The organism is Endozoicomonas sp. ALC013, from assembly GCF_049310205.1.
Taxonomy (GTDB): Bacteria; Pseudomonadota; Gammaproteobacteria; order Pseudomonadales; family Endozoicomonadaceae; genus Endozoicomonas.
On the sequence record NZ_JBLYNS010000022.1, the window covers coordinates 1 to 46,983 of the forward strand.

Here is a 46,983-nt window from a genome sequence, read left to right on the forward strand (position 1 = left end):
TGACAGGCTCCTAGCGTGTCATATCGTTTAACGGACAGTAATAGTGCCAATTGTTGCTTCGTCGGTAGGAGCCTGATCAACGTACCACCATACTCCAACGGCCTCTTCGGCCCCGTAGGCCTGAGCGTAGCGGAAGCGGATCTGGTAAGTGCCGGGTTCGTTGGGTGCAACGATGTGAAAGTCTACATCTTGCTCGGTGATATCATTGTAATGAGGGTCAAGATATCGACCATCAACGACAATGGCATTGGCAATTGTTGTTTGAGCACCTATGCCATCAATACCAACAATAATCTGGACAATGCTGGCTTCTTCCCGGGGCCAGAGCCATTTGTAATGGGCATGGATGCCGACAGTTTCACCGGGTTTAACGTCGGCTTCAGTGCCTTGACCGTGGATATCTACGTTGCTGAAAGCGATGCCTGAATATTCAACGTCTGAAAATGCAGAGCAGGATAGAATGCACAGTAAACTGGCCATTACCCACTGCTTGAATAGGTTGTTTTTCATAAATTTCCCTCTGTTTTGGTTGTTTTAGTTACATGGTTTACTCCTTGTTTTGATTTCTGAAATTGATAAAAGTTCCACCAGTGGCGGGTTGTGGCTCTTTTAATTTTCGTGGGTGCGAGTTCGGCAGAGATTTATTGTCCATCGCTATGACTGGAGAGCCTTCTGGTGGTTTTTCAAGGCAAAAAAAAACGGGGTGGAAACCACCCCGTTCAGTTCAGTATCAACCCTTATTACAGGTTGCTTTCTTCAGTGCGCACCTGCGGAGCTTCCTGAGTTTCGCTTTCTGGCTCAACAGGCAGTTCGATCTGCTGAGTCTGGCGCTTTGCCCGGGGGTCGTTGTGAGCACGGCTGCGACGACGACGCGGCCTTTCAACGGTTTCATCATCAGAAGATGCTTCAGCTTCGCTGGCTTTAACCTCTGCTGTCTGGTCACGCTCAGCTGCTTGTGGTGCTTCTGCTGCTTTGCTCTCAGTCGCTAAAGGTTGTGGTGCCGTGGCAGCCTCAGCGGGCTTCTCCTGTTGGCTTTCATGAACAACGGCCTTGTCTTCATCAGACTGATTTAATGCCTGCTTCAGCATCTCTTCAGCTTCATTGGCGGTCATGGTCGGCTTGGGCTCGACAGCCTCTGCTTCCGCTACGGCTGGTTTCTCGAAAGCGGGTGGCATGGTTGCAAACGCTGGCTTATCTAGATTATGGGAAGCGGCAACGGCTTTTGCCATTTCTGTCATCTGAGGGCGTGGGGTTACCTTCTCCCGCTCAACGGTTGTTGCTTCTGCGGCGGCAACGGGCAGGTCAGTCTGGCGTTCTTGAGTGCTGGTCTCAACGGAGGCTTGTTCTGCTTTTTCCGATTGCGCTTCAGAATCTCCAGCTGTTGCAAGCTCAACTGTTGGCTCTTTATCGACAGAAGGCTGTTGATTGGCTGGTGAGTCGCTCTCAGCAGGGATTTCAGGTTCGCTGACTTCCTCAGGCGCAGACTGCTGAGTTTCCCTGAGACGGCGAGGGTCATTCTTCACTCTTCTGGAGCGACGAGGTCTCACTTCGTCCGGTGCTTCAGGGGTGTTGGCAACGGCTTGCTCTTCGACAGGAGCCTTGCTGGTTTCCTCTACCTTGTCCATTGGCATGGCCGGGGCTGCAGGAGCTTCCGGGGCAGCTGCTGCAGCTTTTCTGCTTTCCAGCTCAGGCTTCTCAATGCTGGCAAATGACTCTTTTTTGTCAGCACGCTTTTCCTGTGGAATGCTTTCCTGTGCGGCAGTTTCATGAACAGCAGGCGCATTTACTGCCCCTTTAGCGCTTTCAGGCAGCAGTGGCTGTAATTGCGGTTCATTCTGTTGCTGACGCTGAGACTGTCGGTTGTTGCGACGACGGGGTGCAGAGTTCGGGCGGCGTCGACGATCACCGGAGCCTTGTTCTGGTTCCTGGTCTTGGCGGCGTTCCTGTCTGGGTTCCCGTTGTTCCGCTACTTCCGGTTTGTCACGCTGGCGTCTTTCCTGCCTTTCAAAACGGTTTTCCTGGCTGCTGGAACGGTTGTCTGAACGTTCCTGCTGACTCTTTTTGCGCTCTTTCTGAGGACGGTTGCTGTCCTGTCTGTCGCGGCGCTGGGAATCAGTTCGGGTCTTTTTCCTGTTCTGGCCAGCTTGACTGTCACGACGCGCCGGTTGACGTTGCTGGGTGAGTTTGTCCTGGCCAGCGGATTTGTCGTCATCATTTTCCGGGTTGAAGAGGCTGCCGATGGACTTCAGCAGGCTGTCAATAAATCCGGGTTTTGCTTCAGGCGCTTTAATGGCGGGTGCAGGCTGTGCCGGGGCAACATTGCGCACGGCGGCCTGTTGTCTGGGCTGAGGCCTGGTGGCTGTGGTCAGCTCTTCCGGGCTGGCGTCTTCACCCTCAAGGATGATTTCGTAGCTGCTCTCGCGATCCTGAAGATTGTCGTCACGGAGGCGCTGGACATCGTAATGGGGAGTTTCCAGATTGGCATTTGGAATAACGATGATGCGGGCATCATGGCGCTTCTCGATCTTGGCGATCATTTTGCGCTTTTCATTCAGCAGAAATGCCGCCACCGGCACAGGAACCTGTGCGCGAATTTCGGACGTCTTGTCCTTCATGGCCTCTTCTTCCATCAGGCGCAGAATAGACAGGGCCAGAGACTCAATATCCCGAATCGTGCCCTGGCCTGAGCAGCGAGGGCAGACCACGCCACTGGTTTCACCCAGTGATGGGCGCAGACGCTGACGGGACATTTCCAGCAGGCCAAAGCGGGAGATACGGCTGGTTTGAACGCGGGCACGATCAACCGACAGCGCCTGACGAATGCGGTTCTCAACTTCCCGCTGATTCCGGTTGCTGCCCATATCGATGAAGTCGATAACAATCAGTCCGCCAATATCGCGCAGGCGCAGTTGGCGGGCAATCTCATCCGCCGCTTCGAGGTTGGTGTTATAGGCGGTTTCTTCGATATCGCCACCACGGGTTGCACGGGCGGAGTTGATATCAATGGACACCAGGGCTTCTGTTGGATCAATAACAATGGAGCCGCCGGATGGCAGTTTGACTTCACGCTGGAAGGCGGTCTCGATCTGGCTTTCAATCTGGAAGCGGTTGAACAGGGGGACGCTGTCTTTGTACAGCTTGATCTTGTTCTGGTACTGGGGCATGACCTGTTTAACAAAATCCAGGGCTTCTTGATAAACCTGGGTTTTGTCGATCAGTACTTCACCAACATCCTGGCGCAGATAGTCGCGGATAGCACGGATAATGACATTGCTTTCCTGGTAGATCAAAAATGGTGCGGGATTTTTATCGGCAGCATCTTTGATGGAGTTCCAGAGTTGCAGGAGATAGTCCAGATCCCACTGAAGGTCTTCTGTTGAACGGCCAAGGCCGGCTGTGCGAACGATGACGCCCATTTCGGCGGGGATGTCCAGCTTGCTCATGGCCTCACGCAGTTCAGCGCGCTCATCGCCTTCAATACGGCGTGAGATGCCACCGGCCCGTGGGTTGTTGGGCATCAGTACAAGGTAGCGGCCTGCCAGGCTGACCAGTGTGGTCAGGGCGGCACCTTTGTTGCCACGCTCTTCCTTATCGACCTGAACGATAACCTCGGTGCCTTCCTTGATGACTTCCTTGATGTTGGGACGACCACCAGTATGGCCGACGAAGTATTCCCGGGAGATCTCTTTTAAAGGCAGGAAGCCGTGTCGCTCTGCGCCAAAGTCCACAAACGCGGCTTCCAGGCTGGGCTCAACACGGGTGATTTTTGCTTTGTAGATGTTGGCTTTCTTCTGTTCGCGGGCTCCGGATTCGATATCCAGATCGAACAGGCGCTGCCCATCGACGAGTGCAACCCTCAGCTCTTCTTGCTGGGTTGCATTGATCAACATTCTCTTCATAGAGTACCAAATTGCTAATGGCTACCCTAAGCAGATGTTGGTGGCGAAAAGTTGTTCGTGACATTCGGTAAATCCAGCGCATTCATTGGTTTGACGGGCAATCCATCGTCTTTCCGGAAGCGCCCGGCCTGCCACCTGACGTATTCATGGTGGCTGGCAGTGCAACTGGTTTCCTTCAGCTTCTGTACAAACTCTCCGGTGCTACCCGAGTGTACACAGGCCAACAACCGCAGGAGAACGGTGTGGTCGGTGGTAACCAACTATCAGACTTACAGCCGGGCTTATTCAAGGGTAAGGCTGTAACGATATAGCAATCTGCATCCGTATGTTGACCGGATGCATAGTGGGGAGATGCGTTGATCGGGCGCTTCTGGCTGGTTGTGGATACGTTTACAGGTATCACTGAGCCTGTCACTAGCATATGACCCGTCCGCTGTTCTTCATCCCTGGTATCGGGAGCGCAACCTCTGTTCTTGGGTGGCACTGTTTATCTATCACGGCTGTGGCCGTGGTCTTTAATCGTTCAGCACCATGGCAGGAACTCATGCCCTCAGGGAGGGATGCAACTGGTTCATCTGCCATGATGTCTGCCTGAGCGGCTATTCCCGGAGTTACCTGGCCCGGACTTGTTCATCGGGTAAACGTAGCTCCGGTTTATTTTCGGCCCGGTTAGCGGAATTTAAGTGATGCTATCCCTTTCGGGTCATGCTCAGACTTCGTAAATCGAACTGCCTCTTCGGATAGTTACAAGGCAGTGCCACAACTATATCAGTAATCTGTAAGTGCTTCAAATGACACAAAGCTGATAACATTACCTGAAAGAAAATCGCGGTAATCCCTGAAAGTCTTTTTATCTCAACCGGTTAAGGTAGAGCTTTCGGGGCTGCAACTTGGCATAAACAGATATGTGGTTAGACGATTGAAACAAGCAAACGTTAACTTTATTACCATTGATGAGGATGCGGCTGGTCAGCGTGTTGATAATTTTCTGTTGCGGGTTCTTAAAGGTGTGCCCAAGACCAGGGTGTATCGTATCGTTCGCAAGGGTGAGGTACGGGTCAACAAAAAGCGGGTAAGCGCAGATTATCGCCTTGAATTGAACGATGTTGTTCGTATTCCTCCGGTCAGGGTGGCCGAAAGGGAGGCTCCGGTAAGGCCCGCTGACAGCGTGATCGCTCAATTGGAAAAAGCGGTACTTTATGAAGATGATCTGCTGCTGATTATCAACAAACCGTCCGGGCTTGCTGTGCATGGCGGCAGTGGTCTGTCTTATGGTGTAATTGAAGCGCTTCGCCAGCTACGGCCGGATAACCGCACGCTGGAACTGGCGCATCGCCTGGACCGGGACACCTCGGGTTGTCTGGTGATTGCCAAGCGCCGCAGTATGCTGCGTCACCTGCATAACCAGTTGCAGCAGAAAGAAAAAGTTGAAAAGCTGTATCATGCGCTGGTGGTGGGTAAGTGGCCAGCGAGAAAGCAGCTGGTCAATGCGCCGCTGTTGAAGAACGTGCTGCAGTCAGGAGAGCGGATGGTCCGGGTGCATGTGGATGGCAAAAAATCCCGAACAGCGTTTCGAGTACTGAACCGTTTTCCAAATATGACCCTGGTTGAGGCTTACCCCATCACAGGGCGGACCCATCAGATTCGGGTTCACTGTCTGCACGCAGGGCATCCCATTGCCGGGGATGAAAAATACGGTAAGGATTCAGACAATCAGTCCCAGAAGCAGTTTGGTCTTAAAAGGCTGTTCCTGCATGCCGCCAGTATCGAATTTGACCTGCTGGATGGTAAGCGATTGAAGGTTGAAGCGCCTTTGCCGGACGACCTGGCTGAGGTGTTGTCAGCTTTACAAGGGCTGGATGCCGAACCGAAGAATTGATAAATATGATCGTTTTTGAGTGAACCTGTTTAAGGGGTGATTATGCAAGACAAGTGGCGGGAGTCCTCGTCTGAGGCGCAGGATAGCCTGGACAGTAATCGAGCCTGGGATCTGGTGGATGCCCTGGCCAAAGGCTCGCTGCTGGAGCAGCAGCGTTCCCGGCGATGGGGTATATTTTTTAAGCTGCTGACCTTTGGCTGGTTGTTTTTCTCCGTTGCTGTCATTTATAACGCGACCAATATCAATGATGTGGTGATCAGTGATGGCTCCAGTGAGCATACGGCGCTGGTGGAGATTGATGGCCAGATTGGTGGTGGCGATGTGAATGCAGATGTCGTGGTGTCGGGATTACGCTCAGCCTTTGAGGATCCGGGCACTAAAGCGGTGATTTTGAGAATTAACAGCCCGGGTGGTAGCCCTGTTCAATCTGGCTATATCTATGATGAGATTCTCAGGCTGCGCGAACTGCACAAGGATACTCCTCTTTACGCGGTCATTATGGATATTGGTGCGTCTGGCGGCTACTACATTGCCGCTGCCGCTGATGAAATTTACGCTGACAAGGCCAGCCTGGTAGGGTCTATCGGCGTTATTTCCTCTGGTTTCGGTTTTGTCGGGGCGATGGAGAAGCTGGGGGTTACCCGCAGAACCTATACCTCCGGTGAAAATAAGGCATTCCTTGATCCATTCCAGTCCGTGGACCGTGAAGCTGCTGTCGAATGGCAAGCGTCGCTGGATACTATTCACCAGCAGTTTATTGACGCGGTAAAAAACGGGCGGGGTGATCGACTGGCTGATCGGGCGGATATCTTTTCAGGCATGGTCTGGTCTGGTGAACAGGCCAAAACACTGGGTCTGATTGATGGTCTGGGCAGTGCCGGTTATGTGGCCCGTGAAGTGGTGGGTGAAGAGGATATTGTTGATTACACCTTTCGCCTTTCACCATTGGAAAAATTTGCCCGGGATTTTGGGGCTGGTGTCAGCGCCACTTTGGTGGAAGCCCTGGGTGACGGTTTTCAGTTAATGTGATTTGATTACCGGGTCTGCTGTGCAAGACCCGGTGTATTTACCCTATCTGCCCAAAGGATAAACCCCTTCATTCATCAGCATGGTGGTCAGGGTGATCAGTGGCAGTCCAATCAGGCTGTCAGGATCATCGCCAGCCATTTTCTCGAACAGGGTTATGCCCAGTCCTTCACATTTGAAGCTGCCAGCGCAGTCCAGCGGACTTTCTGCATCTATATAGGTGGCAATCTGCGTGCTGGACAGTGTTCGGAACCAGACGGTGTAATCCACACAGGTCAGCTGATGCTCTGCTGTAGCGGTGTTCAGCAGGCAAAGTCCGGTGTGGAAAACCACCTGTCTGCCGCTGCAGTTGGACAGCTGTTGAATGGCTTGTTCCCGGGTTCCGGGTTTGCCCAGAATTCTATTGTCCAGCGCGGCGGTTTGGTCGGAGGCAATAATCAGGGTGTCCGGATGCTGATCTGCCAGTATCAGGGCTTTTTCCCGGGAAAGCCTGATGGCCAGCTCCCTGGCGCTCTCTCCGGGTTCAGGGGGTTCGTCAATGTCTGGTGAGGCCTGGCTGAACGTCAGGTTAAGTCGTTCAAGCAGGCTTTTTCGATAGGGTGAGCCTGAGGCTAGCAATATATTCATCGTTTTATGTTGTGCTGGTGGTGCGGGCAAAGGGTGCGGATAGTCGAGCACAGTATGCACGGTTACGAATTTTTGTAAAACACGCCTGCGCCATCCGGCAGCAGGTTGTGAAAAATACTGTCTTCAGGCATGTTATTCATGAAATAGTTGAAATTCTGATAAACCTCACCCGAAAAGGATGTTTGACAGCAAAGGGGCATCGCCCTATGATTGCGCGCTTATGTTATCAGGCCAATTACCAAAAACCATTGATCCGCGGAAACTCGCGCGTCAGGGGTTACAGTTTGAAGGTTCGCTGGCGCTTAAACAGTTTGATCGACTGGTGGCCAGTCTCGCTGACGATCAGGGCGAGGTGAAGGTCTTTCTTCATTTCTACATGAGCGAAGATCACCGAGTGGTTCTTGAGGGGCATGTTGAAGCGAATCTTAAAATGATTTGTCAGCGCTGCCTTGATGTAGCAGAACTTCCCGTGCGTTCAGACCTCAACCTGATGGGTGTATTGACCGATGAGCAGGCCCGGTCCCTGCCAGAGGGTTATGAACCCCTGATGCTCCAGGAGGAGCCGATGGAGTTAGTGCCCCTGCTGGAGGAAGAGCTTCTGTTGAGCCTTCCTATCGTGGCTTATCATCCGCCTGAAGCCTGCCAGGTTCAGCAGAACTTTACTACTGAATCTGATGAAGAGGCTGAGGCTTCCGCTGCCCGGGCAGAGGAAGAGAAAAAGCGTCGTAACCCGTTCAGTGTTCTGGCTAGTCTGAAAGCTGATCAGGATTAAAGTACTACCGAACCCAAATAGAGTTCCAGGCAAAGAATTTAGGAGAGTTGACACATGGCTGTTCAGCAAAACCGTAAAACCCGTTCCAAGCGTGACATGCGCCGTTCCCACGACAGTCTGACTGCTTCTCAGCTGTCTGTTGATGCGACTTCCGGCGAAACTCATCGTCGTCATCACATGACCGCTGACGGCTTCTACCGTGGCCGCAAAGTGCTTGAAGGTAAAGTCGGCGAGTGAGTCGTTGTATGCCAGGATGGTCAGCAGCTCCAGGACGGAGAATAGCGCTTGATGTTATGAGCGGGGACGAAAGTCCCCGTTCTCGTATCCGGGCTGCCCTCCGAGCCCTGGATGCTTATCCGGATCTTCATCTTTCCCTGGTAGGTGATCAGCAACTGATTACCGGTCACCTCTCTTCTATTGCTTTCGATCAGTCCCGCCTTACGGTTATTCATGCTGGTAAGACCATTGGCATGGATGAAAAACCCTCTTTTGCCCTGAGATCCAAAGAGGATAGCTCCATGTGGGTTGCCCTTGAGCAGGTGGCTGATGGCCATGCGGCTGCCTGCGTCAGCTCGGGGAATACGGGGGCTCTGATGGCCATGGGGCGATTTGCCCTGAAGACCTTTGTGGGTATTGATCGTCCCGCCATTGCCGGAGCTATTCCCTGTGCGGGTGGCAGTGTTCTGCTGCTGGATATGGGGGCCAATGTTGACTGTCCAGCCAATAGTCTTTATCAGTTTGCTGTGATGGGGTCTTTGCTGGCCGCTACTGTCAGGGGTATCAATGCTCCGAGGGTGGGGTTGCTGAACGTCGGCACTGAGGATATCAAAGGGAATGAACAGGTAAAGCTGGCAAATCGGCTGTTGAAAGAAGATGGTCGTTTGAACTACATCGGCTATATCGAAGGGAATGATGTGTTTGCCGGTGGCGCGGATGTGGTGGTCTGCGACGGTTTTGTTGGCAATATTGCCCTGAAAACCGGAGAGGGGGTTGCCGGTTTAATCCGTGACAGCCTGGTTGCCGCTTTTCAGCAGACGCTTTGGCGTCGGTTTCTCTCTCTGCTGATTGCGCCGGTCATGCGCAAAATCTATAAAAGCATTGATCCGGTAGTATACAACGGTGCCAGTTTTCTCGGGCTGCAGGGGATTGTGGTCAAAAGTCACGGTCACTCCGATGAAGAAGGTTTTTTTCGGGCTATCGGCGAGGCCGTCAGGGAAGTGGATAGTGATGTTCCCGGGCGGTTGGCAGAAGAGATAGAATTAATGCTGGGAGAGGGGTAAAGGTTAATGATGATTGAAAGCCATCCCTGGAAGATATGATCCGAAATAGCAGGTGAGCGTACATTACCGGCCCCGGAATAACAACAGGGCTACTGCCTCAAAAACAGACTGTTGGTTTTCCGGGTCTGGTAGCTGGTCTCTTGCCTCGGTTAAACAGGTTGTATTTTTCGCTGATCGTTTCTGAGTGAATGTTCCGGAAAAATAAGTTGCCCTGCATAGATCATTGTGACTGCCTTACTGAACTTATTGCCAAGGCTTTACCGTTAATAATGATCAATTGCAACTCCAGGTCAGAGATTGCACGGGATTTGCAGGTAATGGTATCTATAATATTTTGTGTTAATTATTCTGTGCTTATAATCATTTTTGGTTCTTTTTTGTTATTGGAAACATAAATTTACTTACCTTGTTGTCTATTTTTCCTATAATTGCCCCGGTTTTTTATTGGGAAGCGTATCTGGTCTTTGGGCTGACTGCATTAATCGGTGCGGTTGTACCGAGAGGTTCGCTTCGTATTCAATTGAATTTCAGGCCTCTCGGTAACAGGAGAGCCAAGCGAAAGAGCGGGTTGCAATGACGGATAAGCTTGCTTTTGTCTTTCCAGGACAAGGGTCCCAACAAGTTGGCATGATCGCTGACTATCTTTCAGAGCCAGTGGTGCGGGCAACGTTTGCTGAAGCCACCGGGGGGCTTGGTTTTGATCTCCTGAACATGGTTTCTGAGGGGCCTGCTGAGGCGCTGAATCAGACGGAGAATACCCAGCCTGCATTGCTGGTATCCAGTGTGGCTCTCTGGCGTCTCTGGTGTGAGCGTCAGGGCGAAGCGCCGTCGATGATGGCCGGGCACAGCCTGGGTGAATATTCGGCCCTGGTGTGTGCCGGTGCGATGAATTTTGCCGATGCCGTCAGTCTGGTTCGTCTGCGTGGACTGTTTATGCAGGAGGCGGTTGCCTCCGGTGCAGGAGCCATGGCTGCTATTATTGGCCTTGATGATGCAGATGTGGTTGCTGCCTGTGAGAAAGCGGCAGGTGATGAAGTGGTCGAGGCGGTCAATTTCAATGCCCCCGGTCAGGTGGTGATTGCCGGACAGGTTGCCGCAGTTAAACGTGTCATTGAGTCTGCCAAAGCAGCGGGTGCCAAAAGGGCGATTGAGCTGCCAGTCAGTGTTCCTTCTCATTGTGCCTTGATGAAGCCTGCTGCAGAGCGCCTGCAAAAAGCGTTGGACGGTATTGAGTTGATCGAGCCGGTGATTCCGGTGGTGCAGAATGTCTCTGCCAGTGTCTGTTCTGATCCGGCTCAGCTTAAGGCGAATCTGGTGGCTCAGCTGTACAGTCCGGTTCGCTGGGTTGAGTCTGTGGAAACCATGATGGCCGCTGGTGTTGGCCGGTTTGCTGAATGCGGCCCCGGTAAAGTGCTGGCTGGACTGAATAAACGTATTGCACGACGTGCGCCCATTGCTACGCTGGAGTCTGCTGACGCTATGGCTCAGATGCTGGCAGAAGCTAACCAATAAGGAACAGGCGGGAAATGACTGCTGAAAGAGAGCTGGATCGGTCCATTGCAGGAGATGGTTTGAAGGGGAAGGTTGCCCTGGTTACCGGTGCCAGTCGTGGTATTGGCAAAGCCATAGCATTTGCCCTGGGGAAAGCCGGAGCCATCGTGATTGGCACGGCAACGTCTGAGTCCGGTGCGGCGGCCATTACTGACGCTTTGCAGGCGGAAGGTATTCAAGGTCAGGGCATGGCCCTGAACGTAACTTCAGCGGATGAATGTCAGGCAGTGCTCAAGGTGATCTGCGCAGAATATGGCGCACCGTTGATTCTGATCAACAATGCCGGCATTACCCGTGATAATATCCTGATGCGCATGAAGGAGGAGGAGTGGGATGACGTTATTGATACTAATCTCAGTTCCATCTTCCGGATGAGTAAGGCTGTCCTGCGTGGCATGACTAAAGCTCGCTGGGGGCGGATAGTGAATATCAGCTCTGTCGTTGGTTCCATGGGTAACCAGGGGCAGGCAAATTATGCGGCAGCCAAGGCCGGTATTGAAGGCTTCACCAGGGCGATGGCCCGTGAAGTCGGTTCAAGAAGCATTACCGTGAACACCGTTGCTCCGGGCTTTATCGAAACCGATATGACCAGGGCGCTGCCTGAAGAGCAGCAGTCCTTCCTGCTTGGCCAGATTCCCCTGGCCCGGTTGGGGCAGCCGGAAGAAATTGCCGCTGCTGTTGCATTTCTGGTCAGTGAGCCTGCCGGGTATATCACTGGTGAGACCTTGCATGTCAATGGCGGCATGTACATGAATTAATCCTCCTTGGCCGGAACCTGTAGTAATGAGCAGGGCGAGGCAAGCCCTGTTCTAATGGGTTGGGTTTTGGGGTTTTGTTAAATCTGTTGTCAATTTGCGTGGATGGTCACCGGTTTTCCATGAACTGGCTTGAAATTCCCATAATTGACCATATACACTAGTTCACCTGTAGCCTCAGGCTGCACCGAATATCGATAGGAGCACAACAAGGTATGAGCACCATTGAAGAGCGCGTTAAGAAGATTGTTTGCGAACAGCTTGGCGTGAAGGAAGACGAAGTCACTAACAGTGCGTCATTCGTAGAGGATCTTGGCGCGGACTCTCTGGATACTGTTGAGTTGGTGATGGCGTTGGAAGAGGAATTCGAAACCGAGATTCCTGATGAAGAGGCTGAGAAAATCACCACTGTTCAGGAAGCAATTGACTACGTTGTTGCACACTCCTGATTCTGCCTTGATTTGCACAACTGTATCTTTGTGACACGCTTTCCCGATACATATTCTCTAGCGAAAGTATCCCCAAAGTATGTCACTCGAAAGCCGCACGACGATGGTCTGCGGCTTTTGTTGTTTATGGCAGTCTGCTGGCTATCGCGGTAAAAGCTGGCTGCGTGATGACATTAAGTAGTTGGCCAAATGGAATCGTATATTTCTGGCTAAGTGGGCAGTTACTATGCAAGGCACAACGAAGGGAGCATAGCCTTAGCTATGTGACCGGAGTTGTAACGCCGCACGACTGCATGGATGCAGGAGCTAGAGCAACGCAGGAGCAGTTGCCGGGAGTGACTGACCACTTAGTCAGAAAATATGATTTCATTTGGTTAACTACTTATCATCGTGTTGTTGTCGTTTTTTCATAGTCAGGCTGCTGTGGCGATGCTTTGATGTGAATGACGGTTCATTAAATCTATACGACAGGTCAGCAGGAGAGTCAGTCTTGTCGGAAGAAAAAAATACAGAACGATTGTCGCAGCGAATGCGTAGAAGGGTTGTTGTAACAGGCATGGGGGCAATAACCCCGGTGGGCAATAATGTCCATGACAGCTGGTCTGCCCTGTTAGCTGGGCGCAGTGGTATTGAAGCGATCTCCCATCTTGATACGAAAGGTTTCAGTGTATCTATCTGTGGCGCGGTCAAAGGTTTTGATCCTGACGGTGTTATCGATAAGAAAGATGCCCGTAAAATGGATGTCTTTATTCAATACGGTGTGGCTGCTGCTGCCGAGGCCATGGCTGACGCCGGTCTGGTGATTGATGATCACTGTGCGCACCGATATGGTGTGGCGATCGGCTCGGGTATTGGTGGTTTGACGTCTATTGAACAGAACCACTCCACACTGCTGAACAGCGGCCCGCGTCGAATATCCCCATTTTTTATTCCTGCTGCCATCGTCAATATGGCGGCGGGCTGGGTTTCCATGAAATACAATCTTCAGGGACCCAACTTTGCCACCTCTACAGCCTGTGCTACCGGCAGCCATGCCATTGCCCTTGCCGCGAGAACCATCGCTTATGGTGATGCCGATCTGATGGTGGCCGGCGGTGCCGAAAAAGGTTCGTCTGCGCTGGGCATGACCGGTTTTGCCGCAGCCCGTGCGCTCTCTACCCGTAACCATGAGCCTGAAAAAGCCAGCCGCCCGTGGGATGCGGATCGTGATGGTTTTGTCCTGGGGGATGGTGCCGGTATTCTGGTGCTGGAAGAGTACGAACATGCGGTTAAACGTGGTGCCAGGATTTACGCTGAGCTCAGTGGTGTTGGCATGAGTGGTGATGCCTGGCACATGACGTCGCCGCCAGAAGATGGTCGTGGTGCTGCGCGTGCCATGATGTCAGCCCTTGAAGATGCCGGTCTGGCACCTGAAAATGTGTCGTATATTAATGCCCACGGCACGTCCACACCGGCAGGGGATGTGGCTGAAACACTGGCGATTCATAAGGTGTTTGGTACCCACGCCGCGCGCTTGGCGGTCAGTTCCACCAAATCCATGACCGGCCATTTGCTGGGGGCTGCCGGGGCGGTGGAAGCGGTATTCAGTATCAAATCCCTGGTTGAAGGTGTGATTCCCCCGACCATCAATCTGGATCAGCCCGGCGAAGGCTGTGATCTTGATTATGTGCCGCACCATGCCAGGAAAATGCCGATGGATCATGTGCTCTCCAACTCTTTTGGCTTTGGCGGTACCAATGTAACCCTGGCATTTTCCAGATTAGACAGCTAAGAGGGGGTTCCGGGTGAGTGAGTATCCAGTCTGGGTGAATGGAGTACCTGAAAGTGTCCTGCCGGTTTCAGACCGTGGGCTGGCTTACGGGGATGGCTTATTTGAAACGGTTCGGGTTGCCGGTGGTAAGCCAACGCTGGCTGACTACCATTGGCGTCGTCTGCAACGCTCTTGCCAGCAGCTGGGTATTGCCGTGGATATTGAGCGATTGCTTGAGGAGGTGGATGCCTTTCTGTTGGATAACCGGGCCGATGACGGTGTGCTGAAGGTTATGATCACCCGGGGCAGCGGTGGACGCGGCTATAATCCTGAGGGTTGTCTCTCTTCGCGTCGGATTCTGTCACTCCACCCGCTGCCGTCAAGGTCCCGTGATCCCGCAGTGCATGGGGCACGGGTAAAGCTTTGTCAGATGCGTCTTGGGCGAAGTGACCTGGCAGGTCTGAAGCATCTGAATCGTCTGGAGCAGGTCCTGGCCAGAAGTGAATGGCAGGGCGATGCTTACGACGAAGGTCTGCTGTGTGACTTTGCGGGCAACCTGGTTGAAGGCACCATGAGTAATCTGTTTGTTGTGACCCATGAAGGTGACCTGGTGACTCCGGATCTGTCATTCCAAGGTGTGGCGGGGGTTTGTCGCGATTTTATCATTGAGTTTGCCCGTCATCGTGGGATGACGGTTAAAGAGCAGTCCGTACCCCGGGGGCTGGATGTTGCGGAAGTCTTTCTCTGCAACAGTGTCAACGGTGTCTGGCCTGTGATTGAATGCGAGGGAAGGGAGTGGGAGATTGGCCCACTGACTGTCCAAATTCGAGATTGTGTACTGGAAGAATTCAATGCTTAGGAAGTTGCTGCTGACACTGTTCGGTGGTTTGCTGTTGGCTCTGTTTCTGGTCCTGGCAGGTCTTGCAGCTGGCTGGTATGGTCTGCGCTGGTATGGTGATCAGCAGGTGCCGGTAACCAGTGAAGCCGGGTTTGTCATTGTTACGGGCGACTCGCTGGGACGTGTGGTGCAGCGACTGGCGGCAGACCGGCTGATTCAATATCCTGATATGTTTAAGGTCTTTGCCCGGGTCAAGGGGGTTGCTGCGGACCTTCATGCCGGGGAATACCTGATTGCTACCGGTACCACCTATCGGCAGCTGTTGCACAAGTTTGTTACTGGTGATGTTCGTTACTTCAGCGCGACCCTGGTGGAAGGCTGGACACTAAAAGAGTTGCTCGCAGACTTGAATAGCCACCCGAAACTGGCCGCTCCGGTAGAGCTGAACAAACTGCCAGCGGTGATGGGGGCGTTGCCCGGGGATGTACCGCAGACCGATAACCTGGAAGGGTTGTTCTATGCGGACACCTACAGCTTTGAAGCGGGGACGCCGGTGGCGTCAATTCTGCAAAGAGCCTATCAAAGGCTGCAATCCGTCCTTGCGGATGAGTGGGATCAAAAGGCCAAAAACCTGCCGTATAGATCCCCCTACGAAGCCTTGATTATGGCGTCGATTATTGAGAAAGAGACCGGTGTGCCATCCGAGCGGCCTGATATTGCCGGTGTCTTTATCCGACGTCTGGAAAAAAGGATGCGACTGCAGACCGATCCGACCGTTATCTACGGTATGGGTGATCGTTACCAGGGTGAATTGAATCGTCGTATGCTGCGGGAACGAACCGCCTATAACACCTATGTGATTCATGGTCTGCCGCCAACCCCGATTGCGACGGTTGGCCGTGAGGCCATTCAGGCGGCACTGAATCCGTCCAATGGGGAAACGCTTTATTTTGTTGCCCGTGGCGATGGTACTCACCACTTTTCCAAAACACTGGCTGAGCACAATCGCGCCGTCAGGAAGTATCAGATTACGGAACGGCGGAAAGATTATCGTTCTACGGTGCAATAGCAATACTAATGAAATTGAGAGATTGATGGGTTTTTTTCTGACGATTGAAGGCTGTGAAGGTGCCGGTAAAACCACCGCCAAAGAGGTTGTTCTGCAATGGTTAAAGGCTAATGGCCATGATGTTGTTGAAACCCGGGAGCCAGGTGGCACGCCATTGGCTGAACAGCTGAGAAGCCTGGTGCTGGCCGAACACGAAGAGACGGTGACGGATACTACCGAACTGTTGATGGTCTTTGCCGCGCGCAGCCAGAACCTCAGTCAGCGTGTCGAACCTGCACTGGCTGAGGGCAAGGTGGTGGTTTGTGACCGGTTTACCGATGCAACTTATGCCTATCAGGGTGGTGGTCGTGGTATCGATGAGCAGCGTATCGCGGTACTGGAGCAGCTGGTGCAGGGAGATCGCAGGCCGGATATGACGTTGCTTCTGGATATTGAGCCGGAACTTGGCCTGGCAAGGGCGAAAGGTCGGGCTATGGAGCAGGGTGGGGCGCTGGATCGGATTGAGCAGGAAGCGATCGAGTTCTTTCACCGCGTTCGCACTGTCTATCTGGAAAGGGCTGAGCGTTTACCCGATCAGTACGTTGTTATTGATGGCAGTCAGTCGATTCCAGAGGTTGAAGCACACATCATCAAGGTTTTGCAGCGTCGGCTTGGGAGTCAATAGCTCCACGGCCAAGGATAAAGGTTGGATTAATATTGAGTTCTGAATCAACTGATATGGTGAGTAACTTCTTGTCAAAGCCGTTACCCTGGCACGGGGTTCAGTGGCAACCACTGGTTCAGCGAATGCAGGCAGGCCTGCTTTCCCATGCCCTGCTGTTGAAGGGGGGCCCCGGGGTGGGCAAGGGTTATTTTGCCAGGGCTATGGCCACTCGTGTGCTTTGTCATCAAAACAGTGGTGATTACGCCTGTGGTCATTGCAAGAGCTGTGAGCTGGTAAAGGCGGGAACTCATCCTGACCTGCTGGCGGTTCAGCCTGAGGCGACAGGCAAGCCAATCAAGATTGACCAGATTCGTCAGGTCAATGAGTTTGCCCGTAAAACCGCCCAGCAGGGGGGGCGCAGGGTCATCGTTATTAACCCGGCGGAAGCGATGAATGTTAATGCCGCCAATGCATTGCTGAAAAGTCTGGAAGAGCCCGGCGGTGATACTCTCTTTATTCTGGTCAGTGCCCGCTCCGGAGATATGTTGCCGACCATCCGCAGCCGTTGTCAGATGGTGTCTTTTACTGTGCCGGATACTGTGCAGGCAAAAGCCTGGTTGTCGGATCATATTGCCGATCCTCTGGTGGTGGATCAGTTGTTGAGCCTTTCATCAGGTTCGCCCATGACCGCCAGGGCAATGTTTGATCATGATACGCTGGCAGTTCGAGGTCGTTTGTTCAATGCTATGCCCGAACTGTTTCGTGGGAATCTGACCCCTGTAGAAATGGCGAAAGAGTGGCATACGGGTAACCTGGTTGAACTGCTGGACTGGATGGGCAGCTGGCTGGATGATGCTGTAAAACTGAAACTGGCGGCCGATGAAAGCTGTGTTCGGAATCGTGATTTGATGAGAATGCTGGACTATATGGCTAAAAAAGTGGAAGCGGGTGATCTGCTGGTATTGCGCGATAAGATCATGCAACAGCGACAGCAATTGCTTGAGGGCGCTAACCTGAACAGTCAGATGTTGATGGAAGGTGTGTTCAGCGATTATCTTGAGCTGGTGATATAAATCGGGTTCTGAACCCGTTCAGAATTTGAATTCAGGAAAAAAGGAGAGGGCTGTCATGGGGAAAGGGATGCAGGGACTGATGTCTCTGACCATACGGGACACGGCATCACTCTATGAAGCGTATATGCCGTTTATCAGTGGCGGCGGGCTGTTTGTGCCAACTCACAAACATTACAACCTCGGGGATGACGTGTTTATTCGTCTGACGCTGATGGATGAGCCGGAGAAGATTCCTGTGCCGGGGAAGGTGGTTTGGGTGACGCCGATGGGGGCCCAGGGTGGCCGACAGGCAGGGATCGGTATTCAATTTAATGATCCGACTGACAGTGTCCGCAGTAAAATTGAGAAGCATATCGCCGGTGCCTTGTCGTCGAACCGCCATACCAACACAATGTGAGCGGTCTTTTGACAGTGTGCCCGAACCAGTCAGTGAAAAGGTCACGCTGCTCCAATGGCGACCCGGTCATCCTTAACTGACCGTGTGGGTTGCCTACACTTCCAGTTTCCGGAAATATCCGGTCTCTTTATTTCAGACATCCGGGCCAGCAGGCCTGGTAGCAGACTCATCAAAAAACCTCCTGACCCTGTGGCTGAAATTGGTTTTATGAAACCTGCGGTGCAAATTTGTCAGGGTTGAACTTTCAGGAGAGAAGAATGTTTATTGACTCCCATTGTCATCTCGACCGTCTGGATTTGAGTGCTTATGAGGGGAATCTTGACCTTGCAGTAGAGGCAGCCAGGGCGGCGGGTGTGGATCGTATGCTCTGTATTGGCATCGATCTGGCCAATGGTCCGGAAGTAGTATCACTGGCGGAGCGGTATGAGGATGTCTATGCCTCGGTTGGCGTTCATCCACTGGACTGCAAGGAGGTTGTGCCTGATATCGACGTTGTGCGCTCACTGGCCAACCATAAAAAAGTGGTTGCTATCGGTGAAACAGGGCTTGATTACTACTACGCCACCACCGAGGGGGCTCAGGCGGTTCAGCGGCAGTCCTTTATTAACCATCTTGAACTGGCCGCAGAACTGGTGTTGCCGGTGGTGGTGCATACCCGCGATGCCCGGGAAGATACTCTGGACTTTCTCCGTGAATACGGTTCCAGGGAGTCTGCCGGGGTGCTGCACTGCTTTACCGAGTCTCTGGAGATGGCAAAAGCGGCATTGGACCTGAATTACTACATTTCCATATCGGGTATTGTGACCTTTCGGAATGCGTCTGCGTTGCGGGCGGTGGTTGACTATTTACCCATGGATCGTTTGCTGATTGAAACAGACTCTCCCTATCTGGCACCGGTCCCCCATCGGGGCAAGTCGAATGAGCCAAGGTTCGTTGCCGATGTGGCACGATTTATTGCTGAGCTGAAAGGAGTGACACCCGAGGAGCTTGGAGAAAAAACGTCTGACAATTTCTATCGGCTGTTCCGCCGGGCAGTCTGATTGGTAAGCAATGGTCGTGTAACCTAGTACATGGTTTCAATGAGTTTGACGGGATGTCATGCCTCCGCACTTCGTTCGTCCTGAGCCTGTCGAAGGGCGGAAACTCCGGACTCTGATAGATCGTGCCAAGCACCCTTCGACTCCGCTCAGGGTGAACGGAGATTATACACCTCAAACTCATTGAAACCATGTACTAGTGCTATAAAGGAAAAATTATGTATCAGGTTTTGCATGATTGAAGGGTAAGTTGGCCGAGAATTCTCGCTGTTTTCTCTGCCAGGGAAGAGCGAGAAAAACTCTGGCGATTAGGGTATTTGTTGGTTATTTCTTATAGGTATTGGTAAAAATATCCTCCCTGTCAGTATGGCATATCACCTCCAGTCTATTTATAATTGCGCCACCATTTTCATCGGTGATGTTGCGGATTTAGGCTCAGATACGGAATTTCCGATCATGCTTCAGCTAATTATAAAGAACACAAGTTCTACAATTACGATGCTTGTCTATCTGGATGCCCATCAGAATTCGGCTGATTTTCAGCGGAGTTTTTTCTGTGTCTGATCGGATTGCCAGATTGCTTTCCGGGAATAAAACTGCGCAGCAGTAACCTTGAAAAAGGGGGTTTGCTATCAGCTTCTGCTGCCTGACCCTGAAGCTTTAGGCCTCAGGGTTTTGCCTTGCCCGGCGTGTTTGCTCCCCCCTTTCTCAAGTTGCTTATTGACCATAATGTGCAGTGCCCCGGCCAGTGTTCTGGTTAGCGGGAGTTTTGTTTTTGTGTTTTTCGTCAGGGAAGACTCAATGACCATGGCTTCCATAATTCGTTACGACAGTTCCGGATCACCGGAGAGACGGGTTACTCCTGACCTCAACTTGATTGATTAGGCGAAAGGTATGATCAAAATCAAACAGGGGCTGGATCTCCCGATCTCAGGATCGCCTGAACAAAGTATCTCGGAAGGCAGGGCGGCGCGCTCTGTTGCCGTGATTGGCTTTGATTATGTAGGTATGAAACCTACGATGGCGGTTGCTGTGGGAGATCGAGTTAAGAAAGGGCAACTGCTCTTTACCGATAAAAAGACACCGGGTATCCGGTACACTGCATTGGCTGGCGGTACAGTTTCAGCAATTAACCGTGGTGAAAAACGGGTGTTGCAATCCGTGGTGATCGATGTCGATGGCCAGGAAGAAGAAGAGACCTTTACAGCCTTCAAACCTGAAGAGCTGGCGGGTCTGACCGCTGAACAGGTGGAAGCGTTGCTGAATGAATCCGGTCTATGGACTGCCCTGCGCACCCGTCCGTTCAGCAAGGTACCCGTATTGGGAACCCGCCCGGCGTCGATCTTTATCACGGCGATTGATACTCACCCGCTGGCTGCCAATCCGGAAGTGGTGATCAGGGAACAGGCCGAGGCGTTTGAACAGGGTATCAATATCCTGGGTAAACTCAGTGGCGGCAAGATCTTCCTGTGCAAGGCACCGGGTGCCAACATTCCTGCGGGCATTGCCAACAGTGAAGAGTTTGCAGGTCCCCATCCCGCAGGTCTGCCAGGTACACACATCCACTTTCTGGACCCGGTTTCTGCCACCAAAACGGTTTGGCAGGTGGGTTATCAGGATGTTATTGCCGTCGGTAAACTGTTTACCACCGGTAAGCTGTTCACGGATCGTGTTGTCTCTCTGGCAGGGCCTCAGGTTGACAAGCCACGCCTGGTTCGTACCCGCCTGGGTGCCTCTACCGATGAAATCACTGCCGGTGAACTGAAGCCTGCCACCAACCGTATTATTTCTGGATCGGTATTTGGCGGTCGCACTGCCAAAGGTCCATTTGCTTACCTGGGACGTTACCATAATCAGGTTTCCGTTCTGGAAGATAGTGACGAGCGTCTGTTCCTGGGCTGGGTCAACCCAACGGTGGATCGCTTCTCCATTCTGCGGGTTATGACCTCCGGCCTGAGCAAGAGCCGCCTGTTCAACTTCACCACAACGACAAACGGTGGTGAGCGTGCGATGGTACCCGTAGGCAACTACGAAAAGATGATGCCTCTGGATATCCTGGCGACTCAGCTGCTTCGTGCCATTATTGTCGGTGACACCGAGACTGCTCAGAAACTGGGTGCCCTTGAGCTGGAAGAGGAAGACCTGGCTCTCTGCACATTCGTTTGTGCGGGTAAGTATGAGTACGGCCCCCTGCTGCGTGACAACCTGACCCGTATTGAGCTGGAGGGGTAATCAGTGAAGCCATTAAGAAATCTCCTTGACTCGATGGAACCCCATTTCGTCAAGGGCGGTAAATACGAAAAATTCTATGCGCTGTATGAAGCCGCTGACACGCTGTTCTATACACCGCTGGACAAAACCCATAACACCAGCCACGTGCGTGATGCGGTTGATCTGAAGCGCATGATGGGGCTGGTCTGGTTATGTACCTTCCCGGCCATGTTCTTCGGTATGTGGAACGTGGGTTATCAGGCAAACACGGCCATTGCCAATGGTCTGGGCACTGTCCCGGCTGACTGGCACGGTATGCTGATTGCCATGCTGGCCGGTAATGATCCTGCCAGTATCCTGGATAACCTGATCTATGGTGCTGTTCACTTTCTGCCCATCTACGCCGTGACTTTCTTTGTCGGTGGTTTCTGGGAAGTGCTGTTTGCCATTATCCGTAAGCATGAAGTGAATGAAGGTTTCTTCGTTACCTCCGTGCTGTTTGCCCTGATTGTGCCACCCTCCATCCCGCTCTGGCAGGTAGCCCTGGGTATCTCCTTCGGTGTCGTTATCGGTAAGGAAGTATTCGGCGGTACGGGCAAGAACTTCCTGAACCCGGCGCTGACTGGCCGTGCGTTCCTGTTCTTCGCATATCCGGCGCAGATTTCCGGTGACCTGGTATGGACTGCGGCTGACGGCTTCTCCGGTGCCACCATGTTGAGCGTTACCCAGCAGGGCGGTATGGAAGCACTGCAACAGTCCATCAGTTGGATCCAGGCGTTTGTTGGCGTGATGCAGGGTTCTGTAGGCGAGACATCGACACTGGCCATCTTTATCGGTGGTGCGGTTCTGCTGTTCTCTGGTATTGCTTCCTGGAGAATTGTCGCGGGTACCATGATCGGTATGATTGCCCTGTCTACCCTGTTCAACATGATCGGTTCTGATACCAATTACATGTTCCATATGCCCTGGTACTGGCACATGGTCCTGGGTGGATTTGCCTTCGGTCTGATCTTCATGACCACGGATCCGGTATCGGCGTCCATGACTAACCAGGGCCGCTGGTTCTACGGTGCACTGATTGGTGTCATGGTTGTCCTGATTCGAGTGGTGAACCCTGCGTATCCGGAAGGGATGATGCTGGCCATTCTGTTTGCCAACCTGTTTGCGCCGCTGATTGACCACTTTGTGGTAGAGGCCAATATCAAGCGTCGGGAGGCTCGGGCCTGATGGGAAACGATACGATTAAAAAGACGCTGCTGGTCACGGTGGTACTGTCACTGATCTGTTCGGTGCTGGTATCCATGGCGGCAGTATTTCTGAAGCCGGTTCAGGACCGGAACATCAAGCTGGACGTTCAGCGTAACATTCTGGATATCGCCGGTCTGAGCAGTGATGCCAGAGCGCTGAGTCCCGCTGAAATTGCTGAGCTTTACCAGCAGATCCAACCACGACTGGTGGATCTGAAAACCGGTAAGTTTGTTGATGATGCCAATGGCCTGACCGTTGATCAGTACGACCAGCGTACTGCCGCCAAAGATGCCAAGGCTTCCAGAGCCCTGGGCAGTGCTGACATCGCCGGTATTTCCCGCCAGGCTGACGTTGCCAAGGTCTACCTGGTGGAGCAGGATGGCCAGATGCAGACCCTGATCCTGCCGGTTCACGGCCGTGGCCTGTGGTCTACCATGTACGGATTCCTGGCGCTGGAAAACAACCTGAACACCGTGAAAGGTTTCGGATTCTTTGAGCAGGCGGAAACCCCCGGACTGGGCGGTGAAGTCAGCAACCCGGTCTGGAAATCCCGCTGGGTTGGCAAGGAAATCTACGGTGTTGATGGCAAGGTGGCATTGCACGTGGTCAAAGGTGGCGTTGATACAGCCAGCCCGGGAGCCGTAAACCAGATTGATGGCCTGGCTGGAGCCACGTTGACTTCCAATGGCGTCAGCAATCTGATCAAGTTCTGGTTGTCCGATGCCGGCTTTAAACTGTTCCTGAATAATCTGAAAGCGGGGAATGCATAATGTCTGTGAAGACCAAAGATATCCTGCTGGAACCGGTTGTTAAGAATAACCCTATTACCCTGCAGATTCTGGGTATCTGTTCGGCGCTGGCGGTCACCACCAGCATGCAGGTCAGCCTGGTTATGGCACTGGCGGTTATCGGGGTAACCACCTGTTCCAACCTGGCGGTTTCCCTGATCCGTAACCACATTCCCAACAGCATCCGTATTATCTGTCAGATGACGGTTATCGCCTCGCTGGTCATTGTGGTTGACCAGATCCTGAAAGCTTACGCTTACGACATCTCCAAGCAGTTGTCGGTATTCGTTGGCCTGATCATTACCAACTGTATCGTCATGGGTCGGGCGGAAGCCTTCGCCATGAAGAACGGTCCAATGCTGTCAGCCCTGGACGGTTTCGGTAACGGTCTGGGCTATGGCTGTGTGCTGATGATTGTTGCTTTCTTCCGTGAGCTGTTTGGTGCTGGGAACCTGTTTGGTATGGAGATCTTCGCAACCGTAAACAACGGTGGCTGGTATGTTCCCAATGGCCTGATGCTGCTGGCACCCAGTGCCTTCTTCCTGATCGGTCTGCTGATCTGGGCGATTCGCAGCTGGAAGACAGACCAGGTTGAAGAGGTGGAATTCAAGATTGCACCTAATACCAAATTCAGTGAGGCGCACTAAGTCATGGAACATTTTATTTCGCTATTTGTGAAAGCAGTGTTCGTGGAAAACATGGCGCTGGCTTTCTTTCTGGGGATGTGTACCTTCCTGGCCGTATCCAAGCAGGTGAAAACTGCCCTGGGCCTGGGGGTTGCGGTGGTTGCCGTACTGACCATCACCGTGCCCATTAACAATGTCATTTACCAGAACATCCTGAAAGACGGGGCGCTGGTTGCCGGTGTTGACCTGAGCTTCCTGGGCCTGATCACCTACATCGGTGTTATCGCTGCCCTGGTACAGATCCTGGAAATGTTTCTGGATAAATTTGTACCCGCTCTTTACAACGCGCTGGGCGTATTTCTGCCACTGATTACCGTAAACTGCGCTATCATGGGTGCGTCACTGTTCATGGTTCAGCGTGACTATAACCTCGGTGAATCTGCGGTTTATGGTTTCGGTGCTGGTGTGGGCTGGGCTCTGGCCATTGTTGCCCTGGCGGGCATCCGTGAAAAGCTCAAGTACAGTGATGTACCTGCAGGACTGAGAGGTCTGGGCATTACCTTCATTACCGTAGGTTTGATGTCCCTGGGCTTCCTTTCTTTCTCTGGCGTACAGCTGTAAGGGGGATTGGGACGATATGGATTTAAATATTATCTATGGCGTTGCCATGTTTACCATTATCGTACTGGCGCTGGTGTTGGTTATCCTCGCCGCCCGTTCGAAACTGGTGAGTATGGGTGACGTGACCATCGGGATTAATGAAGATCCCGGCAAAGCCGTAACCACGGCTGCCGGTGGCAAGCTGCTCAACACCCTGTCCGGTGCCGGGGTATTCCTGCCCTCCGCCTGTGGTGGCGGTGGTACCTGCGCGCAGTGTAAGTGTAAGGTGCTGTCCGGTGGTGGTGAAATGCTGCCAACCGAGCGCTCCCACTTCACCAAGCGTGAAGAGAAGGAAGGCTGGCGTCTTTCCTGCCAGGTGGCGGTTAAGCAGGACATGGAAATTGAAGTTGAAGAAGAACTCTTCGGCGTCAAGAAGTGGGAATGTGAAGTTGTTTCCAATGACAACGTAGCGACCTTCATCAAGGAACTGGTACTGAAACTGCCAGAAGGGGAAGACGTTAAATTCCGTGCCGGTGGTTACGTCCAGCTGGAATGTCCTCCCCATACCGTCGAGTACAAAAACTTCGATATCGGCGAAGAGTACCGTGGTGACTGGGATAAGTTTAACCAGTGGCAGTACGTTTCCAAGGTGGATGAAGAGACTATCCGTGCCTACTCCATGGCCAACTATCCGGAAGAGAAAGGCCTGCTGAAGTTCAATATCCGTATTGCTTCACCACCTCCGGGTACTGATTTTGCGCCTGGCAAGATGTCTTCGTTCGTCTTCAACCTGAAGCCCGGCGACAAGATGACCGTGTACGGACCTTTTGGTGAGTTCTTCGCCAAAGAGACCGACAACGAAATGGTCTTTGTTGGTGGTGGTGCGGGTATGGCACCCATGCGTTCGCACATCTTTGACCAGCTGAAGCGTCTGTCTTCCACCCGTAAGATCTCTTTCTGGTACGGTGCCCGCTCCCTGCGTGAAGCCTTCTACGTGGATGAGTTCGACAAACTGGCTGAAGAGAATGAGAACTTCAGCTGGCACCTGGCACTGTCCGATCCGCTGCCAGAAGATAACTGGACCGGCTACACCGGCTTTATCCATCAGGTTCTGTTTGATAACTACCTGAAGGATCATCCGGCTCCGGAAGACTGCGAGTTCTACATGTGTGGACCACCCATGATGAACGCAGCCGTTATCAAGATGCTGGAAGATCAGGGTGTAGAGCCTGAGAACATCCTTCTGGATGATTTTGGTGGCTAAACTCTGGCTTTAATGAAGTAAAGGCCGGTGCTCTTTGAGTCCGGCTTTTTTTATAGGCAATATTTATAGCAATACCCCTCACACATGCTTCTGCGGTAGAACCCATGTTGATGGTGTCTCTGTAAAGGCACTCGTCATGATGGAATTTTCTCTTTTGTTTGTTGTCCAAGAGGACCCCATACCAAACCGCGAATCGCGAACAGAGGTGTGAAAATGGAGAGTGTCAGGGCTAACATCAACAACCCTTCGTTTGATATCCGTCAGAACGAAGATGTTTCCACCGCAGGGCAGTTTGCCTCCTGGTCGCGGGTCGAAATGTCTGGTCAGGATGGATGGCAGCTTCATCTTGACCATACCGCGGATCAGGAGCCCTCCACACTGAATCAACGGGGCTGTGTCGAATCTCATCAGCAACCCCGGTCGTCGCTTGCCCATCAATCCGGGCCATCGTCTGGTATCCCGGCACTGGAAAGCGCCCTTCGCACCGGAGATATGCAAGCCCTCGAACAGAGTCTGACAATAAACAGTGATCGTGTTGTCAACATACATGAATATGGCCACTTGCTTTTTATCGCTTTGGAGGCAGAAAATTATGCAGGCTTTAAACGATTGTGCGAGGCGGGTGTCAATGTCAACGCTACTAATAACAATGGCCAGACGCCCCTGCATATAACCGCCTTATGGGGCAAAGCTGATTACCTGCAACTACTGATCGACTTCGGTGCCAATGTCAATGCCGCTAATAAGCGCGGCTACACCCCCCTGCACCTGGCCTGTATGAGGGACCATGTTGGCTGCACGCAACGACTGATCAACTGCCAGGCGGATGTCGATGCCGCCGGTGATGACCGTCGTACGCCCATGCACATGGCTGCATTGAGCAACAGCAGCAACTGCCTGCAACTACTCATCGACTTCGGGGCAACGGTAAATGCCACTGATAGACTCGGCCAAACCCCCCTGCACTGCGCCGCCAGAAATGGAATCGCCAAAAGCCTGATGGTGCTGCTCAATACCGATCAGGTGAATGTCAATGCCACCGCTGAGTTACACTATACGCCTTTGCACTGTGCAGCCGAGGAGAACAAAACCGATATCGTAAAAGCACTGCTCACTCACACGAAAGTGAATGTCAATGCCACCAACCTTTACGGCGAGACGCCTTTGCACCTCGCAGCCGAAGGGGGTAAAACCGATAGTGTGCAAGAGTTACTCAAAAACAGTAAAGTGCTTGTCAATGCCAAAAATGATTTTGAGGACACCCCCCTGAGCTCTGCAGTCGCAATGGGCAAGGCTGGTAGCGTGGAAGTACTGCTCACTAGCCCGGAAGTGAATTTCAATGTCACAGATCTGATGGGTCTTACACCCTTGGACCGTGCCATTAGTGAAGGCCACAACCGATGTGCAGAACTCCTGCTTGCCAAAGGGGCAAAAAAGTCGGAGGATCTGTGGCGATGCCGTATTTTGTGAGGGCTTGAGATTTAAAAAGCAGGAGGGGGCTCAAAGTGATTTTTTATGACCCCAATGATACAGGAAGGCATAGCACTTTTTCATTTTATGTGATGCTTTGATAACTGATAAACTGCAACTGAAGAAATGAAATGGAGTTATGCAGAATGAGTTTGCCCACCGTTTTGATCACAGGAGCAACCTCCGGTTTTGGTCTGGCAAGTGCCCGGTTATTTGCTCAACATGGCCACTCCCTGATAATCACTGGTCGCCGTTCAGAACGCCTGCTGGCACTGGCGGAAGAGTTGACGCCTGAAGTACCGGTTCACAGTGTCACTTTGGACGTTCGCGATGCCCGGGCAGTATCAGAAATGGTGGATTCACTGCCTGATGAATTTCGCAATATTGAGGTTCTGGTCAATAATGCCGGTCTTGCGCTGGGTGCCGGTCCTGCGTGGGAAGCCAGCCTGGAAGACTGGCATACCATGATTGATACCAACGTGACCGGTTTGGTGAATGTCACCCATAAGTTGTTGCCCATTCTCCGTGAACAACCCAAGGCTGCCATTATTAACCTGGCTTCTGTGGCTGCAAACTGGGCGTATCCCGGCAGCCATGTCTATGGAGGCAGTAAGGCATTTGTTGCCCAGTTCTCCCGTAATCTTCGCTGTGACCTGGCTGGCAGCGGTGTACGTGTGACCAGTCTTGAGCCAGGCATGTGTGAAACCGAGTTTTCACTGGTTCGTTTTAAAGGGGATCAGGCGAAAAGTGACAGTATTTACCAAGGAGTTAACCCACTTCGTCCGGAAGACATTGCAGATATCATTTTCTGGATTGCTCAACAGCCAGCGCATATCAATATCAACACTCTGGAAGTGATGCCAACTTCTCAAGCGTGGGATAACTTCAAGGTGGTCCGAAAAGTGGACTGATGGGAAGTTATCCCGGGGATTGGCTGGTTGTGTTACCCTTGATGTTCTGGGCAAACAGGGTTCCTGCCATACTCTCTATTATTTTTTTGCGTTTCATACGGTACTTCTTGTTGATGATCTTTTGGCGTTCACGGTAAGCGGGATCTTTGAGAAGCTCCCGTGCACGATCTCTTTGACGCTTCTTTACGCGCTCTGCGTATTCGGGATCATTATGGTAGCGCTCCTTCTGGCGCTTCCTTTGGCGCTCTGCATACTCGGGATCAGTCTGGTAGCGATACGTTGAGTACGGACACTTGCGCTTTGCATAAGTGGGCTCTTGGCGGGGTACCCTTTGGTCCTCAATGATTGAAGAGCTACCATCCGTCATTTCTTCTGTCTGAGTTGACTGGTTATTACTTGTTGCCTGGTTCAGGTTTAGCGAGTGAACTACAGCAACGGGTCCTGAATCTTGTGGATTAAAGAATACGACAGGAGGACGAGTTAACCAGTAACCTGGATTGTAGTGGTGCGCTGGTGTTGGTTCCCTGATCCCAGGCTCACTTTTTACCGGGAATAACGGCTGAGTAAAGTGGATGTTTGGTATTGGTGGCAGGGCACCATTAACGGGTTGATTACGATAATCCCGGGGTGCATATTTCTCAAGAGCTGGTGGTGGTATCTCAGACATATCAATTCTGGAATAGCCTGCTGGATTGGCTGATACCACAGGTGCAATCTCATATTCCTTTAATAACCCGGAAAAGCCAGCGCCATAATGATGTATGGCTGATTGATTGAGGTAAACAGGAAAAGGGTCATCCATCCTCTGAACAGACATACCATGGTACGCCGGTTGTTGTCTGCCACCGTAAAATTGAAAATTCTGCTCTAAATCTGATGATCCGGGATAAAGATCAAAAAAAGCAGGGTTGAATAAAGATGAAGTATATTGGAAATTCATTGAATTATTGAATTATTGAATTGCTGAATTACTTCTTAAGACCTCTCTCTCTTATAAAAGTTCTTATCAAACACAGTTTATTTAGTATTTGTGTTAATCAGGAATGAAAATTGGCTATAACTATAAGCAGTTGTGATATAAAAACCTGAAAATTCAGCCTCTCACGAATGTGGAGGCGGGTGGTAGTGGCAGAGAGGTCATTGATGGTGATGTGACCTCTTTCAGAGCATGGAGACGAGGCCTGTTTAGTCGTTGACAACCGGCAAGTATATTGTGAATCCGGCAAAGATTTTATCCGGATCTTTTATCAAACGCGTGTTGTTCTTCCAGATGGCTTTCCAGTGACGGCTTGAACCATAAGTATTTCGGGCAATGGATGCTAACGTATCTCCACGCTTTATCAGGTATGAATCCCCTTTTTTGCTTTGAACAAATTTATCCGCTGGTTCTGGAAAAGTTAATGTTGCTCCTTTTTTTATTACATTTTCAGAATCAATTTTTTCGGAATTGGCATTCTTAATGACTATCCATTGTTCATAATCACCGTATATCTCAAATGCAATTTTCATCAGAGTGTCATTTTGGTTGACGGTGTAATAGCCAAGGCTATAAGAAAGGTCGTTTATATCTGAACCTGATGTGGCAAAATTCGATAATTTATAGGATATGGGTTTTGCTTTATTTTCTGTATAGGTGCTTGAAAATGAATGGTTATCTTCTGTCTTTGTGGTCTTTTCCCGGCTGGGGTTTTCAGAAAGTGGTGATGATTCTTTGTCTCTGTTAATCGTGCCTTCTCTTTGCTTTGAATCAGAGCAGGCAGCCAGACCAAATGCCAGACCGATGATCAATAAACTTTTCATATATACACCTGGATAAAATGTTTTTGAATGAAGTGATTTTATTGTTGGTGAGGAAAATGAATAAATAAAGGTTGTTTGGTTTATTTGACTGGTCAGGTATTAACTATGACTTAACAATTACGTCAGGTATGCTTTATTGACAGTTATCTCTGTTATTGGTCTGGAGTTACTAAATCCGGTTGCCTCATTTTCAATTCATTGAGCAAGGGTAGAGCCGGGTCATCCGGTACCCTCAGCTACTCTTTCCTGATGACCATCAAACCCCCGGATCACTTTGGGAAACCTTATCAGTACATTTCACATCTATTTGTGCGGCCTCCACGTAGAGGTGGGTTGCAACTTTGCAAATTTTTCCGCAATCTGCTTGCCAGAAAGAAATGGTATTCATGGCATTCACTTTTCGTTGAGAGGGCCGGATGATAAGTAACGAGGCATACCCATGAAAGTTGCACTGATTGGAGCCGGACTTTCCGGGATAAAGGCCGCAAGTCTGTTGGCGGAATTGGGGCATGAAGTGACTGTTTTTGAGAAAAGTCGCGGATTGGGTGGGCGCTTAGCCAATCGACGGGAAGCATGGGGCAAGCTGGATATTGGTGCCCAGTACTTTACCGCCAGGGATCCGGGGTTTCAGAAACAGGTAGAGCTCTGGCTGCAAGCATCTGCTGTAAAGGTCTGGGATTTTTCACCCTACTGTGTTGCACAGGGAACATTAACACCGTCACCGGATGAAACGGTGCGCTACATTGGTTCCCCGTTAATGAACCAGCTGGTTTATTGTTTGAGCAGCAACATTGCCGTTAACTTCCAGTGTCACATCTCGAAGGTGGAAAAGAGCCGGGAAGGGTGGCAGCTGTTGTCTGCCGATGGTGCGCTTTTTTCCGGCTTCGACTGGTTGATTGTCAGTAGTCCTGCCGAGCAAAGCCGTACCCTGCTTGATGGCTGTTCTGATGTGATGGCTCATGTACCTGAGGCCGTCCATCAACCCTGCTGGGCAGCAGGCCTTGCTACCCGGGGGAAAATTCCAGCAGATGTGCAGGGGATCTTTGGGGATGAAACGGTCCGCTGGGCTTCGCGGTTATCCAGCCGACCCGGTTTCAGGAAAGCGCCGGATGTTGACGATGTCTGGATGTTGCATTTCTCGCCAGAGTGGTCTGAACAACAGGGTAAAGAAACGGCAGTGGACATTGGTCAGACAGGTTTGAACTGGCTGCAGACAATAATGGCTACCGGGCTTGAGAAAACCGCGGAATATCGACATTACTGGCGCTATGCCAATATTAAGCCAGTAACCTTTGATCAACCTTATCTTCTGGATGAACGTCAGCGGCTTGCGGTCATTGGTGCCTGGTGTGCGGGTGGCAGGGTTGAGGGGGCCTGGTTATCAGCGCAGAAGTGTATACAGGCCCTGTCGGGTTAATGATGAACCGATCTCACCAGGATCGTTGGTCGCCCCCGGTAATGCCGGGGCTTGTAACCATTCAGGAAAACATTGCCCTGATCCGGTGAAAGGGGGATAACATTAACTGTTATCCAACCGACAGCTTTCTTACACAGCCTGCAAAGCAGCAGTTGATTCATCAACCGGTATGGACACCTTAACTCCCAGTCCGGGCATACAGTCACTCAGGGCAATTGAGCCATGATGCAGACCAGCTACGGCTTTAGCCAGTGAAAGTCCCAGCCCCAAGCCGCCATCGGTGCGGCTTTTATCAACACGATACAAGCGTTCAAATACCCGTTCTTTCTCTTCATCAACAATGCCCGGGCCATTATCTGCGACTTTCAGCCATGCAATGCCATCTTCTTTATCAAGACCACAGCCCAGAGTAATCCTGCTGCCTGCCGGGCAATATCGCAGGGCGTTTTCAATCAGGCTGGCAAATTGCTGAATTAATAGTTCTCGGTCTCCCTGGATGATAACCGGGGCATCTTTTTTAACAACATACATTGTCATTCGTGCATCTTCTGCGACGTCCTGATAAATCTCTGTCACGGTATCTACGATCTGAGCCAGATCTATCCGGGTAAAACGGCTTCTGCGTGCGCCAGACTCGATCTGAGTGATTCGCAGCAATGCATCAAAAATGGAGGTCAGTCGTTGTGAGTCCTCAAGGGCATGATCAAGTTGCCTGAAAAAATCTTTATCCCTGCTGGTGTGCAACTGGCCTGCTTCATCCCTCAGTGTCAGCAGGTTATGACATAACCGGGTAATAGGGGTTTTCAGTTCATGGGCGATATTTGCTGAAATATCCCGCATGGCAGTAACGGAACCTTCCAGTCGGGACAGCATTTCATCAATATCATTGAAGTCCCGGTGTTGCTCTCTCACCAGTTCTCTGGACTCCTGGACAATTTCACGGTTTTGCTTGCCCAGTTCGTAATCCACATACAGAAAAGTAACAGAAGCCATCAGTACCAGACTGATGATTGAGACCACTCCAAACATTAAACCCTGTTGAATAGCCGAACTTTTGAGCCATGCTGGCAGATGGTCAGGCAGGCGTTTCCCAATTGACGATAAACGCAGACAGACTCCCTGGATATCAGGCAACCGGATGTTCATGGATTCACACCTGTCGTCGTTTTGTGTTCCAGCGCTTTGTGTTCCAGTTTGTAGCCTGCACCCCGAACGGTTTGAATCAGCCTGTCACCAAAGGGTTTTTCCAGCTTGTTTCGCAAACGGCTGATGTGAGTTTCTACAACTTGCTCTGTCATGCAGAGTGTCAGGGCGTGCTTGCCATTATCCACCAGCTCAACCTGATGGCCGGCCTCACGAAGCCCTTTTTCAATAAAACTGCTGAGGCTTACATCATCCTCTACCAGTAATACCCGCATGATCGTGCTCTCATTAATATCGCTGGGGCTCAGGCCGCAGCGATTGGGTTGTTGTTGTGCTCTTCATTGGCTGGGCCGGAGACATCATTGTCCCGGTTTTTATGGTCTTGTATCAAGATTTGCTGACAGGCCTGATGGCATCAATTCTGGTTTCAATGTTCTGACCGCGAGAGTTCAACAATTCAATTTCATAAGACACTTTATTGTGGTCGTCTTCCATCTCAACGTGCCATGCCTTGCCCCCAAATTCAGACTCTGACTGTTTGACTGCCTCTTTCAGGGAAAGGTATCTGCCATTGCTGATGCCTGATGCACACAGGGCATTTTCCACCTGGTCATTATCGTGGCCGGTACGCTGTTTGCTCAGAATAACTTCACCGGTTTGCGCATGAATAATGGTTTCAATCTCTTCACCATTTTTGTTTGCCAGTTTAATCTCATACACTGCCTGCCCCATCTCTACTTCACGCTCTGCTTCAAGTGGCTCTGCGCCAGTGTGTTTTCTGGCAATCTCTACAGCCTTAAGCAGAGACAGCGCATCGTCGCTGAGGGATGTTGGTGCATCACCTGCTTTAGCTGACCCTGTAGCCAGCATGGTGCTCATACCGATGATGGCAGACAGTGCAGCAGATGTAACAAGATTTGACTTTTTCACAGTGGATTCCTCATAACAGGGGTTAACGAGACAGGGAAATATATCTGTCGATGTGGTCACTTTACCCGGGAAGATTTTCAGAAAGGTTTCCGGAACTATACATTTTTGTAAGGTTCAGGATTTGACGAAGGCCTGACGTGGTGCGGACGGATATTCAAAACGCAGTGGTGAACGATATAATACCAATCAATAGTTTCTTTTATAAGCAGGCTTCAACATGGCGTACACTGCAGCTGGATTGCACATTCTGGTCAAGCATAAAGAACTTGCCGAAGATATTATCAAACAGCTTAAAAAAGGTGCCAAATTCGATGTTCTGGCCAAGAGGCATTCCACCTGCCCATCGGGTAAAAAAGGCGGGCACCTGGGAGAGTTCAGGAAAGGGCAGATGGTGCCAGCCTTTGATAAGGTGTGTTTTACCGGGGAGTTACTGACACCCCATCTGGTGAAAACCAAATTCGGCTGGCATGTGGTCAAGGTACTTTACCGAACCTGAGTAAAGTTCAAACGCCAAAGACAGCTTTAGGTATGGTAATTCGTTTTGTTTTCTGTCATTCCTTTAGCGCCGGAAGCAATTTGCCGACAGGATGGTTCCACAAAAAATGATTGTGAAAAAGCAGCAATAAGACGTTTTCTGGCGCAGAAAAAACATGACCATCCACGCCTCCTGGTGCAGCTAAGCGTTGATATCCATACCGTTCGTGTTGAGCTTGTCGAAGTACGGTGGCACCATCCTTCGACAAGCCTCAGGATGAACGGGGTGTAAGGGTATTAACGCTTTTCTGCACCAGGAGGCTGACCGAGAATAGCGCCCGTAGCGAAGATGGCAGAAAATTGAGGATAAAAATTTCGTTTTGTGAGGTGAATAGTGGTGCTATTTGCCGAACAAAACGGAATTTTTAGACCAATTTGCTGCCACCGCAGTAGGGCAGTCTATTCTCGGTCAGCCTCCTGGGGGCCAGTACAATATTGGTGATAAAACCCTGAAAAATGCTCGTTTAACTGCTCCAGGTTTTTAAATGGATAATCTTTTCGTCCGGACAATGAAGATAAACGATCTGATTTTATAGACTGGATAAACTCTATAATCCGGATTGCAGCATCAACATGGCTGGTTAAACCCTCTGACCACTCAGCTCTCATTATACGGAAGAAATAGGCCAGACAAGACAAGGTCAATATGTGCAGGCAGTCTTTCTCTTCCTGAGGCTTTCCTTCAAGTTGAGCTTTATGGCATTTGTAAGCCGGATAGAGTATGGCCCGCTTGAAATTATATATTTCATTACTTCGCAATATAGCTGAACTGGTAAAATCAACGCCGGATGTTTCCACAGGTTCCGCGAGTTTAATACCGTCGAGCAAGATTGGTTGTAATTTGCCAGAAGCGATGCTTGTTTCCAGAGTCATAATTTCTTTTACTCGTTCTGCCCTGGCCGGGTTATTAATATCTCCATCCTCCTGACGCATAAAACGGGTGAAAAATCGGCTGATTCCACAATCCTTTCCTTCTTTTATGGAGGAAGCGTTCATCGAATGAAAAATCAGATATTTGATATTCTCCAGTTCTGAAAATCTAACTGCTAATAATTCAGTATCAAGACCCAAAGTATGAAGAAGGATATTCCATGATATGTTTAAACGAGCAATCTGCCTGTGCTTATCGGGTATACATGACTTTTTAATTCTTTGACTTATAAAGTTGTCAATAGTATTGAATTCAGGGTTCTTTACTAATATTCCATTGAAGATTATTGCTTCTTTGACTGCCAGCTGATAAAGGAAACGCTGTTTATTTGTTTCACTGGTCTTTATGCAGGTCAAAGCCAGTTCGTTGATTGCCGTAGTAATATCATCTGCCAATTTGCCTGTACTGGCTTTAGCCTGAGTATCTTCACTTGAACCGGGAATAAGAGACTTCCTGCTTTCGATTATTGTGATAAGCTCCTCAAATCTAATGAGTATGGACGTATTATCATCCAGCTCTGTTTCTAATTCCTGGTCTGACATTTTAATTTCCTGTTGCGGCGCGTTGCCGGTAGTTGATATTGGACAGGTCGAATCATGGCCAGTAACCGCAAGTTGCCAGTAAATAGCTGGCTTCATTGCGTTGAGCTCTGCTTGTATTTTATGGCCAATATCCCCACGATGGTCACCGGTTGTCAGATAAAGGACGTTGGTGGCTGCTAACTTGATTTCATGGTAGTCCTTCAACTTTTTTATCAGATTGGTACTGGCTTTTTGATAGCCACTATACCGATTACTTCCTACTCGATAAGGGAACCAGTCTATTGCATTGATAAACTGGCTCATCCTGTTGAACACCGATGCTTGCCTTCCCCTGCTGATACGGGAGGGATCTCCCGGGAAAACTGGTTGCTGAGTCGTGTTGGCAGTATTCGATTTCATGCAGTTGTCCATGCTAATAACCTCTGACTAATAGCGAGAACCAAAATGGTTACCGGCCTGGGGCATAAAATAAGTTCTGATAGCTCTCAGCCAGACCAAAAAAGGAAGGCTGTAAGGTGATGCAAGAAAAAAGTATGGAAACCAGTTGATAAAAGGATTTTTATCTGAAAAATTAACTCATCTTACCTGCACCATTTGTACCGATACGATAATTCTGCCTTTTTGCCCTGGCTGCTAATTCCCCTTTTTCCCTCGCCAATTTTTCACTCAGGCCTTTTCTTAAAGCTGCTCGGTAGGCTGCTGATTTTGCATTTATTATGGCCTTCGCCACCTTGCCTTTATCCGATCTCAGGTATTTGGCTCTGGTTGCCTTTCCTTTATCTGATTTAGTGTATCTGGTTCTGGCCGCTTTGCCTTTATCAGATGCAGAGTATTTTGCCTGGCTCCTGGCACGACGTGCCTTGTCCAGTTCGGAGGCGGTCATCTTTTTAAGCACAAGAGGCAATGGATTACCGTAACCGGAAGGCTCAGTTTTTTTAAACTGAAAAGTTTTAGTTGGAACTTGTTGTTGGGTTCCCTTCGTCAACGAGCTGACGTATGATTCTTTTTCAGTGGCTGGTACGTGAGAAACTGAAAAGCTACACAGTTGACGTAAATAGCCGTGTGTATCCTGATGGTTGACTTGCCGATTCAGATATCCAGAATGGGACGGGTAAGTAGATATCTGTACAGAATGTACAAGTCCACTCAGTTGCAAACATGAAACTTCAGCGAGTAAAAGTAAAGGGTTTTCTTGCAACTCCTGTATATAGGAATATCCGGAAACAAATTTTGTACCTGAGTTTACTCTGTCCATTGAGCTATTGGATCACAAATCATGGCTATCCTGTTTTGTGCCTTGTCTCTATTGTTGGGAATGATGCCCTTGGCTCTTGGTTGCTTGCCTTTCTCGGATGCTTCGTATTTGGCCCTGGTTTGCTTGCCTTTCTTGGACGCTTCGTATCTGGCCCTGGTTTGCTTGCCTTTCTCTGATGTTTCGTATTTGGCCCTGGCTTTCTTACCTTTACCGGATGCTTCGTATTTGGCCTTGGCTTTCTTGCCTTTACCGGATGCTTCGTAATTGGCCCTGGCCCTTGCTCTGGCTGCTTTGCCCTTATCGGATGCTTCGTATTTGGCCCTGGCTCCTGCCCTGGCTTTTTTACTCTTATCGGATAAATAGTATTTGGCCCGGGTCTTCATGCCTTTATCAGATTTTTCGTATTTTGCTCTGCTGTAGGGTAGATCATATTTGGCTTTGGCCTGTTTATTTGGCAACAGAAAAATATCTACAGTGGTAGCCTGATTTGAATGTGTAGTTGGTTGAGGTTTAATTATCTCAGCCTTTTCAACCGACCTGAAAATAGTACCGGTACGAACCTGTGTATTGGAAACATGAGTGGAAATTTCTTCAGGTTGATGAAGACTGCTATTAACAATTGGTATGCTTTGATTGGTTGATTGCCTTAAACCTAAAAGAGACTGGATTGAAAAACGTTCATTACCAGGAATGTATGCAGGGGGGGGAACCGTATTTTGAAGTTTACTTCCGGGTATTAAGTCAACTGATTGATTTTTATCACGACAGCTGGCAACGATTACTGCTGGTTTTTTTTCAAACCAGGGATTATAAAAAGGCACAGCTGGATGCTTAAGATAGTCTTCAGCAGTTTCACCACCACGCATAAAAGATAGAATATTCGACACTTTTGTAACGTCACGGCAGAAGGGCCTGCCTATTGCTACTGATTCAGAAAAAGTAGAATCATGAAAGTAAGGTAAATGGCCATAGGCTGCATTTAATCGAGCTGAAGCAAAAGAAGAAGGACTGTACATCGAAATATCGAATTATTGAACACCACCCTGAGACCAATCTTTCTCATAAAAGTTCAAGTTAAAAAATGGTAATTTTGACTGTCCCGGGTATATAGTGCGAGGGGACAGGGTGAAGAGGTGTTATGCCAGTCGCGTTTTCTTTGGCACTTTCTCTGGCGCTCTGCGAAATCGGGCTCATTGTAGTAGTGCTTCTTTTGGCACTCCCTTTCATGCTCTTGCGTAAGCGGTATTTTCTCTGAAGCTCCCTTTTGCGCTCTCTTTCGCGCTGTGCGTAAGCAGGATCATTATGGTAGCGAGCTCTTTTGCGATCCCTGTCACGCTCTCTCATGCGCTCTGCGTAGGCAGGATCATTCTGTAAGCGAGTCTTTCTGCGCAGCATGTTGCGCTCGTTTTTGCGCTTGGCAAAGACAGGATCATTCTTATAGCGCGCCCTTTCGCGTGCATTCTTGCGCACTCTTGTGCTCTCTGCGTAAGCAGGATCATTCTGTAAGCGATCCCTTCTGAACACCCTGTTGTACTCTTTTTTGCGCTCGGCATAGGCAGGATCATTATGATAGCGCGCATTTTTGCGCACTCTTTTGCTCTCTGCGTAAGCGGTATCACTTTGAAATGGCACACTATCTGTAATCATTGTAACTGGCGTTGCTGGCTTAAAATGATTATTAACAAACGCCTGATCAGTATTATAGGCTGGTTGATGAAGGTTATTATTAACACACAATAAGCATTGTGAGGCTGTTTGAGGTAAACCCACGTCATAAATATATGTGGGATCACTACTCTGAAGTTTCCGTCTAACCGTAAAGTCAAGAACCTGATCTTGCCTGGTAAGGTTATCAATGATGACTATCGATCTTTTCTCAAACCGGGGATCATCAAATGGGTTATGAAAAGGGACTGCAGGCTGCTGAAGGTGGTTTTCAGTGGTTTCATCTTTAGTAATATCAGTGCTGAAAAAGTCTGAAGGACTGACATGTGGTAGAGGTGCAATGTTATATCCATCCCAAAAGTTAGCGGAGCCAGTGTTATTGTCTTGTTTACCTGGTTGATTATGATATAGAGGCAACGGTGCAATAGATGCTTTAACAGACATACCTTGGTACGTCGACTGTTGTTCATATGTGCCTGTCTGAAGCGGTTGATCTGATGGTCTTGCAAAAAGTCCATCAGGATAAATATCGACATCGGGTAATTGATGATAGTAATACATTGAATTATATAATAATTGAATTATGTATTAAGACATCCTCTTTTTAGAAAGGTTCCTATGATAAATAATCTGTCAATAATTCAGTTGTTTACAAAAAAACAGATACTAGTAAGTTGACGGTTGGGTCGCATAAACCAGTGCATTCCATTGTTCATCAATCTTTGACTCAAAAAATTGATTTAGTGCCACTGAATCAACAAGATCCTTGGTTTCCCTGAGCCTGTTTAATGAAGTAACATAGGCATATTCATTGGAACTGGAACTCCCTGCATGGTTTTGATCATAATGATCCACTAACCCATCAAAGTTGCTATTTTCCTTTGCTAACCATTGTGATAATTCTTCATCATGGGATTTGATAAACGCAAAAAATATTTCATCCTTACATAAGCTTATCAAGTAATTTTTTAACAGGCTTTTATTGTTTATTGCCTGAATAAAATCATATTGTAATCTTCCATATTGCCCCCTGATAGCATTGACAACACTACGGCCCTGTTCTGGGAAATATTGTTGAATATGATTTTCAGAAAATTCACAAATTTCTCTCGCAAACCGGTTTTTTACATACGCTCTGATTTCAGTGGATTCATTACCTCCAAGGAGGTTGTGCCTGCCCAGGACGCTGATCAGTTGTTCCTCATGAATAAGTAGTTTGGCTTTACCAAGCAATGAAAACCAGTTAATGCTGTTATCTTGATCACATATACCCTCCGTCAGTGTTGCTGCCTTGAATCTTACTTTTATCAGGTCACAAACTTCCGCGGTATGGTCCTCGCAATCTCTGGATGACATACTTTCAATTATTCCGATAATCTCGCCAATGAGCTCTGGTTTTTTCAGCAGATTATTGAGTATTTCTTTGTATACATCACCCAGGTGTAAACGCTCTGAATCGTTTGCACTTTTGACCTTATCTTCAAGGATGTGAAGTTTCTGTATTTGAACTGGGCTGAAAATATTTACCAGCCTTGCTTTGGCTTCGTTAAGCGACAGATTTATATCTGCAGGTTGATTATATGTTCTGTAATGTGCAGGATGCTCTTGATCAAGCCAGGATACTGGTGATGAAGTACCAGAACTAGAGTCAGACCTGTATCCCGATATAGAGCTGGAACTTGAGCTTGAGCTGGCATCGAGTCTGTGCCTGGACCTGGATCTTTCTGCTCTAGATGTTTCTGCCCAAGATCGGGCCCAAGATCGGGCCCTGGACCGGGCTCTGGATCGGGCTGTTCTGGAGGATGAAGAGGCAGGAAAACGTGTTAAGTCATCGCTGGAGCCCGCCACTTGGCGATTACTCTGCCCACCGATAGGTTGACTGTATAAATGTCGAGATCCGGGAATAGTCCTGGCTACGGCATTTTTTTGTTCAGTGGTAAGGGCCTCTTGAATGGTATTAACCAATTCAGCACCTAACTTCTTTCGGATAAACTGGCACTTTGGAAACTTCTGGGCATGTAAATCATCTGGTGTTTCATCTACTTTCCAGTTTTGCAGACAACCACCACATGAAAAACATCGCACCAGCTCCCCATCTTTGAGTGAATAAAAACCGCTGGCAGAAATATCCTGATTAGAGACAGCAGAGGAAAAAACAGACGAACGTCTTACATTTCTCCAGTTACTATTATTGAATGTCTGCGCCCTGTTTGTGCGATTACTCATCGCTTCGTTAAATGGTCTCTCAGGGGCATTGTCCGTATCAGATCCACTGCTATCTTCCACATCAAAACCACTAGTAGATATATCCCTGTCGGCAATAAGTGAAGCTTCCCGGGCAACAGGAATTTCCTCAATATTGTTAACTGATAATAGTAACCACTTCAGATAATCATTTGAGCGAATATCTTTAGCGATTTGCTCTACGGGCTGACCATGGTTGGCATAAATTTCACCACCAGAGTCCCTTAGCTTTAAAAGAAGTTGATCGTAACTTAACAGCTCTGAAAAATCTTTTGCTATGTGGGTGTCGCCAGTTACTACATCTGTAAATTTAAAAATCGTCTCAGCTTCGGGTGAAGGTGCATGAGACAAATGGGTCTGAGGGGGATTATTATAACCAACACTATGGTGTCCCAGCATTGCTCTTGCGGATTCATCAACTGCTCCGGTATCCCGCTGGTTTGTTGCAGAACCGGGGTTGCAGGTAAAATTGCCGTTGCCAATATTATTCATAACTCGACTGGACCCTTACTCATCAATCATTTTCTGAGATGAACATCGGTAATTACTGAAATTAATTATTAGATGATATTGAGTGATTTGAAAAAATTAAATAAAAACTGATGAGTTAATCAGGATTGATTGTGTGGTTAATGGCTTTCAATCTGATTAATTGTTTCAGGTTGATAAGTTCTTTCAATATTCATTATTGCCAGTAGTGTTTTGATAAAGTTCTTCCTCTTGAACTCATAATCATTAGCATGATGTGTTGTCGCCAGCCAGTCGTTAATTCTATGTTCAAAATCCTTACGGCAAGCATGGCTGGTCAATTTTATTTGCAGCGTTTCAGTCAGCACAGGCAGGCGATGTTCTTGAAGGTGATTGGTCTGGCCGTCAGGTTGTTTGGATTGGGCTTCTTGCAGAGCGATAAACTGCCGTGCTTTATTCAGGCTAAGCAGGCAGCGCATAAACAAACCATAAATACGCTCATCAGGGTTTTGAGGAAGATTAAACAGAATGGTTCGTGGCAGGTATTCCGCTCCTTCTTGCAATTGTTCTGTCAGCAAGTCAAGGTTATTAGCGAGGTATTCCAGCGTATCGTTCAGTAATCGGGTTTCTTCAGCAAACGACAGGCACCATACCGGTTTTTTAACGCCAGGAACGTGGACGGGTAATTGTACGGCCTGTTTATGGGCTGCTCTGGCGTCAATGCTGACCTGAAGTACCATGGCTTTCATCCCCAAATCACCGTCATTAAATTGAATATTGTAGGCGTGTGGCAGTTTAATCGCCTGACACCCCCGGATTGGCCAGATAATGATGTTTTTGGGGATTTCAGAATCACTGTCGGTGTTCAGTGCCAGCAGCCTGTCAAAGAGTGTTCTGGCGGATGCTTCCTGCGTGCAGATAATATCAATATCATTAAATGATGAGCAGAGGTTCTGTAAAAAGCGCGCGTAAGAACCGGTAATCAGCATGGGTGGATGGGTATAAGAGTCATTGATTTCCTGAATAATCTCCAGTGTTTTCAGGGTAAGCGCAGTAAACCGCGAAACCTGCTTTTGCAAAAAGCCAGTGTCACCTGTTGTTAACCGCTGTTTCACGGTTTGACCCACAATGGCACGGTTAGCTGAGTGCTTGTGGCCATCGAACAGTAACTCATTCATTGTACTGGCGTCACAGCAGTATTGTGCGAACCAGCGGCCTAAAGCGTGGCGCAGCCTGCTTGCGGCTGGAAAGCTCTGAAGACACTCCAGGGCCTGATGCTTAGTGATCTTCCGTCCATCAATAGACTGTCCCGTGATATAACAGTATGTCAGGAAGAAGAAATGCAGTCGTGAATTCTGAAATGAGCGCCGCAGCATGGTGATGGATTGCAATACCTGTTCTGCTGATACACTCTGATGATCAATGGGCAGTCCATGCTGCATAGCCATGAACTTCACTATACATTGGAGTCGATGTTGCTCATCGTCTTTGACCATTACCTTGTTTAAGATGTGCCATGCCTCTTGAAGTGTACTCCGGGTTTCGCTGGTTTCATCGAACTGCTGAGTTGTCGTCAGCCTTTGAATCAGATACCTGGCTTGCTTTGCAGAATAATCTCCGGGAGCGTCATTAAACGCTGCCAATACTTCCCGGTTATCCAGATAGTGACCATTCAATTCCCTGGCGCTCAATGTCAGCTGAGTATAAAAAATAGCTCTTTCGAGCAACCAGCCACCACGCTCATAATCCTTAACCACGCCCTCCGGTCTGACCGGCTGGCCATTCAGCAACATACCCCTGAGACAACATTGTTCTTTAAAGCGCGCCAGCTCCAGTGTGGCTTTGGCTGCCTGATAATCGCTAACCACCGCCTCCGGTGTGACCTGCTGGCCATTCAACGGCAGGCCCCTCAGGCAGCATTCCGCTTTGAATCGCCCCAGCGCCAGTGTTGCCCTGGCGGCCTGATAATCGATAACCACGGCCTCCGGTGTGACCTGCTGACCATTTAACGGCAAACCTCTCAGACAACATTCCGCTTTGAAGCGGGCTATCCCCATTTTGCGATCCGGACTATCGAGGAAATGCTTAACCACCGCATCCGGTGTTACGTTCTGACCATCTAATGCCAGGCCCCTCAGGCAACATTGTTCCTTGAAACGCGCTATCCCCAGTTTGCCTTCCGGACTCCCCGGGAAACACTTGACCACCATATCCGCTGTGACCTGTCGGCCATTCAACATCAGACCCCTCAGGCAACATTCCGCTTTGAAACGCGCGGCCCCCAGTTTGCCTTCCAGACTGCCCGGGAAACACCTGACCACCCTATCCGCTGTTACCTGTCGGCCATTCAACATCAGACCCCTCAGGCAACATTCCGCTTTGAAACGTGCGACCCCCAGTTTGTCCTCCTGACTCTCCTGAAAGTCCTTAATCACCGCCTCCAGTGAGATCTGCTGGCCATTCAACACCAGGCCTTTCAGGCAACATTCCGCTTTGAAGCGCGTTATTCCCAGTTTGCCTTCTGGACTGTCCGGGAAATCCTTTACCACCGAATCCGGTATGACCTTCTGGCCTTTTAACAGCAGTCCCCTCAGGCAACATTGTTGTTTAAAGCGAGCCAGCTCCAGTCTTGCCCTGGTGGCCTGAAAATCCTTAACGACTGAATCCGGTGAGACCTGTTGACCATGCAAAATCAGGCCCCTGAGGCAACATTCCGCTTTGAAGCGTGCCAGCTCCAGTGTCGCTTTGGCTGTCTGATAATCTTTCACCACTTCATCCGGTGTGACCTGCTGGTCATTCAACACCAACCCCCTCAGACAACATTCTTCCTTGAAACGCGCCAGCTCCAGTCGTGTCCTGGCTGTCTGATACCCCTTAATCACCGAATCCGGTGTGACCTGCTGGCCATTCAACGGCAGGTACTTCAGGCAACAGTCTTCCTTAAAGCGCATTAGCCCGAGTTGCCCCTCCGGACTATCCGGGAAATCCTTCACCACCTCACCCGGTGTCAGCAGCTGGCCATTCAACGCCAGGTTTCTCAGGCAACACTCTGCTTTGAAAAGCGCCAGCTCAAGTGTTGCTCCGACTGCCTGAAAATCCCTGATTACCGCTTCCGGTGTGACTTGTCGTTCATTCAAAGTAAGCCCTCTCAGGCAACATTCTTCCTTAAAGCGCGCCAGCTCCAGTGTTGCCCTGACTGCCTGATAACCCCTGGTCACTTGCTCCGGAGTGACCGGCTGGCCATGCAATGGCAAAACTCTCAGGCAACATTCCGCTCGGAAGCGGGCTATTGCTACCTGGTACTTATTCTGCCGATCTGGCTTCTGGCTAAACTCTTGAATGACCTGATCCGGGGTAACTTTGCGATCGTTGTGTAAAATGTTCTTCAAGCAGAGCTTTTGCAGGAAGAAGCCGCTTCTTATCGTCGAACTTTCATTTCTATAGGCTTTAAGCACGTCAGCCGTGGTGATTTTATGACTTTGTAACTGTTTATTCTGCCAAAAGCTGTCTTCAATCTGTTTGCTTATATCCGGGATGGAGGCTTTACTTTGAGACGGCTGGTTTGAGACTTTTTTGCCGTTAAAGGTGCTTCTGGAACGGTTGGGCGGCCGACGTGAACCGGCTGTCTGGTCAATCCGGCCAGCAGGCTTTGAGTGGGAGGAGGTCGATGTGGTTGCTTTCAGAATGAAACCCTGAACAGCTGGACTTTAAACATCGTCTTTGACCTCAAAATGATTATTAGGTTCTTGAATTGGTGAAATATCATCCTGACTGGTTCACTGATAATTCTGACTATACTTTCATGCTCAAATATAACCTTGAGATGAGGTGTTTATGTCCACTGAGCATCAGGCCGTAGTGGTCAAGTTGAACCAGATTCTGGAGCATGAGCTGGCAGGGGTTGTACGATACAGTCACTACAGCTTTATGGTGTTTGGCTATAGCAGGATTCCCATTGTTGGATGGTTTCGTTCAGCAGCAACAGAAACGCTGAATCATGCCTATGAAGCGGGAGAAATGATCACTTATCTCGGTGAGCACCCATCCCTTGGCATCGGTGGGCTTTTGGAAACCTCAAAACATGATATTCACGACATCCTGATGGAGTCTCTGGATTTTGAGAAGCAGGGCGTAAAGTACTATTACGATCTATTGGAACTTGCCGAGAAAGATAAACTGGTGGTGGTTGAAGAGTATGCCCGCCGTTTGATTGCAGATGAAGAAACTCATATAGGCGACATAGATAAAATGCTGAGGAAACCAGGCGATATCGCCAGCGTAGTTTAGGTTGTTTTGGAACCGGCTTCTCTTTCATTAATCGCAGCCAGGGCTTGAGCAGACTGGCTGCGGGTTCTTCAATGCACAAGATGACTCCTGGCAAACCCTGCGATGGCTATGTACCAGCATGATAGCGTTTTGCCTTGCACAGTAACTGCCCACATAGCCAGAAATATACGATGCCACGACTTAGCTGATATCAATGGCAAATTGTTTTAAAACAGTCAGTTCAATCACCTTCAGTGTATTGATATGGGTCGCCCGGATATAAACAGGAGGTGCTACATTGTTTTCCAATGCTTCTTGCCATCGTGCTGCACACAGGCACCATCGGTCACCGGCCCTGAGCCCGGGAAAGTCCCATTCCTCCCGGGGGGTGATCAGGTCATTGCCCTTAGACAGCGAGTATTGCAGAAATTCATCAGTCATGTGAGCACACACCGTATGCCCCCCTTTGTCATCGGGGTGGGTATGGCAGAAACCGTCACGAAAAAAGCCGGTGACAGGGTCCTTACAGCAGGTTTCCAGTATAAGTCCAAGCACATTTTGTTGTTCGAAGAATGACTCGGCCATTTATTTAACTCCCATATTTTGTTTATCCGACATTATAGGATAAGAGATCAGTTCTACTTTCTTTGCATTGATACCTGAAAAGTGAAGTTATTGAGTCAACATCAATGATCTCTGTCAGGATATTCTCAGAATTTTGAACCTTTCGGTACGAAGCACTGTCGAATTACCTGCATATTTTATATATGAAAAATGGTTGTTTTTCAGTCATGAGTATTGTTCTGGCAGATTCAGGTGTAAGGCTATCCTATAGCGATGCATTCTGGTTTCGGTATGAAGGGTACCGGGAAGACACCTGTGTCGTATATTCTGCCATAAGAGCCTTTACTGACACTGTTGCCAGAAATGTAGAAGTAGCCAGAGATAACTTTGTTCAACATCTGGATGTCCATCTCGGAGAGCGTATTGCAAAGCGCATAAGTGAATGGCAGGTCTCCATTCCATTAGCGATTCCGGTAAGTCAGGAAATGTTTGATTTTACTGCAGGACCTCACCTGGAAAACTCTCCCAGGGCAGAAGAGTTGTCACAATATTTGAATTCACTTTTAAATGAAATGACCTGTAAAGGTATTACACCAGAGCAATCATTAACTAAAATAAGCAAATTGTATGACCTGGCTCAGGTATTTGCTGATGAAGCTGGTTGCCTGCCTGAAAGTTGGTATCGTTATGGCCCGCAACCCGCTGCAGGATTACCCAGGTTATCCTCTCCCGGGTACCCTCGCAGTGATCCTCGCCATAATCCGGAAGAAGACTTCTGTCTGAGAGAGCAACGACTTGATTATGCTGAAATACTGCATCAACAAATTGTTAATTCAGTGAAAATTATTTTTAAGCGCATGAGCGATTTGTCATCACCATTTAATCAAACAAACACTGATCGCACAGGAGAAGATGAAATCAGGTGTGTGATGAATTTTAGAGAATATTGGTTAGGTAATAAAAAACTGTGTGAACAATTAATGAAAAGTCGGCGTCAGGATATTAGAGCGGGAATAGAGTCTCTGGATTTTAACAAGCGAATGTTTTCCATGGTCTAGGAG

General features: G+C 49.6%; 45 protein-coding genes. 29 read left to right on the forward strand and 16 right to left on the reverse strand.

Features of this window, described 5'->3' with window-relative positions:
* Positions 1-27: 27 nt before the first annotated feature.
* Together ACO6V1_RS06540 and rne are read right to left on the reverse strand one after the other, a co-directional pair.
* Complete coding sequence (locus ACO6V1_RS06540; RefSeq protein ID WP_422448807.1) at positions 28-510, reverse strand: hypothetical protein; 483 nt, start codon at positions 508-510, stop codon at positions 28-30.
* 230 nt (positions 511-740) lie between these two features.
* Positions 741-3,899, reverse strand: a complete 3,159-nt coding sequence (gene rne / locus ACO6V1_RS06545) for a ribonuclease E (RefSeq protein WP_422466252.1) — start codon at positions 3,897-3,899, stop codon at positions 741-743.
* Positions 3,900-4,818: 919 nt separating this feature from the next.
* On the opposite strand from rne, the gene rluC reads away from it, so the two are divergent.
* Together rluC and ACO6V1_RS06555 are read left to right on the forward strand one after the other, a co-directional pair.
* Positions 4,819-5,778 (forward strand): 23S rRNA pseudouridine(955/2504/2580) synthase RluC, encoded by a 960-nt coding sequence (rluC, locus tag ACO6V1_RS06550; protein WP_422448803.1) that lies wholly within the window; start codon positions 4,819-4,821, stop codon positions 5,776-5,778.
* Between the two features lie 42 nt (positions 5,779-5,820).
* Entirely contained in the window at positions 5,821-6,807 is a 987-nt protein-coding gene (locus tag ACO6V1_RS06555; protein ID WP_422466254.1) for a S49 family peptidase, read from the forward strand.
* A gap of 42 nt (positions 6,808-6,849) precedes the next feature.
* Here ACO6V1_RS06555 and ACO6V1_RS06560 read toward each other — a convergent pair whose 3' ends face one another.
* A complete protein-coding gene (locus ACO6V1_RS06560) occupies positions 6,850-7,431 on the reverse strand; it encodes a Maf family protein (protein WP_422459875.1) in 582 nt (193 codons plus the stop codon).
* 178 nt (positions 7,432-7,609) lie between these two features.
* On the opposite strand from ACO6V1_RS06560, the gene ACO6V1_RS06565 reads away from it, so the two are divergent.
* The 12 genes from ACO6V1_RS06565 (at position 7,610) to ACO6V1_RS06620 (ending at position 18,008) form a co-directional block, all read left to right on the forward strand.
* On the forward strand, positions 7,610-8,203 hold the full coding sequence (locus ACO6V1_RS06565; protein WP_422459873.1) for a YceD family protein: 594 nt from the start codon (positions 7,610-7,612) through the stop codon (positions 8,201-8,203).
* Between the two features lie 54 nt (positions 8,204-8,257).
* Positions 8,258-8,440, forward strand: coding sequence for a 50S ribosomal protein L32 (rpmF, locus tag ACO6V1_RS06570; protein WP_209276529.1), 183 nt, complete (start codon positions 8,258-8,260; stop codon positions 8,438-8,440).
* Between the two features lie 8 nt (positions 8,441-8,448).
* Entirely contained in the window at positions 8,449-9,483 is a 1,035-nt protein-coding gene (gene plsX, locus ACO6V1_RS06575) for a phosphate acyltransferase PlsX (protein WP_422459997.1), read from the forward strand.
* Positions 9,484-10,056: 573 nt separating this feature from the next.
* Complete coding sequence (fabD, locus tag ACO6V1_RS06580; protein WP_422448795.1) at positions 10,057-10,995, forward strand: ACP S-malonyltransferase; 939 nt, start codon at positions 10,057-10,059, stop codon at positions 10,993-10,995.
* Positions 10,996-11,009: 14 nt separating this feature from the next.
* Positions 11,010-11,792 (forward strand): 3-oxoacyl-ACP reductase FabG, encoded by a 783-nt coding sequence (fabG, locus tag ACO6V1_RS06585; RefSeq protein ID WP_422448793.1) that lies wholly within the window; start codon positions 11,010-11,012, stop codon positions 11,790-11,792.
* Between the two features lie 212 nt (positions 11,793-12,004).
* The gene (gene acpP / locus ACO6V1_RS06590; protein WP_020582918.1) at positions 12,005-12,238 is read left to right on the forward strand and encodes an acyl carrier protein; all 234 of its coding nucleotides are present in this window, start codon (positions 12,005-12,007) and stop codon (positions 12,236-12,238) included.
* Between the two features lie 529 nt (positions 12,239-12,767).
* Positions 12,768-14,009: a beta-ketoacyl-ACP synthase II gene (gene fabF / locus ACO6V1_RS06595; protein WP_422449563.1), complete on the forward strand. Its 1,242-nt coding sequence runs from the start codon at positions 12,768-12,770 to the stop codon at positions 14,007-14,009.
* 13 nt (positions 14,010-14,022) lie between these two features.
* Positions 14,023-14,847 carry an aminodeoxychorismate lyase gene (gene pabC / locus ACO6V1_RS06600; protein ID WP_422448790.1) on the forward strand — a complete coding sequence of 275 codons (825 nt, stop codon included), beginning with the start codon at positions 14,023-14,025 and terminating at the stop codon, positions 14,845-14,847.
* Complete coding sequence (gene mltG, locus ACO6V1_RS06605; protein WP_422448788.1) at positions 14,840-15,895, forward strand: endolytic transglycosylase MltG; 1,056 nt, start codon at positions 14,840-14,842, stop codon at positions 15,893-15,895. Before pabC ends, mltG begins: the two co-directional genes overlap by 8 nt.
* 22 nt (positions 15,896-15,917) lie before the next feature.
* Complete coding sequence (tmk, locus tag ACO6V1_RS06610) at positions 15,918-16,559, forward strand: dTMP kinase (RefSeq protein ID WP_422466256.1); 642 nt, start codon at positions 15,918-15,920, stop codon at positions 16,557-16,559.
* Between the two features lie 68 nt (positions 16,560-16,627).
* Positions 16,628-17,611, forward strand: a complete 984-nt coding sequence (locus ACO6V1_RS06615) for a DNA polymerase III subunit delta' (RefSeq protein WP_422448784.1) — start codon at positions 16,628-16,630, stop codon at positions 17,609-17,611.
* A gap of 55 nt (positions 17,612-17,666) precedes the next feature.
* Positions 17,667-18,008 carry a PilZ domain-containing protein gene (locus ACO6V1_RS06620; RefSeq protein ID WP_422448782.1) on the forward strand — a complete coding sequence of 114 codons (342 nt, stop codon included), beginning with the start codon at positions 17,667-17,669 and terminating at the stop codon, positions 18,006-18,008.
* 41 nt (positions 18,009-18,049) lie between these two features.
* On the opposite strand, the gene ACO6V1_RS06625 is transcribed toward ACO6V1_RS06620, so the two are convergent.
* On the reverse strand, positions 18,050-18,178 hold the full coding sequence (locus ACO6V1_RS06625; RefSeq protein ID WP_422448780.1) for a hypothetical protein: 129 nt from the start codon (positions 18,176-18,178) through the stop codon (positions 18,050-18,052).
* Positions 18,179-18,265: 87 nt separating this feature from the next.
* On the opposite strand from ACO6V1_RS06625, the gene ACO6V1_RS06630 reads away from it, so the two are divergent.
* The 9 genes from ACO6V1_RS06630 (at position 18,266) to ACO6V1_RS06670 (ending at position 28,163) form a co-directional block, all read left to right on the forward strand.
* A complete protein-coding gene (locus ACO6V1_RS06630) occupies positions 18,266-19,048 on the forward strand; it encodes a TatD family hydrolase (RefSeq protein WP_422448778.1) in 783 nt (260 codons plus the stop codon).
* An 891-nt stretch (positions 19,049-19,939) separates the two neighbouring features.
* Positions 19,940-21,277 carry a Na(+)-translocating NADH-quinone reductase subunit A gene (locus tag ACO6V1_RS06635; RefSeq protein WP_422448776.1) on the forward strand — a complete coding sequence of 446 codons (1,338 nt, stop codon included), beginning with the start codon at positions 19,940-19,942 and terminating at the stop codon, positions 21,275-21,277.
* A 33-nt stretch (positions 21,278-21,310) separates the two neighbouring features.
* On the forward strand, positions 21,311-22,483 hold the full coding sequence (locus ACO6V1_RS06640; RefSeq protein ID WP_101749066.1) for an NADH:ubiquinone reductase (Na(+)-transporting) subunit B: 1,173 nt from the start codon (positions 21,311-21,313) through the stop codon (positions 22,481-22,483).
* On the forward strand, positions 22,483-23,274 hold the full coding sequence (locus ACO6V1_RS06645) for a Na(+)-translocating NADH-quinone reductase subunit C (protein ID WP_422459861.1): 792 nt from the start codon (positions 22,483-22,485) through the stop codon (positions 23,272-23,274). Before ACO6V1_RS06640 ends, ACO6V1_RS06645 begins: the two co-directional genes overlap by 1 nt.
* Positions 23,274-23,939, forward strand: coding sequence for an NADH:ubiquinone reductase (Na(+)-transporting) subunit D (locus ACO6V1_RS06650; RefSeq protein WP_422448772.1), 666 nt, complete (start codon positions 23,274-23,276; stop codon positions 23,937-23,939). Before ACO6V1_RS06645 ends, ACO6V1_RS06650 begins: the two co-directional genes overlap by 1 nt.
* A 3-nt stretch (positions 23,940-23,942) precedes the next feature.
* The gene (gene nqrE, locus ACO6V1_RS06655) at positions 23,943-24,539 is read left to right on the forward strand and encodes an NADH:ubiquinone reductase (Na(+)-transporting) subunit E (RefSeq protein WP_422448770.1); all 597 of its coding nucleotides are present in this window, start codon (positions 23,943-23,945) and stop codon (positions 24,537-24,539) included.
* Between the two features lie 16 nt (positions 24,540-24,555).
* A complete protein-coding gene (gene nqrF / locus ACO6V1_RS06660; protein WP_422448768.1) occupies positions 24,556-25,782 on the forward strand; it encodes an NADH:ubiquinone reductase (Na(+)-transporting) subunit F in 1,227 nt (408 codons plus the stop codon).
* A gap of 213 nt (positions 25,783-25,995) precedes the next feature.
* Positions 25,996-27,252 (forward strand): ankyrin repeat domain-containing protein, encoded by a 1,257-nt coding sequence (locus ACO6V1_RS06665; protein ID WP_422466258.1) that lies wholly within the window; start codon positions 25,996-25,998, stop codon positions 27,250-27,252.
* A 146-nt stretch (positions 27,253-27,398) separates the two neighbouring features.
* Positions 27,399-28,163, forward strand: a complete 765-nt coding sequence (locus tag ACO6V1_RS06670; RefSeq protein ID WP_101749059.1) for an SDR family oxidoreductase — start codon at positions 27,399-27,401, stop codon at positions 28,161-28,163.
* A 7-nt stretch (positions 28,164-28,170) separates the two neighbouring features.
* On the opposite strand, the gene ACO6V1_RS06675 is transcribed toward ACO6V1_RS06670, so the two are convergent.
* Both ACO6V1_RS06675 and ACO6V1_RS06680 read right to left on the reverse strand, forming a co-directional pair.
* Entirely contained in the window at positions 28,171-28,980 is an 810-nt protein-coding gene (locus ACO6V1_RS06675; protein WP_422466260.1) for a hypothetical protein, read from the reverse strand.
* A gap of 368 nt (positions 28,981-29,348) precedes the next feature.
* Positions 29,349-29,963, reverse strand: coding sequence for a LysM peptidoglycan-binding domain-containing protein (locus tag ACO6V1_RS06680; protein WP_422448762.1), 615 nt, complete (start codon positions 29,961-29,963; stop codon positions 29,349-29,351).
* Positions 29,964-30,402: 439 nt separating this feature from the next.
* Between ACO6V1_RS06680 and ACO6V1_RS06685 the strand changes: the two genes are divergently transcribed.
* Entirely contained in the window at positions 30,403-31,380 is a 978-nt protein-coding gene (locus tag ACO6V1_RS06685) for an NAD(P)/FAD-dependent oxidoreductase (protein WP_422448760.1), read from the forward strand.
* Between the two features lie 129 nt (positions 31,381-31,509).
* Here the strand turns inward: ACO6V1_RS06685 and ACO6V1_RS06690 are convergent, their stop codons facing one another.
* The 3 genes from ACO6V1_RS06690 to ACO6V1_RS06700 all read right to left on the reverse strand — a co-directional run bounded on the left by ACO6V1_RS06690 (position 31,510) and on the right by ACO6V1_RS06700 (position 33,453).
* On the reverse strand, positions 31,510-32,526 hold the full coding sequence (locus ACO6V1_RS06690) for a sensor histidine kinase (RefSeq protein ID WP_422448758.1): 1,017 nt from the start codon (positions 32,524-32,526) through the stop codon (positions 31,510-31,512).
* On the reverse strand, positions 32,523-32,798 hold the full coding sequence (locus ACO6V1_RS06695) for a response regulator transcription factor (RefSeq protein WP_422448756.1): 276 nt from the start codon (positions 32,796-32,798) through the stop codon (positions 32,523-32,525). Before ACO6V1_RS06695 ends, ACO6V1_RS06690 begins: the two co-directional genes overlap by 4 nt.
* A 112-nt stretch (positions 32,799-32,910) precedes the next feature.
* On the reverse strand, positions 32,911-33,453 hold the full coding sequence (locus ACO6V1_RS06700) for a PepSY domain-containing protein (protein ID WP_422448754.1): 543 nt from the start codon (positions 33,451-33,453) through the stop codon (positions 32,911-32,913).
* Positions 33,454-33,670: 217 nt separating this feature from the next.
* Between ACO6V1_RS06700 and ppiC the strand changes: the two genes are divergently transcribed.
* Positions 33,671-33,949 (forward strand): peptidylprolyl isomerase PpiC, encoded by a 279-nt coding sequence (gene ppiC / locus ACO6V1_RS06705; protein WP_422448752.1) that lies wholly within the window; start codon positions 33,671-33,673, stop codon positions 33,947-33,949.
* A gap of 45 nt (positions 33,950-33,994) precedes the next feature.
* Complete coding sequence (locus ACO6V1_RS06710) at positions 33,995-34,219, forward strand: hypothetical protein (RefSeq protein WP_422448750.1); 225 nt, start codon at positions 33,995-33,997, stop codon at positions 34,217-34,219.
* Positions 34,220-34,386: 167 nt separating this feature from the next.
* On the opposite strand, the gene ACO6V1_RS06715 is transcribed toward ACO6V1_RS06710, so the two are convergent.
* The 3 genes from ACO6V1_RS06715 to ACO6V1_RS06725 form a co-directional block, all read right to left on the reverse strand.
* Complete coding sequence (locus tag ACO6V1_RS06715; RefSeq protein ID WP_422448748.1) at positions 34,387-35,859, reverse strand: hypothetical protein; 1,473 nt, start codon at positions 35,857-35,859, stop codon at positions 34,387-34,389.
* A 172-nt stretch (positions 35,860-36,031) separates the two neighbouring features.
* Complete coding sequence (locus ACO6V1_RS06720; protein WP_422448746.1) at positions 36,032-36,715, reverse strand: hypothetical protein; 684 nt, start codon at positions 36,713-36,715, stop codon at positions 36,032-36,034.
* Positions 36,703-37,173 (reverse strand): hypothetical protein, encoded by a 471-nt coding sequence (locus ACO6V1_RS06725; protein ID WP_422466262.1) that lies wholly within the window; start codon positions 37,171-37,173, stop codon positions 36,703-36,705. Before ACO6V1_RS06725 ends, ACO6V1_RS06720 begins: the two co-directional genes overlap by 13 nt.
* 236 nt (positions 37,174-37,409) lie before the next feature.
* On the opposite strand from ACO6V1_RS06725, the gene ACO6V1_RS06730 reads away from it, so the two are divergent.
* A complete protein-coding gene (locus ACO6V1_RS06730; protein WP_422448742.1) occupies positions 37,410-37,550 on the forward strand; it encodes a hypothetical protein in 141 nt (46 codons plus the stop codon).
* Between the two features lie 239 nt (positions 37,551-37,789).
* Here ACO6V1_RS06730 and ACO6V1_RS06735 read toward each other — a convergent pair whose 3' ends face one another.
* From ACO6V1_RS06735 to ACO6V1_RS06745, 3 genes are all read right to left on the reverse strand, one after another.
* Positions 37,790-38,941: a hypothetical protein gene (locus tag ACO6V1_RS06735; protein ID WP_422466263.1), complete on the reverse strand. Its 1,152-nt coding sequence runs from the start codon at positions 38,939-38,941 to the stop codon at positions 37,790-37,792.
* A 105-nt stretch (positions 38,942-39,046) separates the two neighbouring features.
* Positions 39,047-41,116 carry a baculoviral IAP repeat-containing protein gene (locus ACO6V1_RS06740; protein WP_422466265.1) on the reverse strand — a complete coding sequence of 690 codons (2,070 nt, stop codon included), beginning with the start codon at positions 41,114-41,116 and terminating at the stop codon, positions 39,047-39,049.
* Between the two features lie 137 nt (positions 41,117-41,253).
* Entirely contained in the window at positions 41,254-44,481 is a 3,228-nt protein-coding gene (locus ACO6V1_RS06745; RefSeq protein ID WP_422466267.1) for a hypothetical protein, read from the reverse strand.
* Positions 44,482-44,926: 445 nt separating this feature from the next.
* Here ACO6V1_RS06745 and ACO6V1_RS06750 point away from each other — a divergent pair, with 445 nt between their 5' ends.
* Positions 44,927-45,379, forward strand: a complete 453-nt coding sequence (locus tag ACO6V1_RS06750; RefSeq protein WP_422448734.1) for a ferritin-like domain-containing protein — start codon at positions 44,927-44,929, stop codon at positions 45,377-45,379.
* A 180-nt stretch (positions 45,380-45,559) separates the two neighbouring features.
* Here ACO6V1_RS06750 and ACO6V1_RS06755 read toward each other — a convergent pair whose 3' ends face one another.
* Positions 45,560-45,943: a DUF2237 family protein gene (locus ACO6V1_RS06755; protein WP_101748766.1), complete on the reverse strand. Its 384-nt coding sequence runs from the start codon at positions 45,941-45,943 to the stop codon at positions 45,560-45,562.
* Between the two features lie 206 nt (positions 45,944-46,149).
* Here ACO6V1_RS06755 and ACO6V1_RS06760 point away from each other — a divergent pair, with 206 nt between their 5' ends.
* The gene (locus tag ACO6V1_RS06760; protein WP_422466269.1) at positions 46,150-46,980 is read left to right on the forward strand and encodes a hypothetical protein; all 831 of its coding nucleotides are present in this window, start codon (positions 46,150-46,152) and stop codon (positions 46,978-46,980) included.
* Positions 46,981-46,983 lie beyond the last annotated feature (3 nt).

Coding starts and splice junctions, on each gene's coding strand:
- ACO6V1_RS06540 (WP_422448807.1), bottom strand. CDS start 510: ATGAAAAACAACCTATTCAAGCAGTGGGTAATGGCCAGTTTACTGTGC.
- ACO6V1_RS06695 (WP_422448756.1), bottom strand. CDS start 32,798: ATGCGGGTATTACTGGTAGAGGATGATGTAAGCCTCAGCAGTTTTATT.
- ACO6V1_RS06620 (WP_422448782.1), top strand. CDS start 17,667: ATGGGGAAAGGGATGCAGGGACTGATGTCTCTGACCATACGGGACACG.
- ACO6V1_RS06565 (WP_422459873.1), top strand. CDS start 7,610: ATGTTTGACAGCAAAGGGGCATCGCCCTATGATTGCGCGCTTATGTTA.
- fabD (WP_422448795.1), top strand. CDS start 10,057: ATGACGGATAAGCTTGCTTTTGTCTTTCCAGGACAAGGGTCCCAACAA.
- ACO6V1_RS06735 (WP_422466263.1), bottom strand. CDS start 38,941: ATGTATTACTATCATCAATTACCCGATGTCGATATTTATCCTGATGGA.
- ACO6V1_RS06555 (WP_422466254.1), top strand. CDS start 5,821: ATGCAAGACAAGTGGCGGGAGTCCTCGTCTGAGGCGCAGGATAGCCTG.
- ACO6V1_RS06560 (WP_422459875.1), bottom strand. CDS start 7,431: ATGAATATATTGCTAGCCTCAGGCTCACCCTATCGAAAAAGCCTGCTT.
- ACO6V1_RS06685 (WP_422448760.1), top strand. CDS start 30,403: ATGAAAGTTGCACTGATTGGAGCCGGACTTTCCGGGATAAAGGCCGCA.
- ACO6V1_RS06760 (WP_422466269.1), top strand. CDS start 46,150: ATGAGTATTGTTCTGGCAGATTCAGGTGTAAGGCTATCCTATAGCGAT.
- fabF (WP_422449563.1), top strand. CDS start 12,768: ATGCGTAGAAGGGTTGTTGTAACAGGCATGGGGGCAATAACCCCGGTG.
- rne (WP_422466252.1), bottom strand. CDS start 3,899: ATGAAGAGAATGTTGATCAATGCAACCCAGCAAGAAGAGCTGAGGGTT.
- ACO6V1_RS06635 (WP_422448776.1), top strand. CDS start 19,940: ATGATCAAAATCAAACAGGGGCTGGATCTCCCGATCTCAGGATCGCCT.
- ACO6V1_RS06720 (WP_422448746.1), bottom strand. CDS start 36,715: ATGGACAGAGTAAACTCAGGTACAAAATTTGTTTCCGGATATTCCTAT.
- ACO6V1_RS06665 (WP_422466258.1), top strand. CDS start 25,996: ATGGAGAGTGTCAGGGCTAACATCAACAACCCTTCGTTTGATATCCGT.
- ACO6V1_RS06645 (WP_422459861.1), top strand. CDS start 22,483: ATGGGAAACGATACGATTAAAAAGACGCTGCTGGTCACGGTGGTACTG.
- ACO6V1_RS06740 (WP_422466265.1), bottom strand. CDS start 41,116: ATGAATAATATTGGCAACGGCAATTTTACCTGCAACCCCGGTTCTGCA.
- ppiC (WP_422448752.1), top strand. CDS start 33,671: ATGGCGTACACTGCAGCTGGATTGCACATTCTGGTCAAGCATAAAGAA.
- ACO6V1_RS06690 (WP_422448758.1), bottom strand. CDS start 32,526: ATGAACATCCGGTTGCCTGATATCCAGGGAGTCTGTCTGCGTTTATCG.
- ACO6V1_RS06640 (WP_101749066.1), top strand. CDS start 21,311: ATGGAACCCCATTTCGTCAAGGGCGGTAAATACGAAAAATTCTATGCG.
- ACO6V1_RS06625 (WP_422448780.1), bottom strand. CDS start 18,178: ATGAGTCTGCTACCAGGCCTGCTGGCCCGGATGTCTGAAATAAAGAGA.
- plsX (WP_422459997.1), top strand. CDS start 8,449: ATGCCAGGATGGTCAGCAGCTCCAGGACGGAGAATAGCGCTTGATGTT.
- ACO6V1_RS06675 (WP_422466260.1), bottom strand. CDS start 28,980: ATGTCTGTTCAGAGGATGGATGACCCTTTTCCTGTTTACCTCAATCAA.
- nqrE (WP_422448770.1), top strand. CDS start 23,943: ATGGAACATTTTATTTCGCTATTTGTGAAAGCAGTGTTCGTGGAAAAC.
- ACO6V1_RS06750 (WP_422448734.1), top strand. CDS start 44,927: ATGTCCACTGAGCATCAGGCCGTAGTGGTCAAGTTGAACCAGATTCTG.
- ACO6V1_RS06680 (WP_422448762.1), bottom strand. CDS start 29,963: ATGAAAAGTTTATTGATCATCGGTCTGGCATTTGGTCTGGCTGCCTGC.
- nqrF (WP_422448768.1), top strand. CDS start 24,556: ATGGATTTAAATATTATCTATGGCGTTGCCATGTTTACCATTATCGTA.
- ACO6V1_RS06650 (WP_422448772.1), top strand. CDS start 23,274: ATGTCTGTGAAGACCAAAGATATCCTGCTGGAACCGGTTGTTAAGAAT.
- ACO6V1_RS06715 (WP_422448748.1), bottom strand. CDS start 35,859: ATGAAATCGAATACTGCCAACACGACTCAGCAACCAGTTTTCCCGGGA.
- ACO6V1_RS06755 (WP_101748766.1), bottom strand. CDS start 45,943: ATGGCCGAGTCATTCTTCGAACAACAAAATGTGCTTGGACTTATACTG.
- mltG (WP_422448788.1), top strand. CDS start 14,840: ATGCTTAGGAAGTTGCTGCTGACACTGTTCGGTGGTTTGCTGTTGGCT.
- ACO6V1_RS06730 (WP_422448742.1), top strand. CDS start 37,410: ATGCAGGGGGGGGAACCGTATTTTGAAGTTTACTTCCGGGTATTAAGT.
- rpmF (WP_209276529.1), top strand. CDS start 8,258: ATGGCTGTTCAGCAAAACCGTAAAACCCGTTCCAAGCGTGACATGCGC.
- acpP (WP_020582918.1), top strand. CDS start 12,005: ATGAGCACCATTGAAGAGCGCGTTAAGAAGATTGTTTGCGAACAGCTT.
- ACO6V1_RS06670 (WP_101749059.1), top strand. CDS start 27,399: ATGAGTTTGCCCACCGTTTTGATCACAGGAGCAACCTCCGGTTTTGGT.
- fabG (WP_422448793.1), top strand. CDS start 11,010: ATGACTGCTGAAAGAGAGCTGGATCGGTCCATTGCAGGAGATGGTTTG.
- ACO6V1_RS06630 (WP_422448778.1), top strand. CDS start 18,266: ATGTTTATTGACTCCCATTGTCATCTCGACCGTCTGGATTTGAGTGCT.